Raw genomic sequence first — 57,671 nt, 5'->3', positions numbered from 1 at the left:
GTGACGCACATACCCCGGCTGATTGAGCTTGCCGCGATACGGCACTGGCGCGAGGTAAGGTGAATCCGTCTCGATCAACATACGTTCAAGCGGTACGCGCCGCGCCACGTCCTGCAAGTCGCGTGCGCTCTTGAACGTCACGATGCCCGAAAACGAGATGTAGAAGTTCTGGTCGAGCGCGCCTTTGGCCACGTCCCAGCTTTCCGTGAAGCAGTGCATCACACCGGCCGGTTCGCCAGCTTCCTCTTCACGCATGAGACGCAGCGTGTCGTCTGCCGCCGAACGCGTGTGAATGATCAGCGGCTTTCCGGTGACGCGCGCGGCGCGAATGTGCGTGCGAAAGCGCTCGCGCTGCCATTCCATGTCCTCGATGCTGCGACCTTCGAGCCGGTAGTAATCGAGTCCGGTCTCACCGATGGCAACGACCTTGGGCGTCGCAGCAAGACGAACGAGATCGTCGACGCTGGGCTCAGGGGTGTCCTCATAGTCGGGATGCACGCCCACGGACGCGTAAACATTCTCGTGCTGTGCCGCAATCTCCAGCACTTGCGGCAGCGTGGGCAGATCGACGGAGACACACAGCGCATGGCTGACCTTGTTCTCGCGCATGCGCGCGAGCAGGTCCGGCATCTGCTCGGCCAGTTCCGGGAAATTGATATGACAGTGCGAATCGATGAACATGATGGGTGATCGGTTGCCGGTGTCCTGCATCAAAGCGATGCCTGACCACCGAACAACTGTTTGTATTGCAGGAATAGCGCTTCGAGCAGGACCCGCGTATTGAGCGGATGGTTTTGCACCTGACGCTGTTGCGCGAGCTCGCGCAGGAAACCGAGCAGCCGCACGTCGTCGGTCGTATCGCCACAACGGCGCAGCGCCTGCGACTGGCCCGGGAAAAACCGGACCTTGCCGGCCATGCGCTCGGCCAGCACGTCGAAGCACCAGCGTTGCAGCGTCTCGAGAATGCCCGGCAGGCTGCCCTTGTGCAGTTGTTCGGCACAGGCGAACGCGTCGACCGCGCCGCCTTGCGCCAATTGCCCCAGCAACCAGTCGCGCCAGCCCCGCTCCTCCGGCTCGGCGAGCGAACGCGCCGCAAGCGGTGCGCCCCCCGCTTCGGCGAGCACTGCGGCGGCGGTCGCGGCATCGAGACCGGCTTCGCCCATGAGCCACTGCGTCGCCTGCGCCTCGTCGGGACGCGTAAGCACCAGACGGCGGCAGCGCGACAGAATCGTCGGCAGCAACCGGTCCGGCTGTGTCGTCACCAGCAGGAAAACGACGCCTGCCGGCGGTTCTTCAAGCGTCTTGAGCAACGCGTTCGCCGCGTGCACGTTGAGCGATTCGGCCGGATACAGCAGCACGACGCGACGCCCCTGACGGTGCGAACCGAGGCTCGCGAAGTCGATCACTTCGCGCACCTGCTCGATCTTGATTTCCTTGCTCGGGGTCTTGGTCTTCTTTTCCCCATCGGCCTCTGCGCGCGCTTCGGCCCCGGGTAACGTCTCGGCCAGCGCTTCCGGGCAGATCACACGGAAGTCCGGGTGGTTGCCACTGGCGAACCACTGACATGCACCGCAGGTGCCGCAGGGAAAATGATCGGCGCGTGGCGCTTCGCACAGCAGACCCTGTGCGAACGTCCGGGCGAGCGCGACTTCGCCGATGCCCGGCACGGCTTGCAGCAGCAGCGCGTGCGGCATCTGAGCGCGCAGGTCGTTGAGGCGTGTCCAGTCCTGTGACTGCCACGGATACAGCATGTGGGCTCCTTGGCCGGATATTGCAGTAATGACAGACAATTCGTTACGTCAGGTCGGGGGCGTGAATTCTCGATGCTCACCGCAGACACCGTCCGACAGACGCCGTAACCGGATTATGCGCGTGTTATTGCGCCTCAGGCGATTCGTGCCCCGGCTACCTTGCGGCTTTGAACGCTCGGCCTATTCACGCCGACGCCGACGCCGGCCCCTTAATGCCCCGGCACGCCCAACCGGGCGAACACGTCGGCGAGTTGCCCCGCAATCGCGTCGATGCTTTGCGCGGCATCGATCAGCACCATGCGGCCGCCCGACGCCTCGGCGCGGCGCAGATATTCTTCGCGAACCCGCGTGAAAAACGCGGCCGATTCGCGCTCGAACTTGTCGGGCGCCCGAGCGCCGGCGAGTCGTGCGGCGGCAATCGCCGGGTCGAGATCGAACAGGATCGTCAGGTCGGGCTGACGCGAGCCCTGCACCCAGCGCTCGAGAATCGACAGTTTCTCGCGGGACAGACCACGCCCGCCGCCCTGATAGGCAAACGTCGCATCGGTGAAGCGGTCGGAGACGACCCAGTCACCTCGCGCCAGCGCCGGCTCGATGACCTTGGCCAGATGTTCCCGGCGACCGGCGAACATCAGTAGCGCTTCGGTTTCGAGATCCATCGGCTCGTCGAGCACAAGCTTGCGCAAGGCTTCGCCCAGCGGCGTACCGCCCGGCTCGCGCGTGGCGACGACGTCACGCCCGACCGCAGCCAGTCCCTGACGCAGTGCATCGACGAAGGCGTTGACGTGCGTGCTCTTGCCCGCCCCGTCGATACCCTCGAACGTCACGAACTTGCCCGGCACCACTGCTGGCGCCTCGGGGGAATGCGTCATTGCTCACCTCGCTGATATTTGTCCACGGCGCGATTGTGCTCCTGAAGATTAGTCGAAAAATGGCTGGTGCCATCGCCACGCGCCACGAAATAGAGGGCATCGGTCGGCGCGGGATTGAGCGCCGCAGCGAGCGACGCCACACCGGGCAGCGCAATCGGCGTTGGCGGCAACCCCGCCCGCGTGTACGTGTTGTAGGGTGTGTCCGTTTGCAAGTCACGCTTGCGCAGACGCCCCGTATACAGATCGCCCATCCCGTAGATCACCGTCGGGTCCGTCTGCAACAGCATGCGCTTGCGCAGTCGATTGACGAACACTGCCGCAACCTGCCCTCGCTCCACGGCCTGCCCCGTCTCCTTCTCGACGAGAGACGCCATGATAAGCGCCTCATACGGCGTGGTGTACGGCAATCCCGGTGCGCGCGACGCCCAGGCTTCGTCCAGACGCTTCTGCATCAGGCGATAGGCACGCTTATAGATATCGATATCGCTCGTACCTTTCGGAAAAAGGTAGGTGTCGGGGAAGAACATGCCCTCGGCCTCGGCGCGATCTGCGCCCACGAGTTGCATCAGATCGGCGTCGGGCAGCCCGGCCGTGTCATGACGCAGCGCCGGGTTCGTATCGATCTCGGCGCGCATCTTCTTGAAGGTCCAGCCCTCGATGATCGTCACCACGTACTGATTGACGTCGCCACGCGCGAGCTTGTCCATCACTTCCATGGGGGTGATGCCAGTGGCGAACTCGTAGTTGCCCGACTTGAGCTTGGTCCCAACATCCATCACACGGGCAAGCAGATTGAACAGCAGCGGATGCACCGGCACACCCCCGGTGCGCAACTGCGTGGCCACGCTACGCACAGAACTGTAGGGTTTGATCGTGACGTCGAGCGTCGGCTTACCCAATTGCAGCGGTGCCTGAGCCCAATAGTAAAAAGCGCCGCCCGCCGCCAATGCGACGACAATCAACAGAACAAACAGGCGTTTGATGAAAGACATGAATTGCAGGATAAGTCGCCGGAGGGCGGCAGCGGGTTCGGGGGACTCGTCGGCCGGACGAATGTGACGACGACAGGTTCGAGAGGCGCATTTTGCACATCGAACCGGGCTCGCACGTCCTGGCGGAAGACCCAATATAATACTTTGACTTGCCGAACCCTCACAGATTGACAGGCACTTTCGTTTATGACCTCCCAATGGCGTGACCTCCTGCCGCAAGCGGCAGCCGCTTCTCCTTCCGATATCTCGCCCGCCGAGCGCGCCGGACAGTTCGACGCCTTGCGCTCGGGCAGCTTCGTAGCGCTGGCGAGCGATACCGGCCTGATCGCCGTGAACGGCGCCGATGCGGCCTCGTTCCTGCATGGCCAGTTGACCAACGACGTCGAGCGACTCTCACCGGCACAAGCCCGTCTGGCGGGCTATTGCTCCGCCAAGGGCCGCCTGCTTGCGACCTTCCTGATGTGGCGCGACACGTCGCCCGACGCGACGATCTATCTCGCGGGCGATGCCGCTGTGCAGGCTGCCGTGCAAAAGCGCCTGTCGATGTTCGTACTTCGCGCGAAGGCCAAACTGACCGACGGCACCGCCACGCACGTGTTGCTGCAAGTCGGCGGTCCGGCCGCCGAAGCCGTGCTCGCCCGGACCTTCGCCGCCTTGCCCGCCGCTGCGCTGGCCGCCGTGCACGCCACGATGGGCGATGCACCGGCCAACGCTACGAGCCTGATTCGTCTGCCTGAAGCCGGTACCGCGCGTTCGCTCTCGCGCTTCCTCTGGAGCGTGCCGGTCGCACAGGCGCTGGACGCCTGGCATTCGCTGGTGCAAGCCGATGGTGTGGTTGCCGTCGATCCGACGCTCGCCGCGTGGCTCGACGTGCATAGCGGCGTGGCGCGCGTCACGACCGCGACGCAAGAGCAGTTCGTGCCGCAGATGATCAACTGGGAAGTCGTGGGCGGCGTGAACTTCCGCAAGGGCTGCTATCCGGGCCAGGAAGTCGTCGCCCGCAGCCAGTATCGCGGCACGATCAAACGCCGGTTGCATCTGGCGCATGTCGATGGCACGCAATCCGGTCAACCAGTCCCCGGTCAGGAACTGGTCGAGACGAGCGATCCGGACCAGCCATGCGGCATGGTCGTGCAGGCAGCGCCCGCGCCGAACGGTGGCTACGACGTACTCGTCGAGTTGAAGCTCGCCGCGCGCGAAGCCGACGACGTACGCCTCGGCGCGGCCGACGGTCCGGCGCTCGCGTTCGCCGAGTTGCCTTACGAGATCATCGATCCGACGGAGATGCCCGCGTCGTCGGCGGCAGCGTCCTGATTCAGCCGCGCCCGCGACTGCCGATGGACTCGATGGACTGCTACGTCTACTACCGCGTATCGACCACGCACGCTGACGCCGCCCGGCAGGCCGTCGCGCGACTCTTCGCGCTGACGGCCACCCAGTTCGGCGTGAGCGGACGCCTACAATCGCGTGCCGATGCCTCACCGAACGACGCCACCCAAAACGTGTCGACCTGGATGGAGCGCTACGACAACGTCGACGCCGCCTTTATCGCGGCGCTGCCGCAAATGGTGGTGGCGTGCGGACTCGCGGCGTATCTCGAAGGCGGGCGGCACGTCGAGTGTTTCGTCGACATGCCGACGCTCCCACCCCCATGTGCCTGATCGTCTTCTCCTGGCAGCCTGACGCCGCCACGCCGCTGGTCCTTCTCGCCAATCGCGACGAATTTTTCGAGCGCCCCGCCGAACCCATGCACTGGTGGTCGGATCGCCCCGACGTGCTGGCGGGACGCGATTTGCGAGGCGGGGGAACGTGGATGGGCGTCAATCGCGCCGGACGCTTCGCCGCGCTCACCAACTTCCGCGACGGCCGTGCGCCAATGACGCCGAAAGATACGCCCTCGCGCGGTCTGCTGGTGTCCGCCATGCTGGACGCCACCTCATTCGACGACGATTTGCTGCGCATCGAGAAGCATGCGCACGAATACGCCGGCTTCAATCTCCTTGCCGGCGATTTGCCCGCGGGCAAGCTGTACTGGCTAGGGAATCGGGATGTGAACGGTAACGATGGCGCGGCATCGGCCCCTGTTGCGCATCCGGTCACACCAGGCTTGCACGGGCTGTCGAACGCACTGCTGGATACGCCCTGGCCCAAGCTCGTGAGCCGTCGGGATGCGCTCCGTCAGGCCATTGAGAACACGGCTGATGATCTGACGCTACTTGAGGTCATGCGCGATGCGTCCGAAGCCGCCGAAGAGGCCCTGCCGGAAACCGGCGTCGCACGCGAGTGGGAGAAGCGGCTCTCGGCAGCCTTCATTGCATCGCCGGCTTATGGGACGCGTTGCACCACGCTGCTGCGCTATCACCGCGACGGCACGATCGACATCATCGAGGCCACCGTTTTACCTGGCCAAGCGCCTGAAAACGTATCCAATCGGCGAGAATTCACTTTCCCCGTTTTTTCTGCAGGCATCCAAGCTGCGGACCTCTGATTTTCCTCCCGGCGACAAAAACCGGGATCGATTCTCAATTTTCTGCCTCATTCGAGAAACGCGATTCACGTATTGTTTTCGCCTCTCATCCCCGTTCGCCCGCATCAGACAAGCAATATTTGGTGCGCGTGTCACTAAGCATTTCCTGCTTTCTATCAAAAACGCCACATTCTTCTACCAACAAACATTTCGCTGTCTTACATTTGGATATAATTGCACGCCAAACTTTTTGGGGTGCTATGTGAAGCACGACGCGATACAGCGTCGGCTTTCAAACCATTCCCGGTCGTGTAGAGCGGCACGCGGGATAACACATTAAGCGGAGCTCAGCATCCGTGGCATAGCAAAGCGGCAATAGCTTTTTTCCAATTATTAGCCATGCCAGAAAACTACGACGTGCGATTAAGAGATCGCGCGCCACAATGGGCTTCGGGGGATGTCTCCATTGTGGAATCTTCGCCAAAGGCGGCGGTAGCCAGACAAACGGCGGCCGCTGCATTGGACCACGCAGTTGCGTGCTGGACGTTACCGGTACGGCGATGGGCTTACCGCCAGGCAAGTACCGCCCCAGCCAGTCAACCAGACACGGGCGTTTCCGACCCAATGCTACGTCGCCGGCTGAGTCCGCTGGCGCGGCTTGCCTTGTCCGTTGCGTCGAACTGCGGCCCACTGCCTCCGGCATGCCGAATCGTTTATGCGTCGCAACACGGCGAGATCGCACGCACCACGCAAATGCTGGAAGCGCTCACGCAAGGCGAACTGCCCTCCCCGACCGCCTTCAGCCTATCCGTGCTCAATGCCACGCCAGGCGTTCTCAGCATCGCACGCGAAGACCGCTCAGCCATCAATGCCGTCGCCGCGAATGACGACACGCTTGGTTACGCGCTGCTGGACGCATGGACGCAACTACGTGAAGTCCCCGAATTGCCGGTGCTGGTGATTCACGCTTTCGAAGCCCCGCCCGAATGCTACGGTCCGACAGCACGACAAAGCGACGAAGCGACCAGCGCGCTAGCTCTGCTCATCGATGCAGATGCGCCAAATCGGCTGACTTGCACGATGCACCTGCCGACCGGGCAGGCAAGTGGCTCAGCGCAACCGTCGCAGAGCGATAGCCTGGTGGCATCTCTGACGACAGGCGGCAGCAACTCCTGGTTTGGTGAACATCATGACTGGCAATGGAATTGGCAGGAGGGCACGCAGCATGCACATATCTGACATGCAACTCCGCCTTGCCATAGCCGGCCGATGTGCCGCATCCGTGCTCTTGTGGACGTGCTTCGCAGCAGGCGGTCTTGTGTTTTCGCTGATCGTTTTCCCGGGACTGTTGCTGCTTCCGGTATCTGCACGTATACGCCGGCGCTGCGCGATGGCGATGGTGCACCGATGCTTCGCTGCACTCGTCGCGAGCTGCCGCGCGATGGGCGTCATCCGATTCGATTTACAAAACGAGGATAAATTGCGGCGACTGGGACGAGCCATTGTGATCGCCAATCACCCCTCTTATCTCGATGTCGCAATCCTGCTCGCCCTAATGCCTCGTGCCTGCTGCATCGTCACAAGCCGACATTGGCGCAATCCACTTTTCGCCGGCATCGTACGCTCGGCAGGCTACCTACGCAATGACGGCGGCCCTTCGCTCGTCAGTGCGAGTCAGGCAGCTTTTGCCGACGATGTACCGCTCATCGTCTTTCCAGAAGGCACGCGTAGCCCGTCTCGAGGAAGGCTCGGGAAGTTTTCCCGTGGGTTTGCCCACATCTCGCTCGCGCACGATTGTCCGATCGTGCCGGTTCTGATTGATTGCGACCCGCCGGCGTACACAAAACAGCACCGCTGGTACTCCCTCCTCCCCGTACAACCGACTCTGCGAATTCGCGTGCTGGAATCCGACATCAGTACCTACACGTCGATGTCACCATCCTGCGCGCGCGAGGGGGCGATTCAAGGTGAACCGGCGGCGGCTCGGAGTGTATCGGACAGCGCGCCGCCGGACACGGCAACGCCGCTGGCAGCGAGACGCCTGACGCAACTCGCGGAACATTTTTTTACTAGTCAAATTTCCCAACATGGCTTCACTAGAACTTGAGATCAAGCAATTGATCGTCCAGGCGCTGGAACTGGAAGATATCGGCGTGAATGACATCACTGACGACATCCCGCTTTTCGGCGATGGTCTCGGCCTGGATTCCATCGACGCACTTGAGTTGGGCATTGCCCTGCGCAAGCGCTTCGGTTTGCAAATCGAATCAAACGACGAGTCCGCACGCGCTCAATTTCGAAGCGTCGCCACGCTCGCCCAATTACTGCGCGAGCGCGGTTGCATTGCTAAGGAACAAGCGTAATGAGCACATTGACATTACCCCTGACGGATGAGGAAATCCTGTCCCGTTTGCGCACGATCCTGCACGACACGTTCGAGATCGAACCACAACGGGTAACGCCTGAGGCACATCTTTTCGAAGAACTCGATTTGGATAGCATCGATGCGGTGGATCTGGCCATTCAGCTACAACGTATGACCGGCAAGCGCATCAAGTCGGAAGACTTCAAGAGCGTGCGTACTGTCGGCGACGTGGTCGTTGCCGTGCACACGCTGTTAAACGACTGACACACAAGCATGCCGCGAATTCACATCGACGCACCGGCATCGCTCCCACACGTGCCCGCCGAACGGATGCGTTGGCAGTCCGTCGTTACCGCGCTCGCCTATCCCGCACTGATCCTGACCGGGATCACACTGCTTGCACCGCGTTACCTCGCGCTGATGTTGCTCGCTGGACTTTTCCTGCGTTACCGGCGCAATTTGCGCACGCATCGGCTTTTGATGCCCATTGAATGGGCCGTCGCGGGCGGTTTGGCTGCGCTAGCGTGCGCCACGGCGATGAGTAATAGCGAGCTGTTACTACGTTGCTACCCAGTCGCGGTCAACATTGGGATGGGGATCACGTTCGCGATGTCGTTGCGCGCTCCGATGTCGATGATCGAACGAATTGCCCGGCTGCATCAACCCAACTTACCGGCAGACGCCACGCCGTACCTGCGCAAAGTCACGCGCGTGTGGATCGCCTTTTTCATGTTGAACGGAGGTATCGCGCTATTCACTGCGATCTGGACATCACGTGAGATCTGGTCGCTCTACAACGGCGCCATTGCCTACGTACTGATTGGTTTGATGTTCGCCGGCGAATGGCTTTATCGCCGGCGCATGCTTGCACGCAAGGCGTCTGTCGCAACGATTCCGGAGGCACAGGCATGACTACGCCGGAATCGCTCGTCCCGGCCCGTGCATGTACCGCGCTGGCCGAGCTGCTTCGCGCCCCCTTTCCTGCGTCTCAAACCGTTTGCGTGGATGGACGGGACCGCGCGGAAGCCTCGGCCTCGCTAAATATCGGCGAATGGCGTGCTCATGTGCACTTGCTGAGCGTCGCGTTCGCGGCGCATTCGCTACAGCGCATCGCGCTGTGTCTGGACGACCCGTTCGACATGAGTTGTGCGCTTTTTGCCGCATGGGCGGCCGGAAAAACGCCCGTCGTGCTGCCCAACACCCTGGCGAAAACCCGTGTGGACCTGGCTTTTGCTTACGATCTGGCCATCGACGCAGAAATGTTTGGATCAATAGCCAAGACCGGAGCCTATACAGATACACCCGCTTCGCTGCCCGCACTTTCGTCAACCTGCAAACTGGTCATTTACACCTCAGGAAGTACTGGCGAACCGAAGGCGATCACCAAGACGTTGATGCAACTCGACGACGAAGTGCAGACGCTGCATCGGCATTGGGGTGCGCGACTCCAGGGTGCCCTCGTCGTCGCCAGCGTGCCGTGCCATCACATTTATGGTCTCTGGTTTCGGGTGCTTTGGCCGCTGGCCGCAGGCGTGCCATTCGCACGACACACCTTTGCTGAACCGGCGCAAGCCCAACCTTGGCGAAGCTGGCCGGCGGTCGTGTGGGTCGCCGGACCCGCACAGCTGACACGCTGGCCCAAGCTGTTCGGCGAAGGTTTATGGGCAGATGCTCCGCGAGTGACCTTCTCCTCGGGAGGCCCATTGCCTGCGGAGGCCGCACAACAATACTCGAACACGCTACCGGCGATCACCTCCGATGACCATGCCGCGCCCGTTGCCCGCACACCGATCGAAGTCTTCGGCAGCACGGAAACGGGGGGCATCGCCTGGCGCCAACAAGACATCACGCCTCGCTGGACACCGCTTGACGACACTGACATTCGCATCGATGCGGAAGGCGGACTAGAAATACGCTCACCACGCGTCAATGACGGGCAATGGTGGCGCACCGACGACGGCGCAGCCATCCACGCAGACGGATCGTTTGCCTTGACGGGGCGTCTGGACCGGATTGTCAAGATTGAAGGCAAACGACTCGCGCTGCCGAGCGTAGAAGCTGCATTGACGCGTCACGCGTGGGTCAACGATGCCACCGCGCTCGTCATCGCCGGGCGTCCTGCGGTTGCCGTGGTGCTAAGCAAGTCGGGACGCCTTGCGTGGAAGACACAATCGCTCAAGGTCGTTCGCGAAACGTTACGTAGTACGCTGGCTGAGACATTTGATTCCACCGTGCTTCCCCGGCGCTGGCGCTTCCTCGCGGAATTGCCTGTCAACGAACGTGGCAAGCGCACCACTGCCGACGTGGCCGCATGCTTTGCCCCGGCCTCGCCTTGGCTGCCGTCAATATTGGGTGTCCGTCCGAGCGATGGGGAGGCGGTAACTGCCCCCCATTCGCCCCCCTATTCCGTCGTGATCGCCCTTCGCGTGCCGGTCGATCTTGCTCACTTCAAGGGCCACTTCCCAGGTCTGCCGCTACTACCCGGTGTCGTATTGATCGATTGGGCAAGTCGATTCGCTTTCGAACACGCGCGCCGAGATTCCGTCCAGCTAGCCTGGGTGAACCACACCCCGCTATCGTTGCAGCAGGTCAAGTTTTCAGCCCCCGTGCTGCCGGGCACCCTATTGGAACTCACACTGACGTACGACGCATCGCGCCATCGCGTTCAGTATCGTTACGATGGCACGCAGGCCACTGCGGCAACAGGCTATCTCGCCTACGCTACGCCGCTCGCACTTGCCGCAGAGGTATCTCAATGACACCGGACTTCACCCCCGTCTCGCCGGGGCATGGCTTCGTCCCGTGTGTACTGATCCCTGTGTATAACCACCCGATGCACATACGCCGCATCGTGGATACGCTCGTTGCGAAAGGCATACCGGTCCTGTTGATCGACGATGGAAGCGACGCACCGACTCGGGCAGTCCTTGAGGCCATTCTTGTCACACATGCCGGTGCGGTCACGCTGGAGCGACTGCCGCAAAATCTCGGCAAAGGCGGCGCCGTCACCCACGGCCTGCTACGCGCGCATGCGCTCGGCTACACACATGCGTTGCAAGTCGACGCCGATGGACAACACGATCTGGCCGACGTACCCGTATTTCTCGACGCGGCGCTCGCATATCCGGATGCCGTCATCTGCGGCACACCTCTTTACGACGCCTCGGTTCCCAAGGGAAGGCTCTACGGTCGCTACATCACGCATTTCTGGGTGTGGGTAGAGACGTTATCGTTTGACATTGTCGATTCAATGTGTGGCTTTCGCGTCTATCCGCTCAAAGCGACGAGCGCGGTATTGTCACGCCACCGCCCCCCCGCACGCATGGCCTTCGACACCGATATTCTGGTGCGACTCCACTGGCGTGGCGTGGCCATTCACAACATGCGAACACGTGTCGTATATCCGGAAAATGGGATATCGCATTTCAAAATGGTCGGCGACAACATAGGTATTTCGCTCATGCACACGAGGTTGGTACTCGGCATGATTCCGCGCGCCCCGGCGCTGATATGGCGGAAGCTTCGTCGCCCGGCGACACAGGATGCAACGGCGAAGCGAGCGAGTCTCGATGTCGACGTCGCCTGGTGGCGCCGTCCCGAACGCGGCAGCTTGCTGGGCATGCGCTTGTTGGCAATCGCCTGCCGATGTTTCGGATTGGGCGCTGCGCGCGCCTGCCTTGTGCCTGTGGTCGCCTATTTTGCATTGAAAGATGTGACAGCGCGCGCTGCCTCCCGCGACTATCAGCAGCGACTCCGAAATGCGGCGCCCGAAATCTCGCTCCCCCGCCCTACGTTCTGGCACACGTTCCGACATCTGCAAGCGTTTGCCAACGCGGCACTGGACAAGTTTGCCGCATGGAGCGGACTGCTCGGCGAGCGTCATGTGCAAATCGAGGACCCGGCCATCCTGGACAATGCGGCGAGCGATTCTCGCGGTGCACTGGTTATCGGCTCTCATCTCGGCAACCTGGAAATGACTCGCGCGCTTGCGCGCTCTCGCGGCATCGACAGGATCCACGCAGTGGTCTACACCCGCCATGCACAGCGATTCCGCTCAGTCCTCCACGGTGCAAATCGTGATTTCGCCGACAACCTGATCGAAGTCGACGACATCGGCCCCGCGACCGCCATCATGTTGCGCGAACGTGTCGATCGCGGAGACTGGCTCGTCATCGTTGGCGACCGTGTTCCGTCCAATGATGAGGGGCGCACCGTGCAGGCGTCATTCCTCGGTGCGCCGGCACCATTCGCTCAGGGACCATTCATTCTCGCGGCACTTCTCGAATGCCCCGTGTATCTGCTTTTCTGCCTTCGCGACAAGACGTCTTACCGGCTGTATTTCGAGCGATTCGCCGACATCGTGGAATTACCTCGCGGCAATAGGGAAAACGCTCTGCGCATTTACGCCGAGCGCTATGCGCATCGCCTTGAGTACTACTGCCGCCGGTATCCGATGCAGTGGTTCAACTTTTTTGATTTCTGGCGCGGCAAATCGCCGCAGTAATCATGCAACTCCCGACTTCACGCACCGACGCCTCTATCGGCCTCAACACGCCAAACTACCTCGTGCTGGGCGACGTATCCGTAAGCGATCCTGCACCTCAAGCCGCTGCACCCTCAGTGGTTTTCGGCGACTCACGCCTTGTCATCGAAGATATCGTTTCGATCGCCCACCGGGCACGAACGGCGCGATTGTCAACGAACTCCGCGTGGCAAGACCGTATCCGCCGCGGCGTGAGTGCGTTGCATGCGCATCTTTCGGCGGGTAATCCCGTCTACGGGGTGACGACCGGGTACGGTGACGCCTGCGTGGTCGACGTTCCCATGTCGCTCGTGGAAGCGCTGCCTGCGCAGTTGACGCGCTACCACGGCTGCGGCATGGGCGAATGGCTCGACGACGAGGCTGTCCGGGCGGTGATCGCTTGTCGACTGGCATCTCTGGCACAGGGATACTCCGCGGTACGCCCCGAGCTGTTGGCAGCACTGATTCACTTGCTCGATCACGACATTCTGCCCCGCATCCCGTCGGAAGGCTCGGTCGGCGCCAGCGGGGACCTCACCCCGCTGTCCTACGTTGCCGCGGCCCTGATCGGCGAACGGGACGTCAAGCACAATGGCCGCCTGTGCGCGGCTTCCGATGTCCTTGCCGCCACGGGGGGCGCACCGATTACGCTAGCGCCGAAGGAAGGACTGGCATTGATGAACGGCACAGCCGTCATGACTGCACTCGCGAGCCTGGCATTTGCGCGCAGCCGATCACTGGCCCGTCTGGCATCCCGACTGACAGCACTGACAACCGTGGCGCTCGATGGGCACGCCGCGCACTTTCATCCCACGCTGTTCGACGCCAAACCGCATGAAGGTCAACGTGACGCCGCGCGCTGGATTCGTGACGACCTCTGCGGACATGCGCCCTCCCCCGAGGCTCGGTTACAGGATCGCTACTCGCTTCGTTGCGCGCCGCATGTCATCGGTGTGCTGGTGGACGCACTCGGATGGGTGCGTCGCGATGTCGAAAACGAAATCAATAGTGCGAACGATAACCCTCTCATCGATCCGGACACCGGTGAGGTGCACCACGGGGGGAATTTCTATGGCGGCCACATCGCGTTCGCAATGGACAGCCTGAAGGTTGCGGTCGCCAACATTGCCGACCTTATGGACCGCCAGCTGGCCCTGCTGGTCGATGACAAATTCAACAACGGCCTGCCCCGAAACCTTAGCGGTTCGACCGGACCGCGTGCCCCCATCAATCACGGATTCAAAGCCGTGCAGATCGGCGCATCGGCATGGGCAGCAGAGGCGCTTAAGCACACGATGCCGGCGAGCGTCTTCTCACGCTCAACCGAGTCGCATAATCAGGACAAGGTCAGCATGGGCACCATCGCCGCGCGCGATTGCCTACGAGTGCTAATGCTGACCGAGCAGGTTGCAGCCGCCCACACCCTCGCCGTCGCGCAGGCCGTTGCACTACGTACCCGAATGTCATCCGACACGTCGTCGTTGTCTGACGCGTTGCGCCATTGGCTTGATACGGTCGCAACGCACTCCCCGTTCGTTGAGGAAGACCGGGCACTTGAACAAGAATTGCGTTCGGTTCGTACCTGGCTCGCCAACGGAGGCGATCTCTCCCATGACGAATGAGATGAACGGTCGCCGTCCGGAAAAGGCACCTTGGCTGGTAGCAAGCGCCGACGTCGAAATCCCCTTTCATGACGTCGATGCCATGGAAGTGGCGTGGCATGGGCACTATGTAAAGTATTTCGAGATTGCACGCTGCGCTCTATTGCGGCGCTTGAACTATGACTATCCGCAGATGCAGGCGTCAGGATACTTGTGGCCGATCGTCGAATGCCATCTCAAGTACGTCCGCCCGGCCCGCTACGGGCAACACGTACGCGTGAGTGCGTCATTGATCGAGTACGAAAATCGCCTGCGTATTGCCTACGAGATACACGATATCGCCACGCATCAGCGCCTTACAAAAGGCTACACGATGCAGGTAGCGGTCGACGCACGCACTGGCGAAATGCAATTCGTGAGCCCTTCGGTGGTGAGTGAGAAGCTGGAGGCTGCATGGATCGCCGGCTAACGCCGCGCGTTGCCGGCATACTGATATCGGCAACGCTGGCGCTCATTACGCTATCCCCGACGAACACGGTGAGTGCCCAGACGTCGACCGCAAATGCGCCGTCCGGCGCCGATCTGGTTTTGCTGCAGAGGGTTCTGTCTCAACTCGGTATTCATCCGGTGATCAATGCCGATTTTTTGCAGACACGTACGTCCCCTCTACTGACAACACCCGCAATCACGCGAGGCAAGCTGGTGTTTGCACGGGAGCATGGTGTGATCTGGCAAGTACAAGCGCCGCACCCTCAATGCTTTATTTACGGCCGTACGCGCAGCGCTCGCCTCGACGCAGAGGGTAATGTGCTGTCGCTCGACACACAGCCGTCTGCGATCACGCAACAGGTCACTGAATGGTCGAATGCACTGATGCGCGGCGACACCAGCGGCCTTGCCTCCCAGTTCACCGCTACCGTCAATGGCACCCTGAATCAATGGCAGGTGGTGCTTACGCCAACGCAACCGCAAATTGCGCAAGCGGTGAAACGCCTCACTCTCGCTGGCGACACCGTAGTCCGCAGTGCATTGCTCGAAACCCGTCGCGGCGAATCCATTAAATGGCAATTCGATAAAGTACGAACGGCAGACCAGCCCGACGCTCGCGAACAACGCTTGTTCAAGGTTGTGGAATGACGCGAAGCGCTCAAACATTACGCCGACTGGCAGTCATCGGCCTCGTCGTCAGCCTGACGTTGCTTGGCGTCTGGCTGCTCGGTGTGCGTCATCTGCCCTTGCAGACGAACATTCTGTCATTGCTACCCGCCACTGAGCGCAACCCGGTTGCCGAGCAAGCGGTAGAACATCTGGCAGGCAGCGTGAGTGACCGTGTGGTGATCCTGATCGGTGCGGCCGACGCCACTACGGCACGGGCGGCCGCACAGCAATTCGATACGCTGGCGCGTGCCAGCAATGCATTTTCCAGCGTACAGGGAAAGGTCCCGCCGTTCGACCCGACATTCCTCTCGAACTTCTATCTGCCGTATCGCTTTACCCTGCTGACGCCTGACGACCGTGCAGAACTGCAAGCGCAGCTTCGTGACAGAACGTCGGGCGAAACGCACCCCCTGCAACTCTCTTTCTCCCACTCCCCCGTCGGGCTCACCGAGGCGGCAGACGACCCCTTTGGCTGGCTGGATCGCTGGCTAGCGCATCTGCCGTTCGCACAATTCCGGATATCGCCGGATCAAGGTTGGTTAAGTGCTCGCCAGGATGGCAAGACATGGATTCTCATCCTGCTGCAAACACGTGGCTCCGCGTTCGACACCGCAGTGCAACAACGAGTACTCCGGGTTATCTCCCAAGCTCAAGCGCAGGTTGCCGACACCTTGCCCGGCGTACAAGTGCTTCGCAGCGGCGCCGTCTTCCACGCAGCCTCCGCGAGATCACAGGCCGAAATGGAGCTGCACCGCATTGGCGTCGTCGCCACGCTCGGCATTGCTCTCTTGATGTTGTGGGCGTTTCGCTCCGGACGTGTGCTCGCCATGGGATTGGCAACAATCGCCTTTGGAACACTTTGTGCAGCCGTCACAACATTGGTCGTCTTCGGCGAACTTCACTTGCTGACGCTCATTTTTGGTGCGGCACTGATAGGGGAAACCGTCGACTATGCAATTCAATATTTCGTCGGTATTGGCGGCCTGGCGCGCGAAGATTCGCAGCGCGTCCTGCCAGCTATCCAACCAGCCCTGCGCATCGCACTTGCGACAAGTGTGCTTGGGTATGCTGTGCTCGGGATAGTGCCATTTCCGGCGCTGCGCCAAATTGCCGTATTTGCGCTTGCCGGACTGCTTTCGTCGTATGTGTTTGTCGTTTGGGCACTTCCCGCGTTTTTGCCCCGACAAGTCCCGCCGCTACGCAACCCTGTCATCTCGTTGGCGCTACGCTGGTTGCACATCTGGCGCGGCGCGCTGGCCGGTCGGCGTGGCACCGTTATCGGTTGCGCAATTGTGCTGGTATGCCTGCCCGGCTGGTGGCGACTGAGCGCCGACGACGACATTCGTCATCTGATTTCTCGCGAGCCGTCACTCGTTTCGCAAGAGGACTCCATCTCACAAATCACGGGTATCGACGCGACAACGCAATTCTGGTTAGTTCAAGCCGACAGCGAAGAAGCACTGCTCAGACGCGAGGAGCAACTCGGCGCTCGTCTCGATGCCGCCATCACAGACAAGCGCGCCCCCATCGCAGGCTGGACAGGCGTCTCGCAGTTCGTTCCGTCCGTGCAACGGCAACTGGACAATCGGGCGTTACTTGGGGCTGCTCGGTTCGACTCGCAGGAAACGCTTGTGTCGGCGATGAAACACGCAGGCTTTCGTACCGACTTCGCACAGCAATACGCTCAAGCCTACATCCACGAGAAGGAAGAACCGCCACTGCGCGTTGACCAATGGTTGGCGTGGCCTGGATCAACGCCGCTGCGCGCGCTGTGGATAGGTCGCCTGCCTCTTCGTGAAGATGCTGCCCCGAACACCACCGGCTCGTATCAATTCGCGAGCCTGGTGCGTCCATACGGCCTGCGCGACAGTGCCGCAGCCGCACGCCTCGCCGCCGACCTTCCCGGCGTCACCTACGTCGACAAAGCAGCCTCCATCTCGGCACTTTTCGCACGCTATCGCGTGGCCAGCAGCATGTGGCTTGCCGCGGCGCTAGCCATTGTGGCAACACTGCTGACCCTTCGCTATGGATGGCGTGGAGCCGTCGCCACCCTGTCGCCCACGCTGCTCGCCATCGCCGCCGTATTTGCGACTTTCGGATATCTCGGCATACCGCTCACGCTGTTTGCGCAAATGGGATTGATGCTAGTGCTAGGCGTCGGCGTTAATTACGCCATTTTTCTACGCGAAGGCGAACGTCGCGCAGGGGAGGACGAGCGTATGACAGCCATTGCGGTAGCCGGTACGCTGATGTCCGCGGCAACGACCCTGCTGTCGTTCGGGCTACTGGCCTTTAGTAGCATGCCAAGCCTGCATGCTTTCGGCCTGACCCTAACGACCGGGATCGCTCTTTCATTGCTGCTGGCACCCTACAGCCTGCGCTTCTCGGAGCATCGTTCATGAAGGCCCCCGTCTATCTTCACGCGCTGGGCATGATCAATGCGCTGGGCCACGATCTGCCTGAGATCGAATCTCGTCTGTTGGCGGGCGACACGTCGGGCATGCGAGCTTACGACCGCGGGCCTTCGGTAACGACGTTGCCATCATGCATCGTCGGTGCTGTGCGCCTGGCAGATCACGAATTGCCAGCCCTCCCCCAAAGACTTCAAAAGTACGACTGTCGCAACAACCGGCTTCTTGTCGCGGCCGCAGAGCGCTTGCGCACAACCCTCACGCATCACGTCGCCCGGTATGGCGCTGCGCGAATCGGCGTGGTGATCGGCACCAGCACCTCAGGTATCGACGAAGGGGGAGCGGCGCTGCACATGCTCGCAAACTCCGGCACGCTGCCAGCGAACTATCACTATCTACAGCAAACCCTCGGAGCGCCGTCCCGATTCATCGCCGACTTGTTGGGCATACTCGGCCCTGCATACACGATTTCGACGGCTTGCACCTCCAGTGCCAAGGCGTTCGGTGCAGCACGACGGCTCATCGACAACGATATATGCGATGCCGTTGTCACTGGCGGAGCGGACGCGTTGTGTCGATTGACGCTGGGGGGCTTTGGCGCACTGGAATCGCTTGCAAGCGGCCTCACACGCCCAATGAGCCAGGATCGCGATGGGATCAACATTGGCGAAGGCGCGATGCTCTGCCTGATGTCCCGCGAGCCGAGCGACGTTGCGCTAACGGGCATTGGAGAGACCAGCGATGCCCATCACATATCGTCGCCCTCACCCGACGGCGGCGGTGCGCTCGACGCCATGCGCATCGCCCTCACCAACGCACGTCTCGCTGCATCCGATATCGAGTACGTACATTTACATGCGACCGGCACCCCGAAGAACGATGCCATGGAAAGCCTTGCGACTTACACGTGCGTTGGTCCCTCTACGTGGGCAAGTGGCACAAAGGCAATGACCGGGCACCTACTCGGTGCCGCGGGCGCTACCGGCATCGGATTTTGCTGGCTCGCACTAACCGGCGACGGCCGTCTTCCGCCACATGTCGGTGACCATGAAATCGACCCGTCGCTGAGTCCCCTACGATTCGCACGAGTGGGCACAACCCTGGGTCGCCCTCCCAACCACGTCATGACCAATGCTTTTGCCTTTGGTGGCAACAACGTCAGTGTGATTCTCTCGAGGACCGGGACCCGATGACTTTGACCACCTCCGCAGCCTACCCGCCCATCGATGAGTTGCTACCTCATCGTGCGCCTATGCTGCTGATCGACACAGTTGTGACACACGACGCGGCGTCTATCTGCGTTCAGGCGACGCCAGACATGCGGGCATGGTATGCGGACCCGCAAGGCGACATGCCGATACATATCGTCATCGAACTCATGGCGCAGGCCATCGCTGCGCATGAGGCGCTTACGCGCCGCGCGAATGGCCAGCCCCCGGCCCCGGGGGTGCTGCTCGGTACGCACCGCCTCGAAGCCACTGTGGCTTCGTTGCAAGGCGGCAAGCCGGTCCTCGTCTACGCCAGTTGTGTGCTGCGCGACGGTACCGGCAACGGCGCCTACGACTGTACCGTGCAAAGTGACGGCGAATCGGTCGCGACTGCGACGATCAAGGTTCACCAGCCAACCGATTTTTCTGCATTCTTGTTGGAGCATCTCATATGACTCGCCGAGTTCTCGTCACAGGCAGCAGCCGAGGCATCGGACGCGCAATTGCCCTGCGCATCGCTAAAGAGGGATTTGCCGTCACAGTCCATTGCCGTGAACAAATCGCTCCCGGCGAAGCCACTGTGGCGGATATTCGTCTCAATGGAGGTACCGCGCATCTGCTGCAATTCGACGTACGCGATCGCGATACCTGCCGTCGCGTGCTTGAAGCCGACGTTGCCGAGCATGGCGCGTACTACGGCATTATCTGCGGCGCTGGCATCACACGCGATAATGCGTTCCCTGCTCTCTCGGACGAAGACTGGGACAGCGTAATCGACACAAGTCTCGATGGCTTCTTCAACGTGGTTCACCCGCTGACCATGCCCATGGTTCGTCTTCGCGCCGGCGGACGCATCGTCACAATAGCATCGGTCTCGGGGGTCATCGGGAATCGCGGTCAAGTGAATTACAGCGCCGCAAAAGCCGGTCTGATTGGCGCCACCAAGGCGCTTGCAGTCGAACTGGCGTCACGCCGGATCACGGTGAATTGCGTTGCACCCGGGCTGGTTGACACGGGCATGCTGGAAGGTATCCCGATGGAGGAGGCGCTGCGCATGGTACCCATGAATCGTATCGGTACACCGGACGAAGTGGCCCATGCGGTGACATTCCTGATGTCCGACGGCGCAAGCTACATCACCCGGCAGGTTATCGGTGTCAACGGAGGAATTGTCTGATGAATCGCGTTGTTGTCACCGGATTCGGTGGAGTCACTGCCCTAGGCAATCGATGGGAAGACATTGAGGCCGCGTTGCTTGCCGGAAAAAATGCAGTCCGCAAGATGCCGGAGTGGGACTATTTCGAACTGCTCAACGGGCGTCTCGCCTGCCCAGTGGAAGATTTCGCGCCACCCCCTCACTGGCCGCGCAAGCAACTACGATCGATGGGGCGCGTTGCGCAGCTCTCGTTGCGGGCAACCGAGTTTGCGCTTGCACACGCAGCATTCGACGTCAGCGCTTATGACCGTGGACAGATCGGTGTGGCCTACGGGTCCTCGTCCGGAAGTATCGCCCCAATCCACGCTTTCGGTGTCATGGTCGACACCGGCTCCATGGCGGGTGTCACGTCGACAAGCTACATCCAGATGATGCCGCACACGACAGCCGTCAATATCGGCGTTCATTTTGGGTTGCAAGGCCGCATCATCCCGACCTCAAGCGCGTGTACGTCGGGCAGTCAGGCGATCGGATACGCGTATGAGGCAATCCGCTTCGGCCGCACGCAGATCATGCTCGCCGGTGGCGCCGAAGAGCTTTCAGGGCCGGGTAGCGCGGTGTTCGACACACTATACGCGACCAGCACACGAAATGAGGAACCCGAACTTACGCCCCGTCCATTCGATGCGGCGCGCGACGGTCTGGTGATCGGTGAAGGCGCGGCGACTCTGGTTCTCGAATCGCTGGAACATGCGCAAGCGCGCGGTGCGACGATTTTTGCAGAGATCGTGGGCTTTGGTTGTACATCGGACGGCAATCACGTGACGCAACCGACAGCCGAGACCATGGCCCGAGCCATGGAGCTAGCGCTTGCAGATGCCGGCCTTCGCCCCGACGCCATCGATTACATCAGCGCCCATGGTACGGCAACCGATCGTGGCGACATTGCCGAGAGTGAGGCCACCAACAGAATATTCGGCAGCGAAGTACCGATCAGCGCAATGAAAAGCTATCTCGGCCACACACTCGGTGCGTGTGGCGCCATCGAAGCATGGTGGGCGATTGAAATGATGCAGCGCAATTGGTTCGCAGGCACACTCAATCTGGATGTTCCCGACGCAGCTTGCGCCTCGCTGGACCATATCGCCGGCGCCCAGGGGCGGATGCTCGAAGCCCAGTGCATCATGAGCAACAACTTCGCGTTTGGTGGCATCAACACGTCATTGATTTTCCAGCGATTCGCCGCCTGAGGGCAAATTCATCACCTTACGTCGTCCGGAAGCCGTCGCCGCTAGCGCTCGCTCACCGCACCATCCCGATGACTGTCACCCATCACAAACCTGAAAACGGAGAAAATATGCAGACTCGTCGACGCATGCTCGTCGCCTCACTTGCGCTCGCGGCCACGGCCATTTTCACAACGACTGCCCAGGCAGCACGCCCGGCCGTACCGATCGTGCCGCATGACAGCATTTCGATCATCTCGGGCAGCGGAAAATCGCTTTCGCTGGACGATGTTCGCGGTGCAATCACCCGAGGCGCGGCCGCTCATGACTGGACCGTCAGCGAAGTTCAACCCGGTGAGTTAGTAGCATCCATCAACGTACGCAACAAACATTATGCGTCAGTGATGATCAAGTACAGCGAAACCATGTACTCGGTGACATATCGCGACAGCACGAACCTTGAGTATCAACTCTCTGGTACGAATTCCGCACCAACGCGCCGCGATGACTTTAATTCGGCCCTGCCCGCCAACACGCCGATGATCCATCCGAACTACAACCGCTGGGTCGATACGCTCATTCGCGATATCAACCTCGAATTGCGCCGCCTCTGATACCCATGCTTCATCGCACCGACAGTTTGCACCGAGTGGTGATCACAGGCATTGGGATGGTGTCCTCCATAGGACATTTTCGCAAGTCTGTCATTGACGCACTTCGCAGTCGGACAAGCGGAGTCCATGAGGCGCCGGATTACGTCGCTCATGGCTTGCGCACAACCGTTACAGGGCGTCCCCACCCGGAGTCGCTGAATGAAGCCGCTCTCCCCCGCAAGCTGCGACGTTTCATGGGGGATACGGCGCGTTACGCGTGCCACGCTGCCCTGAGCGCCGTCGAAAATGCCGGACTCGATAGCAAAACACTGGCGAACGGCCGATGTGGCGTTGTCGTCGGCTCGGGGACCGGCGCGATGAAGGATTTTGAAGAGGCCCTGCACACAGCTCGTGAAGGTGGCGCGTCGCGTGTCTTACCGTATGTCGTTCCCAGAGCCATGTCGAGCACTGCGCAAGCGTCGATTTCCGCGTTGCTCGACCTCCGGGGCGTCGGCTACGCAATTTCATCAGCCTGTTCGACGTCGATTCACTGCATCGCGCATGCCGTCGACCTACTCCGTCTTGGCCGTCAGGATGTCGTGCTGGCGGGAGGTAGCGAAGAAGCCCCATGGGGTGCCGCAATGTGCTTCGACGCCATGGGCGTGTTGTCGCGGGCTCACAACGCGACCCCGACGCAGGCTTCGCGTCCTTTCGACGCAGATCGCGATGGATTTGTACTCGGCGGCGGCGCAGGTATTCTTGTACTTGAAACCCTCGACCACGCCGTAGCTCGGGGCGCCCCCCTGCTCGCCGAGATCACCGGCGTCGGCGCCGCAACGTGTGCTTCCAGCCCCCTCGCCATCGATGAAACGACTATGTCAAATGTGGTTCGCGCCGCATGCGCAGACCTCACCACGCCGCCGTCGTTCATCAGCGCTCACGCAAATGGCTCCATCGAAGGCGATATGGCCGAATTGAGGGCATTGGCGGCCGCATTCGGCACACCGTCCGAGATTCCTCCTATTACGTCAATCAAGGCGCTCACGGGGCACACGATTGCAGCCGCGGGCGCCATGCAGATTGCCTGTGCCCTCTGGGCCATTCATGACAACTTTCTTCCCGGCACCGCAAATATCGATCGACTGCCCCCCGAAACCACCCACTTTCCCATCTGCATCGAAACGAAAGACACCAACGTGGACAGTGCCTTGATCAACACATTCGGATTTGGAGGCACCTACGGCGCGCTAACGTTGGCTCGCGTCTGACTCGCCACGGCCCCGCGCTCAGACAAGGGGCTTCCTCGCGACGACATTCACCAGTGTTTCTTCGCGCTCGCCAAAAACGGGCCGGTGTTGCAACTTCAAACGCTCAAGGAGTCCGAAGTCCTTCGCGCGACTCCACCACAAGTATGGATAAGACACATTCTCGGAAGCGAATGTGAAACCCGCAGCGCGAATCATGTCCAGATATCCCGCAGCACTTCGCTGAACATGCATTGGATGACGGAACAACAATCGGATAACCCACGACCGAATATAAGCTTCCGTGGATTCCGCAAAAAGCAGTAGGCCACCCGGTTTTAGCACACGATAAAACTCGGCCAAAGCCGCTTCCTGATACACCAGATGGTGAAACGTCTGGTGGCAGAAGACAATGTCGCAACTCGCGTCGGACATCGGAATCTCAGAACAATCCCCTACCCTTAACTCGACGCAAGTCCCGGTTGCGCGCGCATGTTTTTCCGCGTCGGCTAACCCTGGAATAAAGCAATCGAAACCGATCAACCGCGACGGGGATAAGTAGCGCGCGAGTAGTGGGAGCGATTGACCATGACCGCAACCGGCATCAAGAATGACGGGGGACGACGGCACCATCCCGCACGAGAGTCGCAACAGGTCTTCAATGGCAACACGTAGCACATGGTGACGCCAGGTGTACGTTTTCAAAAACCAATTCCCGAAGCGGGTCTCCGGAACATAGGCCTTCGCCGGGGATTCGGGAGATGGATCAGCAACAATGGTCACAATAGCAAATGCCGTTCAGGCGGCTTGTCTGATGAACATCAGGGTATTGTGCCAACGGCTTCCCCCCATGCAAAGTACCTAAGACACAATACCCCTTAAATTCAGGGGTACAAACCAATCTTGGGGAAAAATCCGTGATCAAACCAGCCGCACGACCTGCTTGCCGAAGTTCTCGCCCTTGAGCAAACCGAGGAATGCGGATGGCGCGCTTTCGATGCCCTGCGTCATCGTCTCGCGATAGCGCAACTCGCCGGCCGCTATGGCATCGGTCAGTTCCTTCAACGCTTGCGGCCAGACGTCCATATGCTCGGTCACGATGAACCCTTCGAGCTTCACCCGCTGGGTCAGGAAGATCGACGGGTATTTCAACGGAATGGGTTCGCCGTTATAGCCCGCGATCATGCCGCATAGCGCCACGCGGGAATGTGCGTTCAGATTGCGCATCACCGCATCGAACACTTCGCCGCCAACATTCTCGAAGTAACCGTCGATGCCATCCGGCGCCGCACTACGCAGGGCGTCGTACACGTTGCCTGCCTTGTAGTCGACACACGCATCGAAGCCCAGCGTCTCGACGACGTACGCGCATTTCTGTTCGCCGCCAGCGATGCCCACGACACGGCAGCCGGCACGCTTTGCGAGTTGGCCGACCACACTGCCCACGGCCCCCGACGCAGCACTGACCGCAATCGTCTCGCCCGCTTTGGGGCCAATGATTCGGTTCAGGCCGTACCACGCCGTGACGCCCGGCATGCCCGCCGCGCCAAGATACGCGCTCATGGGCACGCGCGCATCGTGAAGACGGCGCAGGTTGCTGCCATCCGAAATTCCGTACTCCTGCCAGCCGAACATCGCCGTTACGGCGTCGCCCGGCTGCCAGTCGGGGTGACGCGACTCGATCACTTCACCGACGGTGGCGCCGATCATCACCGTGTCCAGCGGCTGGGGCGGTGCATACGACTTCGTATCGTTCATGCGCCCGCGCATGTAGGGGTCGAGCGACAGGTAGAAATTCCGAACCAGCACCTGCCCCTCGCCAAGCTCCGGCAGCTCAGGGGCAGCCAGATGGAAGTTGTCGAGCGTCGCCTCGCCTTTCGGGCGAGAGACCAGCAAAATCTGGCGATTGATCGTCATAAAGCTTCCTCCGTAGGAATCGCGTTTGCGGGACGCGGGGCCTCAGTCCCCGCTCGGCTCACCGGGACGTCGTTGCTCGCGCACTTCGCGTCCGACGGCAAGACGACGCAGATACTTGAACGTCCCCATCGCTTTGGCGACGAGCTTGCCGTTGGCGTCGCGCACCTCGCCCTCGCAATAAGCCATCGTCGTCGAACGGTGCAGCAGGCGTCCGAACGCCTGCATCTCGCCCGACCCAGGTTGCATGAAACTCGTCTTCATCTCGATCGTGACCACGCCGGTGCCCTCAGGGGCAACGCTACGGCTGGCCGTACTCATTGCCATGTCGAGCAGCGCCATCGTGACACCGCCGTGCATGACTTCCCAGCTATTGAGATGCCTGGCCGAGAGTGCCAGCCGCAATGCCGACTCGCCGTCTTCTGCGCGCAGCAACTCGATACCCAGATGATCGGTAAATCCCGAGCGAATGGAGAGCGTACTCATCGGGGACTCCTGCCACCTGGGCCAAAACGGTAAAACGTGTCCATCGTCATGTCTTCATCTGTCGGCGCACCGCCCAATGCACTGCGCCCTTTTCCATCGGTAATTGAATCGGTTACTTGAATCCGGGATGCCGTCGACTGATTCTCGCAATGCTTCACGCAATGACTCACGCGACCTGTCACGCCCCCATCACGCACTAATCACGCGAGACACCTGCCGCCGTTAGCGACGCCCATGCCTTCGCCAGCGAGCCGTCAAGGTCGATGGCCCGGCACGCGTGTTCGATGACACTCACGTCGAAACCCGCCGCCTTCGCATCGAGCGCACTCCACGCGACGCAGAAATCCGTCGCAAGACCCACGCAGTGCACACGCCGCACGCCCTTGTCGCGAAGATAGCCGGCGAGTCCCGTCGGCGTCTTGCGGTCTGACTCGAGAAACGCCGAATAGCTGTCGACGTCGACCTGATAGCCCTTGCGTATCAACGCCTGTGCGTGCGGGATGTGCAAATCCGCGTGCAGTGCCGCACCGTGGGTATTCTGGACACAATGGGCGGGCCACAACACCTGCTCGCCATATGGCAGCGCAACGGTCTCAAATGGCTGACGCCCCGGATGATTGTCGGCGAACGACACGTGGGCCGCCGGGTGCCAGTCCTGCGTCACCACCACATGAGCGAACTGGCTCGCCAACGCATTGATCGCCGGCACCACCTCATCGCCATGTGGCACGGCCAGCGCACCACCGGGCATAAAGTCGTTCTGCACGTCGATCACGAGCAACACGTCGTCCATCGGTTTCATGTCGTTCCCTCTTCCTTCATCATGCCGGTCGTGTGGCTTGTCGCATCAGCCGTTAAAACACTTGCCGGCCTGCGCCAATTCGACGAGGCGAGCCGCCGGCGTCCAATCCTCGCCATGCGCCGCTTTCTCGAACGCCTGAACGCGCGCCAGCACCGTGTCGAGACCGACCATATCCGCATAGAGCATCGGGCCACCGCGCCACAGCGGGAAGCCATAGCCGTTCAGATACACCATGTCGATGTCCGACGCGCGAGCGGCAGTCCCATCGGCGAGCACTCTTGCGCCTTCGTTGACCAGTGCATAAACCAGTCGGTCGACGATTTCTTCGTCGGAAAACACCTGAGGCACGATGCCGTTCGCTTTCCGGTACTCGTCGATTATCTGGGCGACCTTGGCCGACTCCCTCGGCGTGCGGTCACCCTCGGCGTAGTCGTACCAGCCAGCATGCGTCTTCTGTCCGAAACGCCCCGCCTCGCACAGCACGTCAGCAATCTTGGGATACACAATGCCGGGGTGTTCCGCATGACGGCGCTTGCGAATCGCCCAACTGACATCGTTGCCCGCCAGGTCGCTGGTGCGGAACGGACCCATCGCGAAACCGAAACGCTCGATAGCGGCATCCACTTGCGCAGGCGTCGCCCCTTGCTCCACCATCCATTGCGACTGCTTGAAGTACGGTTCGAGCATGCGATTGCCGATGAAGCCGTCGCACACCCGCGCCACCACGGCGAGCTTGCCGATGCGTTTCGCGAGCTTCATCACCGTAGCCAGCACGTCCTTGCCGGTATGCGCGCCGCGCACGACTTCCAGCAGACGCATCACGTTTGCCGGGCTGAAGAAGTGCATGCCGATGACATCCTGCGCGCGCGACGTCGTTTCGGCCAGGGCATCGAGATTCAGTGTCGACGTATTCGACGCCAGAATGGCGCCGTCCTTGGCCACCTTGTTCAACTCACGGAACACGACCTGCTTGACGCTCATGTCTTCGAAGACCGCTTCGACGATGAGGTCGGCTTCCGCTGCCGCTTCGAAATCGGTGCTGCCATGAATGCGCGCGAGACGTTTTTCGGCATCCTCTGCCGACAACTTGCCCCGGGTGACTGCGCGACCGTAATTGCTACGCATGGCCTCGACACCGCGTGTGAGGGCCGCTTCGGTCGTGTCGATCAGCGTGACGGGGATCCCGGCATTGGCAAACGTCATGGCAATTCCGCTGCCCATCGTTCCCGCACCGATCACCGCCACACGCTCAATATTGCGCACCGGCGTATCGTCCGGTACATCGGCGATCTTGGCAGCGGCACGCTCACCCAGAAACGCGTGACGCAGGGCCTTCGATTCCGGCGAGCTGACCAACGCCACGAAGCACTCGCGTTCGAATTTCACGCCCTCGTCGAACGGACGTTGCAGTGCGGCTTCGACGGCCGCCACGCACTTGTGCGGCGCGGGAAAATGCGGCTGTTCGCGCTGAACTTTCTCGCGTGCCGCGTCGATAGCCAATTGCGCGGAGCCGTCGGCATCACCAATGGCAACGTCGCGCAATCGCGGCAATGCCTCGCCCTTCGACGCGACATCGCTGGCAAAGGCGATGGCGCCCTTCAACAGATCGTCGTGGCTGCCTTCGAACATCTTTGCGAACAGCGTGCCGACCAGCGTTTCGGACTTCACGACGCGCCCGGACACCACCATGTCCAGCGCCCGCGCGACACCGATCGCGCGCGGCAGGCGTTGTGTGCCACCGGCGCCGGGCAACAGGCCCAGCTTGACTTCGGGCAACGCGATCTGGGCGCCGGGCAATCCCACCCGGTAGTGACAGGCCAGTGCCAGTTCCAGTCCACCGCCCATGGCGACGGCATGCACCGCCGCCACGACAGGCTTGGTGCAGGCGTCGAGCGCATTGATCACGTCGACGAGCAACGGGCTTTGGGTTGCCTTCGGCGTATTGAATTCACGGATGTCGGCCCCGCCGGAGAATGCCTTGCCCCCACCGATCAGCACCACGGCACGGACTTGCGAATCCGCCTGCGCCTGCGTCAACCCTTGAGCAATACCTGCGCGCGTGGCGTGCCCCAATCCATTGACCGGGGGATTCTCCAGTGTGATGACGGCCACGCCGTCACGAACTTCATAAGCCGTGCTCATCCTTGTCTCTTTCCTTATATTGTTGACGTCATTGGGGGCGCCGCGCGAAATGAAGCGGCGGCAAGACGATCGTTCGATTCTAGCGCAGCGCTACACCTCGAGCCATTCACGGCGGATCTCGGGCGCGGCTGCCAGCGCGTCCGGCGTGCCTTCGAACACCAGCGCCCCACGCCCCATGACAGCGACTCGCTGCGCACAGCTAAGCGCCAGTGAGAGCTTTTGCTCGACAAGTAGAATGGCGACCCCGGTCGCGCGCAGATCCGTAAGAATGCGGCCGATTCTCGCCACCACGCGTGGCGCCAGTCCCTCGGTCGGTTCGTCCACGATCAGCAGGTCCGGGCCCGCCATCATCGCCCGACACAGGGAAAGCAATTGCTGCTCGCCCCCCGATAGCGATGCGGCCGGTGCATCGCGACGCGGCGCCAGTTCTTCGAAGCGCTCGAAGGCCTGCGCAAGCGTCATACCCCGCACAGGGTCAGTCGAGGGGCGCTTCGCTCTCGCCCCCCCCAACCCCAGTTGAAGGTTTTGAAGCACGGTCAGTGGGCCGAAGACATCGCGCGTCTCGGGCACATAGCCCACGCCCAGCCTGGCGATCTGATGAGATGCCAACGAGACCAGCGATTGCCCGCGCCACCGAATCTCACCCTCGCGAGGTAATTGCCCCATGATGGCGCGCGCGAGCGTTGATCGGCCCGCGCCGTTGCGGCCGAGCACGGCGACGATCTCACCCGGCGCAACCCGCATCGTCACGCCGTGCAAGACACGGCTGCCACCGTAGCCCGCTCTGACGTCGATCAGTTCAAGCATCGCGTTCGCCTCCTGCACCCGCACCGTCCAACCGATCCGCAAATTCACCGAGATACGCCATGCGAACGTCGGGATGGGTGCGAATGCGCGCCGGCGTGTCGCACGCGATCACGGCACCACGCGCCAACACTGCGATTCTGTCGGCAAGCGAAAAGACGACCTGCATGTCGTGCTCGATCATGAGCAGCGAACGTCCCCGGCTGAGTTCGGCGATCAGTTCGACCATGCGCGCCGACTCCGACTGGCTCATGCCCGCCGTGGGTTCGTCGAGCAGCATCACACTGCCCGCCGACGCCGCGCACAAGCCGATCTCCAGCACTCGTTGTTCGGCGTAGCTCAACGCCCCCGCAGGCACGTCGCGGCGTGCTTCCAACCCCAAACGCACCAGCCACGCCTCGCTGCGACGAGTCACGTCGCTCAGTCCGCGCATACGGCGCCAGAACGTATAGCGATGCCCACTCGGCCACAGTCCCGCGCAACGCAGATGATCGATGACGCTCATTTGCCCGAACAGTTGCGACGTCTGAAAACTGCGAGACAACCCCAGCCGACTGATCACGTGCGGCGCACGCCCGGTGACATCGCGCTCACGCATCAGCACGCGCCCACTGTCCGGCCGCGTTCTTCCGGTGATCACATCGAACAAGGTACTTTTTCCCGCACCGTTTGGTCCGATGATCGCCAGCCGCTCACCTGGCGCAAGCGTAAGATCGACGCCGGTCAGCACCTGCGTGCGCCCGAACGACTTGCGCACGCCACGCACGCTCAGGGCTTGTGCAGACAGACCGTTTTCCAACGATGCCGCGCTCATTGGCGTTCCTCCGCGAGGAAACCGGCAATGGCCGCCTTGCCGCGCAAATCGCGGCCAGCAAACACCGTGACGGCGATGCCGACGATCAACGTCACCATCGCCACTCCCCACGCCCCGGAACCCAGACGCTGGCCCAGATTGCCCGGCACAGGTGCGCCGTCCACGGCAAGACGAATGCCGTAGGTCATTTCAACGATGGCGACCAGCCCCGCGACGGTGAGCACCAGACCGGCGCACAACAGCACGTAAGGCTTCCAGAGTGCACGCACGAAGCCATCTCGCCACGCCCGCCAGTGCAATGCCAGCAGCCCGGCGACACCGCCCGGCGCAAATATCACCACGGCGAGAAAACCGAGTCCGAGATAAAGCTGCCATGCGCGCGTGATGGTCGCGAGTACAACGGTCGCGAACACGCCGACGACCGCCCCCAGCATCGGTCCGGCAAAGTAGGCCGTGCCACCCAGCACCGTGAAGACGAGGACGACGCCCGAGCGCTCCAGACTGAACGTATCCGCACTCACCAGTTCGAAATTCAGTGCGCCCAACGAACCCGCGACGCCGGCAAACGCCGCCGCAATGATCTGCATGCGGTATCGCACCGCCGCAGGCGACTGCCCCAGAAAGGCGACGCGTCCGGCGTTATCGCGCACCGCGCGGGCAAGAAATCCCAACGGCGTTCGCGTCACGCCATACATCGCCGCGGCGCAGACGAGCAGCCACACTGCGACGAGGCCGTAGACCTCTCGCTGCGTCGCGAACGTCATGCCCAACCAAGGCGCGCCAAGCGTGCGATCGGTCGGAATGCCGCGCTCGCCACCGAACCATTCGGGCAACATGGCCGCCATCACCCAGACCAGTTCGGCCACCCCAAGCGTAATCATGGCAAACGTCATGCCCGCCCGACGTGTCGTGACATAGCCCAACGTCGCGCCCGCCACGCCACCGGCCAGACCACCCGCGAACGGCACGAGCGCCAACGACACCGGCAGCCCCTGCGCGCCGATGCGATTCATGCACCACACGCCCGCATAGGCCCCGATCCCGGCGTAGGTCGCATGGCAGAAGCTCAGCAAGCCCGTGGAGCCAAGCAACAGATTGAACGACAGCGCGAGGATGGCCGCCGTCCCCATCTGGGTCAGCAGCGTGAGCGCGGCATCAGACGGAAAGCACCAGGGAGCCACACCGAGGATGACGGCAAAGGCGCCCCACACCACCGTACGGCGCCGCCATGACACCGCGAGGACGTGCGGCGTGCCGACGATCATGTCGTCCATCACCCCTCCCTCACGCCAAAGAGACCGCGCGGTCGCCATAACAACACCGCGACCATCAACAGATAGGGGACGGCGGGCGCCAGTTGGGCAACGCTCAGATGGAGTACAGGCGCGAGCGCATCGCCGAGCGCGCCTTGCAGCCACGAGGGATCGAGTGTGGCATCGCTCGTGACGGCCCACGTTTGCAGCAGTCCGATCAGCAAGGAGGCCGCGAACGCGCCCCCCAACGAACCCAGACCGCCGACCACCACCACCACGAACACTACGCTGCCGACCGTAGCCGCCATGCCGGGTTCCGTCACCAGCACGTTGCCGCCCGCCGCCCCGGCGAGCGCCGCCAGCGCGGCCCCACAGGCGAACACGGCGGTGTACAGGGAGGGCACGTCATACCCGAGCGCCTGCGTCATCGCCGGCTGTGAAAGCGCGGCTTGCAGCACCAATCCGGCGCGCGTCGCCCGAAACGCCACCCAGACCAGCAACGCGATCGCACATGCCAGCCCCATCAGGAATAACCGGTAGGCCGGCACGGCAATTCCCGCGACGTGAACCAACACCCCCTCGAAGACCGTAGGCACCGCGTAATCGACCGGCCCACGGCCCCAAGCGAGCTGCACGAGCTCCACCACGATGTATGCCAGTCCGAACGTGGCCAGCAGTTCCGCCAGCGCGCCACGCGCACGCAAGCGCCGCAATACGCCACGCTCGAACAGCGCGCCGGCAACGCCGACGATCAGGGGCGCCACGATCAGCGCAGGCCAGAAGCCGATCGCCGTCGACAGTGCGTAAGCGAAGTAGGCCCCAAGCATGTAGAAGCTGGCGTGCGCAAAATTCAGCACGCCCAGCATGCTGAAGATGAGCGTGAGTCCGCTCGACAGCATGAACAGCAGCAAGCCATAGCTCACACCGTTCACAAGCACGAGGCCAGCGGTGGCACTCAGAAGATGCACTGCGTCTCCTTCGGAAAGCCAATGAAAGACAAGGCGCGGAGCGCCGCATCGGGGGAAATTCAGGCTGACATTATAGAGGGGACGTACGGCCGAAATCGCTCGGAATCGCTCGAAAACCGGCGTCAACAGGGCATTTGCGGCGGGGTCCGACCCTCGGCTCGGAGATTTCCGAACCGATTCCGGAGCACGCCGCCCAACATCACAGAAACATCACGGTGTCGGCGCGTAGTCGCGGAACTTCTCCCGCAGCTTGAGTTTGAGCATCTTGCCGGTGGCGGTATGGGGAATCTCGTCGACGAACACGACATCGTCCGGAATCCACCACTTCACGACCCGCCCCTGATAGAACGCCAGCACATCCTCCCGTGTCAGCGTCGCGCCAGGCTTGCGCACGACGACCAGCAGCGGCCGCTCCTCCCACTTCGGATGGTGAATGGCGATGCAGGCCGCCTCGTGAATGTCCGGGTGCGCCATGGCGACGTTCTCGACGTCGATGGAACTGATCCACTCGCCCCCCGATTTGATGACGTCCTTGCTGCGATCGGTGATCTGCACATAACCCTCGGGATCGATCGTCGCCACGTCGCCGGTCGGAAACCAACCGTCCACCAATGGCGAAGTTTCTGTGCCGAAGTAGCGATCCAACACCCATGGGCCGCGTGCGTAGAGGTCGCCGAATGCCTTGCCGTCCCAAGGCAACGCTTCGCCGTCCGGGCCGACGATCTTCAGATCGACGCCATAGATCGCGGTCCCCTGTTTCTCGAGGATGTGCTGCTGCGCCGACTCGGGCAGGTCACGATGGTGCTTGCGCAGGTGGCACAGCGTGCCGAGCGGCGACATCTCGCTCATGCCCCACGCGTGGATGACACGCACCCCGTAATCCTTTTCGAACGATTGCAGCATGGCCGGCGGGCACGCCGATCCCCCGATCACCGTGCGTTCCAGCGTGGAGAAACGCCCGCCGATCGACTTCACATAGGTCAGCAATCCGAGCCAGACGGTCGGCACCCCGGCCGAAAACGTCACCCCTTCCGCCTCGAAGAGTTCATAGAGCGATTTGCCGTCTAGGTCTTTGCCCGGGAAGACGAGCTTCGCGCCGGTCAGCGCGCTGGAATACGGCAGCCCCCAGGCGTTCACGTGGAACATCGGCACGACGGGCAGCACGGCGTCGCGCGCGGACATGCTCATGGCGTCGGGCAACGACGCACCGAACGCATGCAACACCGTAGAGCGATGGCTGTAGAGCACGCCCTTCGGATTGCCCGTGGTGCCGGAGGTGTAGCAAAGGCCTGACGCGGTGTTCTCGTCCATCGACGGCCACTCGAAATTCCCGTCTTCTGCGGCCACGAGATCCTCATAGCAAAGCAACGACAGGTTCGACGCCGGCAAATGTTCACGATCGGTCATCGCGATCCAGCCCTGCACCCCGGGGCATTGCGCGGCGATGGTCTCCACGAGTGGCAGGAAGTTGATGTCGAAGGCGACGTAACGATCTTCCGCGTGGTTGACGATGTAGGCGATCTGCTCGGGAAACAGCCGGGGATTGACGGTATGCACCACGCTGCCCATGCCCGATACGGCGTAATACAGTTCGAGGTGACGATATCCGTTCCATGCCAGCGTACCCACGCGCTCGCCGTCGCCCACGCCCAGACGCCGCAACGCCTGGGCAAGCTTGCGCGCGCGCTGCTCGGCGTCGCGCCAGGTATAGCGATGAATGTCGCCTTCGACACGTCGCGACACGATCTCGGTGTCGCCGTGGTGACGTGCGGCATGGGTGAGCAGCGAGGAAATCAGGAGCGGCGCGGCCATCATCTGGCCGAGGAGCGGTGTTGCCATACGTCGAATCTCCAGAAAAGTCGGAATAACCGGAATTACGGGGATACGTCTGGAACGGCGGTCGGTAACACTGTGAACGTCGAAAGCGTCGGGAACGCGTGAGCATCGCCCGATGAACAGGCGGCGCATTGCCATGCGGGCCGATGAGCGGGAGCGCACGACGCGTGCACTTGCGCACATCGACGTGAATCATTCTTGACGGCCCGGCCCGGCGGGTCAACGCTCATCGCTTGTGCGGCGCAACACACGTCACGCTCCGCAAGTGTATGCAACCCGGCAGCACGCGACGGACACCTCAAGTAGAATGTTTGTTCACCATCAGGAACGTCCCCAATGCCGGCCACCGACCGCCCCGCCCCTGTTCCCACCGCCGTATCCGCATCGCTCAAGCCGTTCGGACCGCTATCTTTGACGAACCGTTTCGCGACGCTCGGGCCCACCTTCTACACGCGTCTGCCACCGCAACCCTTGCCCGAGCCGTATCTCGTGGGATTTTCCGCGGATGCGGCCCGTCTGCTCGGCTGGTCGCCCGAGGCGGCGCGGGATCCGGAGTTTCTCGCCACTTTCGCGGGCAACGCGCCGCTGGTCGGGGGTGACCCGCTTGCCAGCGTGTATTCCGGTCATCAGTTCGGCGTTTGGGCAGGTCAACTGGGCGACGGTCGTGCGCTGCTGCTCGGCGAGTCGGATGGCCCCGGCGGGCGCTGGGAAATCCAGCTCAAGGGCGGTGGCCTTACCCCGTATTCGCGGATGGGCGACGGACGCGCTGTGCTGCGTTCGTCCATTCGTGAATTCCTCGGCTCCGAAGCGATGTTCCACCTTGGCGTGCCGACCACGCGTGCGCTGTGCGTCATCGGCTCCGACGCCCCGGTGCGACGCGAAACCATCGAGACGGCCGCCGTCGTCACGCGCCTGTCGCCGAGTTTCATCCGCTTCGGCCACTTCGAGCATTTCTGGGCCGGCGATCAATACGAAGCGCTGCGTCAGCTCGCCGACTTCACCATCGATCATCACTACCCGCACTGCCGCGAGGAGGCCAACCCTTATCTCGCGCTGCTGAGCGCCGTGTGCGATGCGACGGCCGAGCTCGTCGCACATTGGCAAGCCGTCGGTTTCTGTCACGGCGTGATGAATACCGACAACATGTCGATGCTCGGTCTGACGATCGATTACGGCCCGTTCGGTTTTCTCGACGGATTTAACGCCCACCACATCTGCAATCACTCCGATACGCAGGGTCGTTATGCGTATCAGGCGCAGCCCAATGTGGCTTACTGGAATCTGTTCTGCCTCGCGCAATCGCTGCTGCCGTTGTTCGGCGAGGGGGAAGCCGCCATCGAGCAAGCGCAGTCGGTGTTGCCTGTCTTCAAGACGCGCTTCGCCGAGGAAATCGATCTGCGCATGCGGGCCAAGCTGGGCTTGCGCGAATCGCATGCCGACGACGAAACGCTCATCAACCGTTTGTTCAAGCTGATGCACGAGGGCCGGGTGGACTTCACACACCTGTTCCGCACGCTCGCCACGCTCCAGATCGACAACCCCGACGCCGACGCACCGCTGCGCGACATGTTCATCGACCGTCCGGGCTTCGATGCATGGGCCGTGGATTACCGCGCCCGCCTGCGTCATGAAGCCAGCACGGACGCAAAGCGCGCCGTGGCGATGCGACTCGTCAATCCGAAATACATCCTGCGCAACCATCTGGCGGAAGTCGCCATCCGGCGGGCCAACGAAAAGGACTTCTCCGAGGTCGAGACGTTGCTCAAGGTGCTCTCGCATCCGTATGACGAGCAACCGGAATTCGAGCACTACGCCGAGTTGCCGCCCGACTGGGCCGGCCAGCTCGAAGTCAGTTGCTCGTCCTGACCTACGCATAGGGCAAGCGCGGTGGCAGCGGCCGCAGTCCATTGCAAATCGCCGCCTCGCCCCCATCTTTGCCCTGTTCGACGCACGCTGAACCGATATGTCGCGCGGCAGCCCCACCGGGTTCGCCGCCCCTCAGGAGACTCTCATGAGCAATGTGGAAAAGACCGACGCCGAATGGCGTGCCCAACTCGATGACGTCGAGTATCAGATCACCCGTCACGCCGCGACCGAGCGCGCCTTCACCGGCCGTTACTGGGATCACTGGAAAGATGGCACGTACCGCTGCATTTGCTGTGGCGAACCGCTGTTCGAGTCGACCGAAAAGTTCGATGCCGGCTGCGGCTGGCCGAGCTATTCGAAGCCGGTCGAAGGCGCCAAGATCGACGAAGTCACCGATTACAGCCATGGCATGGTGCGTGTGGAAGTGCGCTGCCACAACTGCGACGCGCACCTCGGGCACGTCTTTGAAGACGGCCCTCAACCGACCGGCCTGCGTTACTGCATCAACTCCGCGTCGCTGAATTTCGAGGACAAGGAAGGCAAGTCCGACAAATCGACGCAGGACTGAGGGTAAGCTATCAACCAGCGGACGCTTCGGCGTCCGCTTCCAAAATGCGGCCATGCGCCGCTGACTAGCGGTGAAATGTCGTGAAATTGGCGGCGTTCGCCCGAAATTTGCGTTTTTTGGCTTTAGGCTTGCGTCCACCTGACTTTTTATTGGGAGCCCTTGTCATGTCCAAGAAATCGGATCGCCGTCTCACTCTTGCCCTCGCCGCCTCGCTGATCGCGGGGGGCGCCGCCTTCAGCTTGCCCGCTCAGGCGCAAATCAATGTGCCGCAGGCAGGCGGCACAGCCGGTGGCACTATCGCTGTGCCTGCGGTCATGCCCCGCGCCGTGACCGTCGAACAGGCGCTCAAGGCCCCGAAAGACATGGAAGCCGTGATCGAAGGCCACATCGTCAACCAGCTCAAGCACGAGCACTACACGTTCAAGGACGCCTCCGGCACGATCGAAGTCGAGATCGACGACAAGTATCTGCCGACCGGACGTCAAATTACCGACAAGACGCTGATACGCATCATCGGCGAGGTCGACACCCACCGTATGAAGCCGAACGACATCGATGTGAAGCGCATCGAATTCGTGGAGTAAGTCTCTCGCGGCGTCTTGTGCGTGCGCGACGCCGCCGTCCCGGCTTTCGGACACTGGCCCGTTCTTGTCCCATTCCTGGGCCGGGCCTTTGAAATATAATGCGGGTTCGCTCCCTGGCGCGTCGTGCCGGGAAGCGAGAACACGGAAACCCCGAAGCCCCCAAGCCGAGACTTCATGAAATTTCTCTTCGACCTGTTACCGGTCATCCTGTTTTTCGTCGCCTTCAAATTCGCCGGCATCTATGTCGCCACCGGCATCGCGATCGTCACGACGATTGCCCAGGTCATCTGGATGTGGCTGCGTCACCGCAAGGTCGAGCCCATGCAGTGGGTGAGTCTGGCAATCATCGTCGTGTTCGGCGGTGCGACCATGCTGCTGCACGACGAAACGTTCATCAAATGGAAGCCGACGGCGCTGTACTGGCTCTTCGGTATCACGCTGTTCGTCGCGGAACTGATGTTCAACAAGAACCTGATTCGCGCGATGATGGAAAAGCAGATGGCGTTGCCCGAACACCTCTGGCGCGCCGTGAACTTCAGTTGGGCCCTGTTCTTCCTCGTGATGGGCGTGCTGAATCTGGTCATCGCTTACCACTTCTCCACCGACACCTGGGTCGACTTCAAGCTCTTCGGCGGCATGGGCCTCATGGTCGTGTTCATCGTCGTGCAGAGCCTGTGGCTCGCCAAGTACATCAAGCAGGACGAGTAACGTCGTTCGTCAGGAAGCTATCGCCATGACCATGGAACAGCAAATCGAAGCGCGGCTCACCGCTGCGCTTTCCCCGCTCGAATTCGCGCTCGAGAACGACAGTGCGCGGCACGCCGGTCACGCCGGCGCCGCTTCGGGCGGCCATTACAACGTGCGCATCGTATCTGCGGCGTTTACCGGACGTAACCGCGTTGCGCGTCACCGCCTGGTGTATGATGCGTTGGCCGATTTGACGCAGAACGGCATTCACGCCCTCGCCATCGTTGCGCTCGCCCCGGGCGAAGCGTAACTCGCATGCGACGCGTCCCCCGTCGATTAACCTTGCCTTCGTCATTCGTTAGGAAAAACAGCATGGCATTGAAACTCGCCCGCACGGCACTGGCGCTCGGCGCCGCCGTGTCGCTGACCGCCGTCTCCCTCCCTGCCCTCGCCCAGAACGTTGCCGTCGTGAACGGCACGCCGGTGCCTGTGGCCCGCGCCGACGCCATGGTGCGTGAAATGGTGCGTCAGGGTCAGCCGAACTCGCCGCAACTGCAACAACAGGTGCGCGAAGAGCTGGTCAAGCGCGAAGTGCTCGCGCAGGCCGCCATCAGCAAGGGTCTCGCCACTGACCCGGCCGTCAAGCAGCAGATCAAGCTCGCCGAGCAAGGCGTGCTCATCCGCGCACTGATCGCCGACTTCCAGAAGACGTCGCCGGTCACCGATACCGAGTTGCAAGCGCGTTACGACCAGTTGAAGAAGCAGTTCGGCGACAAGGAATATCACGCCCGTCACATTCTGGTGCCGAGCGAAGATACCGCCAAGGACATCATCGCGAAGCTCAAGGGCGGCGCGAAGTTCGCCGATCTGGCCAAGCAATATTCGAAGGATCCGGGTTCGGCGCAAAACGGCGGAGACCTCGACTGGTCGCCGGCCAACGCCTATGTGCCCGAGTTCGCCGACGCGCTGCAAAAGCTGCAAAAGGGCCAGTACTCGCAAACGCCGGTCAAGACGCAGTTCGGCTATCACGTGCTCGAACTCGACGACGTTCGCGACGCGCAGATCCCGCCGCTCTCCGACGTCAAGCCGCAGTTGATGCAGCAGATGCAGGAAGAGAAGCTGCAAGGCTTTATCGACGGTCTGGAAAAGAAGGCCAAGATTCAGTAAGTCCTGCACTTATCGGTACGACAAGAAAATCCCGCCCTCCGGCGGGATTTTCGTTTTCCGACAGCACGATCATAGCGGCCGTCGAAGCACCTTCGAGAACTGGAATCGTGCGCCCATTGTCGTCCCGACAGCGTAATTGATGGCAACCGTTCTGCCTGCGTTCTCCTGGATCCACGCGGTCGGTATCGTGAAGACGTTAGCGCGTCCCGGCACGACGGTCTGACGCTCCGTGTCGCGCACGACGACTCCCGACCATCTGACCTGTACGGTATGTCCGCTCGTTGCGCCGGCAAACGACACCGTCACCTGCGTATTACTCGCACTGATCGTCGGGGCAGGCAACGCCAGCGATTGCGCTTCGACCTGCAAGTTCAACGCGGCCGAATTCTCGATAGGATTGTTTCCGCGCTTCACACTGAACGTGACGGGCACGGTTGCCCCGATCGCATCGATCACTTCGATACGCGGAATGCTGAACGTCATCTTGCCGACCGACGACACGGTTTTGATCGGGGTGTCGTACGTGAACGACGGCCCCTTCCATCGCGCCCCGACCGTCTGTCCGACTGCCATGCCGGTGTACGCGGGCACTTCTACCGTGACGGTGTCGCGTTCGTAGAAATCAGAGATCAATAACCGCGCGCCATTGTTGGCCGACGCTTCGAGCACTTTCGGCGCCGTATTTCCAATCCCGTTGTCAGGCTGCACGACCTGCTCTCCAGGGAGATAAGCGAATGACGCCTTTGCTCCGGTGTTAGCGGGCAAGGTGACGCGCACGATCGGCACGAATTTCCGGTAGGCCTGATAGTAGCGTTGCTGATCACTCTGCGCGTCGGCCAGTCCGCCCGGGCGATTTTGCAGATAGAAGAACGAGTGGATAGGCAACGTTGCGCCACTGCCCGTCGGCCACGTTGCAATAACGAGTTCATTCCAGTCCAGGGCATCGGTAGGCGCCAACATCGCGCGGGTCAACACGATCTGGTAGAAACGGGCTGCCGTGCCTTGTTGACCGATACGCACATTCCAACCGCACATGTTGTAGGGGCGGCGGTTGACCTTTCGGAAGTGAGTGACCCATTGTTGCGCAGTCGTGATACCGAGCACTTCACACGCGTCGCTCTGCCCCGGATCGTATACAAGCCTGCCACAGCCTTGCAACGTGGGGCGATTCCACGTATCGGCGTCAAGCGGAAAAGCACACAACACCTGCATCTCACGTGTGCCTGCGGGCGCACTCATGCCCGGATACATGATGTACCCGTTCGGGTGCTGCCACATGGTCGAGAATCCGAAGTCGGTACGCAGCCACGTGAACGCGATGCCGCCCCGCCTAAGGCTGTCCGGACTCGGGTCCCACGGCAGAAAGGCCGGATTGGTGTCGGTGGTCCGCATTATCAGACCGCCGCAAAGGAACGCGGGCCGATTTTCCGACCCACAATTCTGGTCTGTACGGTTGTACCAAGCCGTCAACTCTGCCGCGGGGTCCGCAGCGACTTGCGGCGCAGAAGCGACTTCGGACGGCACGCTCGTCCCGACCTGCTCGGGGAGCAGCGGTGGTTGTCCGGGCGTAGTGCATGCACCGAGCATGAACGCCAGCATTAGTACACCGCTGAGGCCAAAGGATCTGAGTTTTCTTTGCATTTGTCACCTCCCCGCGCCCGCTAGCGCTCAAATCAAAACGACAACCGCAGAATCTTCGAAAACTGGTAGCGGTCGCCCGCTTGCGTCCCGATCGAATAATTCACGTTGACGGTTTTCCCCGCGTTTTCGGTAACCCAGTTCTCCGGTATCGCGAACCGATTGGTCTGACCGGGAACAACGTTTTGCGGCGTGGTGTCGCGCACAACAACACCGCTCCAGCGCACGCGTACGAGTTGGCCGTTTTGCCCCCCTGCAAACGACACCGAAAGTTCTCTGCTTGCGCCATTGAACGTCGGCGCTGGGAGGGTCAGCGACTGCCGCTCGACCTCCAGATTCAACGGCGCGGATTGTTCAATGGGCGCGTTGCCGCGCTTGACGCTGAAGGTGACGGGTACCGTACTTCCTATGGCATCGATCACCTCGACGCGCGGTACTTCGAACGTCATCGTCCCCGGCGTCGTCACGGTCTTGATGGGTGTATCGAAGGTGACCGACGGCCCCTTCCATCGGGCACCGACCGTCTGTCCGGCCGCCATTCCCGGATAGGCGGGCGTGACGATCGTTACGAAATCCCGCTCGTAAAAGTCCGAGATCAGCAAGCGGCTGCCATTGTTCTCCGAAGCTTCCCGCACACTCGGGGTGAGCCCCGATATCAGGCCGTCTGGCGAGATCGCCTGATCCGAATCGCTGTAGCCGAACGTCGCCTTGCCGGCGCTATTGGTGGGCAACGTCAGACGAACGATCGGCACGATCCGTTGGTAAGCCTGGTAATACCGGGTCTGGTCCGAGCGCGCATTTGCCAGGGCATTGGCGTTGCCGTTCTGGTAATAAAACGAATGAATCGGCAGTACACGCCCCTGACCGGTCGCCCAGGTTTTCAGGACTAGCTCGTTCCATACCGCCCAACGAGCAGGCGTGAGCAAATTGCGCGCAAGAATGTTCTGGTAGAAGCGATCCGCCGTGTTTGATGCTCCCAGGCGCAACGTCCAGCCACACTGATTGTCGTGACGGCCGGCGCCCTGATTCAGATGCGCGATCCATTGCTGCGCGGTGGTGATTCCCAGTTCATCGCAGGGACGACTGGTTTGCGGTCCATTGATATGTGGGCCACAGCCTTGCATCGTGGGGCGATCCCATGTGTCGCCATCTTCCGGAAAAGCGCATAGCACCTCGATATCGAGCGTGCCCGGCGGGATGTAGAAGTTCGGGTAAAAGACGAAGCCGTTGGGATGCTCCGGCAGCATCGAATAGTTGTTGTCCGTGCGAAGCCAGAAGAACGCGATTCCACCTTTTTGGACCGCATTGGGACTGGGGTCCCACGGGAGAAACGCCGGATTCGTTTCGGTGCCGCGAAGCAAGACGCCGCTGCACAGAAACGCCGCCCGATTTGCCGAACCACAATCTCGATCGACGCGGTTGTACCAGCCGGTAAGTTCCGATGCCGCATTGGTCACAACAGGTGTCTGCGACATCGGCAACGAGGACAACGGCGAGGGTGACGGAATCGAACAGGCGGTCAGCACGACACCGAGTACGATCACAAGCCAATGACCAATAGCGCGCAGTCTCATGGAAAACCTCCGCATATTTCTCGTTGCCCCAATGCCCGGCACCAGTTACAAACAGCATCTACGCGCCTATCCAGGCGCTCGTGAACGCGTCAACCACAAAGCAGATCGCAACCCTGTGCGCGCATATCACTGGCAAGCGTCGGGGCAAAGGGATAAGCACATCGGGGCACGATGGGCTTGTTCCCGCCCACGGCAGTGAGGCCGTCCGCGAGAATAGCGCTAGCGACGAGGTTCCGATGTCCCGTCGCAGGTACGCGACGCGTGCCGAGTTCAACGCCAGCGCCTGCGCCGACAGCGACGTGACCGTTTGCCCCGACGGCACGGGCAGCGTCAATTCGCGCCGATCTGATCGCCTGGTTCATAGATGAATACCTGCGTGGGCGCCGCGGTGACATTGACGCGGATGATCGGCAGGAACCGACCCGTGGCGTCGAAGTACCCCTGCTGAATGATTCGGGCGTCGGCAAAGACGTTGCCAACGGCGACGAAGGCTTCGAGTGGCAACTTGGCCGGAATGTCGGGCGGCCAGGGCTTCATGGTGATTTCGTTGTGCCGGTAGCCCATGATCACGTCACTCGGAAAATCACGGCGAATGGTGATACTTAGCTGAAACGGCACAGGATCGGGGCGAAACGGGCAGTGACTCCCAATACTTGAATTCGCGTAACGGGAATGCCAGATGGCATATGACGTCACGCCCAGCTCATCGCAAAACCGTTTATCTGCGGCAGACGTAAAGCAACTCTCCGACCGCAACCCAGTGCCGGCATCGGTAGGAAATGAGCATTTCAAGATCAACGGCTGCCCCGCCGGCGCGTTGAACTCTTTCATGATGAACCCCGTTCCACCGGTCCACCCGGCGACAGCGGTCACCTTCGCGTCCGCGCGCAGATAGCTGAACGACACACCATCGCGAACGAGGTAATCCGCACGTGGATTCCACACCGGCATGTCCTTCACCGCGACCATTCGAATCAGCACGCCATCGCAGTAAAACGCCGCCTTTGTCCCGCCATTGCAACTCGGCGACGTGTCGAGATATCGATTCGTCAAGCGCTCAGCGACCCGGAATCCCTCCTCCATTTGATCGGTCTCGTCGAAGCCGAAGGTCGCGCCCCGCCCCGGTACGAACATCACGCGAAGAATCGGCATCCACTGGCCGGTCGCGGTGACGTACTGCATTTGATAGCGCTGCGCCTGTAGCAACTGGCCCGGTGTGCTCGCGTCGTAGTAAAACGCCTGAATAGGAATGGTCTTCGGGGCCGAGGGGTCCCACGCTGTGCTCAGGAGCGACAAGGGGGTCTGCGCCAGCGCATCCGTCACTTGCTCGTGTGCCTGCATGGCCGCGTAAAACTGCGGCGCATCGTGGGCGCTTAGCGAGCATTGTCGAAGTATGTCCTGCCCGTTCCCGCGAAAATGGGCGACCCACGCGGTCGCGTCAGTCACGTTATTGGCTGCGCAAGAGCTCCAGTCCGGGGACACGGGCGGCGCACTGCCGAGTAAATCGCAACCGTGCGAGCCCGACGTGCCCGGCGGACTGACCGCAAACGGATACGTGCATCGCACGTCGTAAGGCTTGCCCCAACCCGCCGCCGTGAAGCCGTCGGCCAGAATGAAGCCCGCCGTTGCCCCCAGCGACGACGTCCTCAGGTCGCCACGCACGAACGCGAGATTCACCGATTGGTTTTGCACCTCGTCCACCGTCAACTCGGTGAAATTCTGCGAAGCACCACCGGATAACGGGCGCACGATCAATCCGCTGCACATCCAGATGGCCCGGTCCACAGCGCATTTTTCGACGCGCGACGCATAGCGCTGATTGATCAGATGCGCAATGTCTGCCCCCGAATTCGCCTGAGCTGACCCGCTGAGCAACGCCAACGCAGCGACGATCCCTGCTGAATGTCCTCCACCACGCAACAACGCATGGGTACGCGCCACACTGAGAAGTCCAGATCGTCATCTCGATGCCTCGCACGAGAGCAGCCGGAACTCATTGGGCCACGCCGTACTTGCGACGGACAACTGTCAACCCTGACAGGTCAAGACATCCTCAAAATGAAAAAACCGCTTACCCCCTGACGGGGCAAGCGGTTTTCTGGCAATGCTTGCGAGACGACTTCGCGATCCGCTGCGAAGTCATCGTCGACTCACGCGATCAGGCCACCCAACGACGGGCGTTGCGGAACATGCGCATCCACGGGCTATCTTCGCCCCACTGCTCCGGCGCCCAGCTCATCTGCACGGTGCGGAACACGCGCTCCGGGTGCGGCATCATCACGGTGAAACGGCCGTCGCCGGTCGTGACCGCCGTCAGGCCGCGCGGCGAACCGTTCGGGTTGAACGGATACTGCTCGGTCGGCTGACCGCGATGGTCGACGAAACGCATTGCAGCGATCGCCTGATCGATGTTGCCCTGCTGACCAAAGTTAGCGAAGCCTTCACCGTGCGCAATGACGATCGGCAACTGCGAGCCAGCCATGTCCTTGAAGAACAGCGACGGCGAATCGAGCACTTCGACTTGCGTGAGACGCGCTTCGTACTTCGACTGGTTGTACGTGAACTTCGGCCATGCCGCTGCGCCCGGGATCAGGTTCGACAGGTTGCTCATCATCTGGCAACCGTTACAGACACCCAGCGCAAACGTGTCGGCGCGGTTGAAGAAGCCCGCGAACTGCTCGGCCAGCGACGGGTTGAACAGAATCGTCTTCGCCCAGCCCTCACCGGCGCCCAGCGTGTCGCCGTACGAGAAGCCACCGCACGCGATGAAGCCCTTGAACGCCTCCAGCGAGTGACGGCCCGCAAGCAAATCGCTCATGTGGACGTCGTAGGCTTCGAAACCTGCCTTGTCCAGCACGTAAGCCATTTCCAGATGCGAGTTCACGCCCTGCTCGCGCAGGATCGCGACCTTCGGACGCGCGCCCGTCGAAATGAACGGCGCCGCCACATCTTCGCTCGGGTCGAACGTCAGCTTCGGCGAGAGGCCCGGATCGCTGGTGTCGTTCAGTGCTTCGTACTCGGCATCGGCCGCTGCCGGATTGTCGCGCAGACGCGCGATACGCCAGCTCACTTCCGTCCAAACGCGTTGCAGTTCGGCGCGCGACGCACCGAAGATCTTCTTGGCGTCGCGATAAATTTCGATGACGTCGTTCGTATTCGGCTTGCCAATCACGTTCGTGACCGACGACAGACCCGCTTCGCGCAACGTCTGCAGCACGGCGTCGCGCTCTGCGGCGCGCACCTGAATCACGCCACCCAACTCTTCCGAGAAAAGCGCACGCAACGTCTTGTCTTCACGACGACCCACCGTCTGCTTCGCCCAATCCTTGGCGTCGCCGTAATCGGACTCGAAGCCTTCGTCGAGCGTCAGCATGTCGACGTTGAGCGAAACACCGACGTGACCGGCAAACGCCATTTCCGCCACCGTCGCGAACAGACCACCGTCCGAACGATCGTGATAGGCAAGCAGCTTGCCGTCGCGGTTGAGCTTCTGAATCACGTCGAAGAAGCGCTGGAGGTCGGCCGGATCGTCCAGATCCGGCGTGACGTCGCCGATCTGCTGCGTGACCTGCGCAAGGATACTGCCGCCCAGACGATTCTTGCTGTGCCCCAGATCGATGGCGATCAGCACCGTCTCGCCAACGTCTGCGACCGAACGCAGTTGCGGCGTGAGATGACCGCGAACGTCTTCCACCGGGGCGAACGCCGAGACGATCAGCGAGACCGGGGCGACCACATCCTTCGCACGCCCCGCGTCATCCCACTTGGTGCGCATCGACAGCGAATCCTTGCCCACCGGAATCGACAGGCCCAGCGCCGGGCAAAGCTCCATGCCGACGGCCTTCACGGTGTCGAACAGTGCGGCGTCTTCGCCCTCCGTGCCGCAGGCCGCCATCCAGTTGGCCGACAGCTTGATCTGATCGAGCGACGCAATCGGCGCCGCCGCAATGTTGGTGATGGCTTCGCCAACCGCCATGCGTCCCGATGCCGGGGCATCGATGACGGCCAGCGGCGTGCGCTCACCCATCGTCATGGCTTCGCCGCGATAGCCGGCGTAGTCCATCAGCGAGATGGCGCAATCGGCCACCGGCACCTGCCACGGACCGACCATCTGATCGCGTGCGGTCAGTCCGCCCACCGTACGGTCTCCGATGGTAATCAGGAACGACTTGCTGGCTACCGTCGGGTGACGCAACACGGCACGCGCCACATCGTCGAGCGACAGACCGGTCACGTCGACCGGCGGCAGTTCCTGCTTCGTGCGCTTGACGTCGCGGTGCATGCGCGGCGGTTTGCCGAGCAGCACGTCCATCGGCATGTCGACCGGGTCCGGTGACTCCGGATGCATCGGATCGACGAGTTTCAGCTGACGCTCGTCCGTGGCGATACCCACGACCGCCACCGGGCAACGCTCGCGCTGGCAAATTTCCTGGAACGCCGGGAAGCTGTCCGGCGCAATGGCGAGTACGTAGCGCTCCTGCGCTTCGTTACTCCAGATTTCGGCCGGCGACATGCCCGACTCTTCGAGCTGCACCTGACGCAGATCGAAACGCGCGCCCTTGCCTGCACCGTCGACCAGTTCGGGGAACGCGTTCGAAATCCCGCCCGCGCCCACGTCGTGAATCGACAGGATCGGGTTGGCTTCGCCCTGACGCCAGCACCAGTTGATGACTTCCTGCGCGCGACGCTCGATTTCCGGGTTGCCACGCTGCACCGAATCAAAGTCGAGTTCAGCCGTGTTGGTACCCGTCGCCATCGAGCTGGCAGCGCCGCCACCCATCCCGATGCGCATGCCCGGGCCGCCGATCTGGATGAGCAGCGTACCGGCCGGCAGGTCGTGCTTGTGCGTGTGCTGCGCGGCGATGTTGCCCATGCCGCCCGCGATCATGATCGGCTTGTGATAGCCGCGCACACGACCGCCCACGTTCTGTTCGTAGGCGCGGAAGTAACCGCCGAGGTTCGGACGGCCGAATTCGTTGTTGAACGCAGCGCCGCCGAGCGGGCCGTCGATCATGATCTGAAGCGGCGACGCGATACGGTCCGGGCGACCGTAGTCGCGACCGGTGTCGTCCGGCTTGCGCAGCGACGGCGGCACCGCCACGTCACGATCGGTTTCCCACGATTCGCGCGCGTCCGGCAGCGCCAGATTCGAGACGGTGAAGCCCGTCAGGCCCGACTTCGGCGTGGATCCACGGCCCGTCGCGCCTTCGTCGCGAATCTCGCCGCCCGCGCCCGTCGAGGCGCCGGGGAACGGCGAAATGGCGGTCGGGTGGTTGTGCGTCTCCACCTTCATCAGTGTGTGCGTGAGTTCGACGCTGCGGCCGTACTTGCCGTCGGCGCCACGCGGATACCAGCGCTCGACTTCGGCGCCTTCCATCACCGAAGCGTTGTCCGAATACGCCACCACCGTGCCCTGCGGGTGCAGTTGGTGCGTGTTCTTGATCATCTGGAACAGCGACTTGTCCTGCACCTGGCCATCGATGGTCCAGTTCGCATTGAAAATCTTGTGACGGCAATGTTCGCTGTTGGCCTGCGCGAACATCATCAGTTCGACGTCGGTCGGGTTGCGCTTGAGCGACGTGAAGGCATCGACCAGATAATCGATCTCGTCTTCGGCCAGCGCCAGCCCCAGATCCCGGTTCGCGGCTTCGAGCGCGCTACGGCCTGCGCCGATCACGTCGATCGTCTGCAGCGGCTTGGCCGGCAGTTCGACGAAGAGCGCTTCGGCGTCCTTGCGCGTGGCGACAACCGCTTCGGTCATGCGATCGTGCAGCACGGCGGCGACCTGCACCAGCACCTCGGGCGCGAGCGACTTCTTGCCGCCCAGCAGGCCCGACTTCACGCCGATCGTGTATTCGACGGCGCGCTCGATGCGACGTACGTGGTCGATACCGCAGTTGCGGGCGATATCGGTGGCCTTGCTCGCCCACGGCGAAATCGTGCCCAGACGCGGGATCACCAACAGTTGATCGCCGACCGGCTCCTCGCGTACCGGCTCACCGTAAGTGAGCAGACCGGCCACGCGCGCCACGTCGTCATTCGAGAGCGGTTCGGCACTGGCTACGAGGTGCACGTAGCGGGCGTCGATGCGCACGATCGAACTGTCGATGGCTTGCAGGGTCTGCAGAAGACGTTGCTGGCGGAATTCGGAGAGCGCCAAGGCGCCGGCGAAGCAGGCAATGTGAGTCATGGAAGGACGGAAGGCGAGGCGTTCAGAACGCGGGGGAACGACAAACCGGGATTATACCCTGCTTACCCCGGGTTATACCCGAGTGTGAGACGGTCATTCTTGGTGGCGTCCCGCCCTGTGAGGGCGTCTCTCTGGTAACCTATGCGCCCCGTATCCAAACGGGCCGCGATGCACCCGATTTTGGCCGCCATGGGTCGATTACGGTCGATTTCCGGCGGTTTCCGGGCTCGCAGCACGTCATAGAACGACACTAACAAGCGAACGAACGGGCGTTCGCCACACACCAGACGGTTGGGAATGAAGGTCATCGTTATCGGCGGCGGGGTCATTGGCACGTGTACCGCCTACTATCTGGCCGCCGCGGGGCACACGGTCACGCTCATCGAGCGCAATAGCACGGTTGCGCAAGAGAGCAGTTTCGGCAATGCAGGCGTCATCGCGCCGGGCTACGTCACGCCCTGGGCAGCGCCCGGCATGCCGCGCAAACTGCTGGGCTACATGTTCAGCTCGGCCAGCCCGCTCATCTTCCGGCCCGGCCTGTCCGCCGGCACGTGGCGCTGGGCGGCACGCTGGCTGCGGGAATGCAAGCTCGATCGCTATCGCGCCAATCGCGAGCGCATGCAGCGTCTGGCGTTCTATAGCCAGCGTTGCCTGCACGAACTGCGCGAAAGTCACGTTTTCGAATACGAACACACGCAGGGTTACCTGCAACTGTTCCGTACCGAACGCGAAATCAAGATGAACGAGCCGGCGCGCGCCATGCTCACCGAGAACGAGGTGCCGCATCGCCTGCTGAGCGCAGACGAGTGCCGCAAGCTCGAACCCGCGCTCTCGACCGATGCCCCGCTCGCAGGCGGTCTGCATCTGCCGCGCGACGAGACCGGCAACTGCCCGCTTTTCACCAAGCGCCTCGCACAGATCGCCCGCGACATGGGCGTGACGCTTGCCACGGAAACGACGGTACTGTCCGTTCGTCCGAACGTCGGCCGCGCCGGCGTGACCGTCGAGACGGCGAGCACTGCGCAGACCGGTCAGAAGGCATCGCTCGAAGCCGACGCCGTGGTGATCGCTGCGGGCGTCGCCAGCACGTCGCTACTGCGACCGCTGGGCATCGATCTGCCGCTGTGGCCGATCAAGGGCTACTCGATCACGGTGCCGGTGAAGACCGAACTGTTCAGCCCGCGCATCGCCGTCATGGACGAGTCGTACAAGACCGCGATCACCCCGCAAGGCAATCGCCTGCGCATTGCCGGCACGGCCGAATTGGGTGATACGCAGCTTGTGCTGCGCGAGCGCGCGATCGCCACGCTCTACAAGGTGGCGACGGACTGGTTCCCCGGCGCCGGCAAGTACCGCGAAGCACGGGCATGGGTCGGGGCGCGTCCGATGCTGCCCGATGGTCCGCCGCTGCTCGGCGCCACGCACCTGCCCGGCATCTTCCTCAATGTCGGCCACGGCTCGACCGGCTGGGCGATGGCCTGCGGCTCGGGACGCGTACTCGCCGACGTCATCTCCGGACAGGCGCCGGAGATCGATCTCAGCGGGCTGACCCTCGCGCGCTACGACCGCTAAAGGATCGCAAGACCGCCCCTGGCGCCAGGGGCGGAACGGCACGCGACAACGCCGTGTCGGACATCACCGACACCGTATCGGGATTCACACCGGCAGGCGGAACGTAGGATTGGCGGCATAATCTCCAGATCGGTTCGCATCGTGTGGCGCCCGCCGCGTGCTCTCCCCCGGGGCGTGACACCATACCTTGCGCTCGCCGCCTTCGTTTCCGGGAGCCTTGACTGTCATGTCCGATTCTTTGCGTGTCGATGACGCAACCGCCGTCACGACCGATGCCTCCCCTGCTAACGCCAGTCCGCTTGCCCGCCCGCATGCATCCCCCTCGCGCCCCGATAGCGTATCCGAGGCCATTCACCCGACAGCCTCGCTGAGCCTGTTCCTGCCCGGCGCACTGCGCGATGTCGAACGCGTCGCCGCCGCAACGCTCCCACCCCACACCCTGATGGCCCGCGCCGGTGCCGCAGTCGCGCGTTGGCTTTACAGCCGCCTGCCCGCCCTCGCAAGTGCCGGCCGGCAACCCGTGCTCTTGCTCGCCGGCCCCGGTAACAACGGCGGCGATGCCTACGTCGCCGCGCATGAACTCCATCGATGGGGGGTACTGGTGGACGTCTGGCAACTGGCGCCGCCCACCGCCGACGATGCGCGCTGGGCGCTCGCCGAAGCGCTTGCCGCCGGCGTACCGGTGCGCCCCGCGCCGTCGACGTGGCCCGAACCCAGCGCCTACGCATGGATCGTCGACGGTCTTTTCGGCATCGGACTCTCTCGCGCGCTGGAAGGCCCCGCCGCAGCGCTCGTCCGAAATATCGCGTACGCCCATGAACAAGGCACGCCAGTGCTCGCGATCGACATCCCCAGCGGGCTGATGGCGGCTACCGGCGTCGCCGACGGCCCTGTCATTCACGCGGATGTGACGATCGCCATGCTGGGTGCCTGCCCGGGACTGTTGACGGGCATCGGCCGCGACGCGGCTGGCGACGTCCTCGTGGCGAAGCTGGGCGCCGAAGCGGCGCTGGCGAGTCATGATGAAGGCGCCCTCTCGACCAGCGCCCCCAGCGCGTTCGTCGCCGATCTGCCGCAGCGCCATCACGCCTCTCACAAAGGCAGCTACGGATCGCTCGCCATACTCGGCGGACAGCACGGCATGGTCGGCGCGCCGATGCTCTCGGCACGCACCGGTTTGATGACGGGCGCGGGGCGCGTCTATGTCGGCTTCGTCGCGCACGACGCACCGACGTGGGACCCCGTACATCCCGAACTGATGCTGCGTCTCGCCGAAGACCTCGATCTCACGACGATGCAGGCGGTCTGCATCGGGCCCGGGCTCGGCACATCGGCCGCGTCCGCAGCGTGCCTGTCACGTGCCCTCGCGCTCGACCATACGCCACTGGTCATCGATGCGGATGCGCTCAATCTGCTCGCGGCAGAGCCGTCACTTGCCGAACGTGTGCGCCGCCGCGCCGGGCCGACGGTCCTCACGCCGCACCCGCTGGAAGCCGCACGGCTGGCAGGTTGCGATGTCGCTCGTATTCAGTCGGATCGTCTGGCATCGGCACGCGCGCTGGCGCAGCATTTCGGCGCGACGGTCGTGCTCAAGGGCTCCGGCAGCATCGTCGACGACGGTGCACATGCCTGGATCAATACGACGGGAAATGCCGGTCTCGCCACCGCCGGCACCGGTGACGTGCTGACCGGCGCGATCGGCGCGTTGCTCGCACAAGGGATGCCGGCGCCACAGGCGGCCCTGGCGGCGGTATGGCTGCATGGCAAAGCCGCGCAGCGCTGCGTGGAGGACGGCATCGGACCCGCGGGATTGACCGCGTCCGAACTCCTGCCCGCCATTCGCGCCGAATTGCGAGAATTGCGAGCACCGACACCATAGGCCACAGCGGCCCGCCATCGCATTTCAGCGTAATTTCGCAGCGACACCCGTTATACTTCGCCTTATCGAAATGGCCCTACCGCACATGCCGTACAAGACATCCGTTCGTCTGGACCAACTTCCTGCCTGGCTCACCCTCCTCGAGCACCGCGACGAGATCGCTGCACAACAGATGCGCGACTGGTTTTCCGGCTCAGGGGCCGAGACACGCGTCGAAACTTTCTCGCTGCACGCTGCGGGTCTCTACCTCGACTATTCGAAGAACCGCATTACCGAGAAAACGCGCACGTTGCTCACGCATCTCGCACGCGAATGCCATCTCCCGGCCAAGCGCGATGCCATGTGGGACGGCCAGCACGTCAACGTGACCGAAGATCGCGCAGCGTTGCACATTGCGCTACGCGCACCGAAAGACGTCTCGTTTCATGACACGTCAGGCGACGTCAGCCAGGGCGTGCGCGAAACGCTCTCGCGCATGCGCGACTTCAGCGAACGGGTTCGCGACGGGCGCTGGGTCGGCGCAACGGGCAAACGCATCAAGCATCTGATCAACGTGGGAATCGGCGGCTCGGATCTGGGGCCGCGCATGGTGTGCGACGCCCTCGCAGTCTATGGCCGCGCAGATCTCTCGGCACACTTCATCGCCAATATCGATCCGACGGAACTGGCTCGCACGTTGCCGACGCTCGACCCGGAATCGACACTGGTAGTCGTCTGCTCGAAGACATTCACCACGCTCGAGACCATGACCAACGCGCGCACCATTCGCGCATGGCTCATCGAGAACGGCATTCCTGAAGGCGAACTCAACAAGCACTTTGTCGCTGTGTCGACCAACGTCGACGAAGCCATGAAGTTCGGCATTCTTCGCGAGAACGTGTTCCAGTTCGGCGAATGGGTCGGGGGTCGTTATTCCCTGTGGTCGTCGGTCGGCCTGATCGTGATGCTTTATCTGGGTGCGGCGCATTTCGATGCCCTGCTCAGCGGCGCGCATGCGATGGACGAACACTTCCGTCACGCGCCGCTCGAAGCCAATATGCCGGTGCTGCTCGGCTTGCTCGGCATCTGGTACCGCAACTTCTTCGACGCGCAAACGCTGTCCATCGCCCCTTACACCGACGCGCTGCAAAAGCTCCCGCCGTACCTGCAACAGCTGGACATGGAGAGCAACGGCAAGTCGGTGCAGGTCGACGGTTCGCCCGTCTCGTGGCAAACCGCGCCGATCATCTGGGGCGAGCCGGGTACCAACGGCCAGCACGCGTACTTCCAGATGCTGCATCAGGGCACGACGCTCGTACCGGTTGATTTCATTGCCGTGCTCGAACCGCAATACGACCAGCCCGCCTACCTCGATCATCATCGCAAGCTGCTGGCCAATTGCTTCGCGCAAAGCGAGGCGTTCCTGCAAGGCGGCTCGATGGCGACGCCCGAGCAAGCTGGCGGGCCACTTGCCGCACAGCGTCGTTTCGACGGCAACCGCCCGAGCAACACGCTGGTCATCGACAAGTTGACGCCGGAGCGGCTCGGTGCGCTGATTGCGCTCTACGAACACAAGGTATTCGTTCAGGCCGCTATCTGGAACATCAATCCGTTCGACCAATGGGGCGTGGAACTGGGCAAGACGTTGTGCCGCGCGATCGAACCCGAACTGGACGATCCCGACTCACTGAAGCCCGGTGCGCACGACGCATCGACGGCCTCGCTGATCCGCATTGCCGGCGAAGCACTCAAGAAGAAGATCTGACGGCAGGCGCCGACATCCATCGCCCAGACGTCAAAAAGGAGAAGCCAGTGCGGCTTCTCCTTTCTTTTTTGGGGTGTCCTGCGCTCAGACGGCAGCGCCGTTGACCACCCGACCACCCGCGAGTTGCACGGTGGCGTCGCAGCGCTGCGCAATGGCCAGATCGTGCGTGACCAGCACAAGCGTCGCCCCGCTCGCCTCGTTGAGCGAGAACATCAGATCGATGACCCGCTCGCCTGTGGCCGTGTCGAGGCTGCCCGTCGGCTCGTCGGCGAACAGCACGGTAGGTTCGGTAACGAATGCCCGCGCAAGCGCCACGCGCTGCTGCTCACCGCCGGAGAGTTGCTTCGGATAGTGCGTCAGACGCGACCCCAACCCCACCTGTTCGAGCAATTTGACGGCACGATTACGCACTTCACGTGTCTCACCCAGCAATTCGAGGGGAAGCATCACGTTTTCGAGCGCGGTAAGGTGCGGCATCAACTGGAAAGATTGGAAGACGAAACCGACGGCACCGCGCCGCAATGCGGCACGTCCTTCCTCGTCGAGCTCACCCAGCGACTGGCCCAGCAGCGTGATGCTGCCATCCGTGGCGGTGTCGAGCCCGGCCATCAGACCGAGCAATGTGGACTTCCCGGATCCCGACGCCCCCACGATCGCCACACTCTGGCCTTTCGCGACGGCAAAGTCGATATCCTGCAAAATGACAAGCTCACCGGTGGCGTCGCGCAACCGTTTGCCCAGACCCCGTACTTCAATAACGTTTTCGGAAAACGACATGGCAAGAAGAGAGTTCTTGAAATTGGCCGCCTCAGCCGTCATTGGCTGGTGCATGCTGACAGGGACCGCAGCGAACGCGGCAAGTTCTGGCGCGCCGACGATTCTCGTCGTGGGCGACAGCCTTTCGGCGGAATATGGCATTGCGCGAGGCGCCGGCTGGGTCAATCTGATGCAGCAGACGATCACACAAGGCGGCTTCGATTATAACGTCGTCAATGCCAGTATCAGTGGTGACACAACCAGCGGCGGGCGCGCGCGGCTCGCCCCGTTGCTCGATCGTTACCATCCCGCCGTCACGATCATCGAACTCGGCGGCAACGACGCACTGCGCGGCATTCCGCTCGATCTCACCCGCAGCAATCTGCGTGAAATGATCACCGCATCGCGCAAGGCCGGCAGCCGGGTGATCGTCGTCGGCATGCGCATCCCGCCGAACTACGGCCCCGACTATAGCGAACAGTTCTTCACGATGTTCTCCACCGTCGCCAAGCAGGAAAAGACCGGCTATGTCCCGTTCCTGCTCGCCGGCGTTGCCGAACATCCGGACTGGTTCCAACAGGATCAGATTCATCCGCTGGCCAAAGCGCATCCCATGATTCTGCAAAACGTCTGGCCGACGGTGAAACCGTTGCTCAAACCCGCTGGCAAACCGCCGGCCAAGGCCGCAGATTCCAGATCGCCGAAGTCCGGCGCATAAAAAAACGGCCAACTCAGTTGGCCGTTTTTTCATTCCGACAGACAGGCGTGTGCCGCGATCAGTTGCCCGACGACTTCGTCACGTCGTTCACGATCTTGACCTTCGAACGCGCGCGCAAGTCACCCAGCCATGCGTTCCACTCGGCTTGCGCCGCCAACTGGCTCAGTTGCTGCGCTTCGGCGGCCAGACGCTGCGCGTCCTGCCCTGCCGGCTGCGATACCTTGCTGATGCGATACACCGCATAGCCCTGACCTTCGCCCAACGCGACGCCCACATAGGCCGGCAGCTTGCTCGTGTCGGCACTGAAGATAGCCGTCAATGCACCAGGCGTCAGCTTGCCCGGGTTGTCGCGCGAGACGGTCTGCACAGCACCGAACGTCGCGTCACCGCCCTTCTTGAGCGCTTCGAGCTTGGCTTCGCCGGCCTTCTTCGCTTCCTGCTCCGCCAGATCGGCAGTCGCCATCTGCTTCACCTGTGCTTCGATCTGTGCGAGCGGCGGCGTCGCGGCCGGGTGATAGTTCACCACGTGAGCCGATACCAGCACACCCTGACCGACATCCACGGCTTCGGTGTTGCGCTTATTCTTGAGCGACTCGTCGCCGAATACGGCCTTGAGCAGTTTCTCGTTACCGAGCGGGCTCTGGGCCAGCGCGGCGTCCGGCGTGCGCGTCACCTTCGCGGTCTGCACCTTGAGGTTCAGCTTGTCGGCCACCGGTTGCAGGCTGTCAGGCTGCTCGTACACCGAGTTCGTGAACTGGTCGGCAAGCTTGGCGTAGCTCTTGGCAGCTTCCTGCTGACGATACTGATCGGCCAGTTGCGACTTCACTTCATCGAACGACTTGGTCTGCGACGGCTTGATGCCCGTCAGCTTGATGATGTGATAACCGAAATCGCTTTTCACGACATCGCTGATGTCGCCTTCGCCCTTGAGCGAGAAAGCGGCATCGGCAAACGGCTTGACCATCGCGTCGCGTGCGAAAAAGCCCAGATCGCCGCCATTGGCCTTCGAGCCCGGGTCTTCCGAGTTCTCGCTGGCCAGCTTGGCGAAGTCGTTCGGGTTCTTCTTGATCTGCGCGAGGATGGCTTCGGCCTTGGCCTTTGCCTTCGCATGGTCGGCGGGCGAGGCATCCGCCGGCGATGCGATCAGGATGTGCGAAGCACGGCGCTCTTCCTGCGTCGTGTACTGCTTCAGATTGTCGTTGTACATCTTACGCAGTGCATCGTCGCTCGGTGCCGCCTGCGCCGACGTCGGCATAGCCTTCGGGTCGAGCACGACGTACTGAATCTCGGCGGATTCAGGCGTGCGGAAAGCGGCCTGATGTGCGTCGTAGTACGCCTGAATCTGTTGCTGCGTCGGCGCGATCTTGCTTGCGTAGTCCGACAGCGGGAAGTCGAGCGCCGAAACGTCACGCTGTTGCGAACGCAGTTGCGCGAAACGATCCACCACCGTCTTCGGCAACATGGCGCTCGCCTGCACGCTCGACGGCAACTGGTTCGATGCCAGCTCGAAACGGATCTGCGCTTCGAGACGCTGCGGCGTCAGATTCTGCGCGGACAGCAGCTGCTCGTAGGCGGCTTGATCGATCGAACCATCCGGGCGACGCATTTGCGCAATCGCGGGAATGGCCAGCAGCGCATCGCGCACCTGAGCGTCGGGCACCGACAGATTCTTCTTCAGCGTTTCCTGCGTGAGCAGCTTCTGCTGAATCAGGTTATCGAGCACTGCGCTGCGCATTTCCGGCGTGTTGATCTGGCTCGCATCGACGGCGCCACCGAACATCTGCTGCATGCGTTCGGTCTGTGCGCGCAGCACGCTGTCGTACTCCTGACGCGTCACGGTCTGATCGCCGACCTTGGCAATCGTACCGGCATCCGAGGCATATTCCTGCCAGCCATGCACGCCAAACACCACGAACGACGGGACAATCAGCACCGTCAGGAAGATGAGGACCAAGCGTTGATGTCGGCGAATGAAGTCGAACATACGGAATCGGAAGAGTCGTCTGGATGCGTTTTATGACGCTATATGGCAAAAAAGGCGAACCGAAGTTCGCCTTTTCACAATTTGGCGGAGCGGACGGGGCTCGAACCCGCGACCCCCGGCGTGACAGGCCGGTATTCTAACCAACTGAACTACCGCTCC

The 57,671-nt window shown here is 62.1% G+C and carries 50 protein-coding genes and 1 tRNA gene (1 of these 51 running past the window's edge); 30 read left to right on the top strand and 21 right to left on the bottom strand.

From position 1 onward, the window contains the following. The 4 genes from A9762_RS17550 to mltG form a co-directional block, all read right to left on the bottom strand. Positions 1–681, bottom strand: partial view of a TatD family hydrolase gene (locus A9762_RS17550; RefSeq protein WP_069343317.1) — the 5' portion only. It extends 102 nt beyond the left edge of the window; 681 of the gene's 783 nt are visible here — the first part of the coding sequence; it begins with the start codon at positions 679–681; its stop codon lies off the left edge, out of view. A 29-nt stretch (positions 682–710) separates the two neighbouring features. Next, entirely contained in the window at positions 711–1,751 is a 1,041-nt protein-coding gene (holB, locus tag A9762_RS17545; protein WP_069343296.1) for a DNA polymerase III subunit delta', read from the bottom strand. A gap of 209 nt (positions 1,752–1,960) precedes the next feature. After that, on the bottom strand, positions 1,961–2,596 hold the full coding sequence (tmk, locus tag A9762_RS17540; RefSeq protein WP_139133279.1) for a dTMP kinase: 636 nt from the start codon (positions 2,594–2,596) through the stop codon (positions 1,961–1,963). A 23-nt stretch (positions 2,597–2,619) separates the two neighbouring features. Then, entirely contained in the window at positions 2,620–3,615 is a 996-nt protein-coding gene (mltG, locus tag A9762_RS17535) for an endolytic transglycosylase MltG (RefSeq protein ID WP_069343294.1), read from the bottom strand. 186 nt (positions 3,616–3,801) lie between these two features. Here mltG and A9762_RS17530 point away from each other — a divergent pair, with 186 nt between their 5' ends. From A9762_RS17530 to A9762_RS17440, 20 genes are all read left to right on the top strand, one after another. Further along, a complete protein-coding gene (locus A9762_RS17530) occupies positions 3,802–4,929 on the top strand; it encodes a folate-binding protein YgfZ (RefSeq protein WP_069343293.1) in 1,128 nt (375 codons plus the stop codon). Between the two features lie 23 nt (positions 4,930–4,952). Then, positions 4,953–5,276, top strand: coding sequence for a DUF4936 family protein (locus A9762_RS17525; RefSeq protein WP_069343292.1), 324 nt, complete (start codon positions 4,953–4,955; stop codon positions 5,274–5,276). Continuing rightward, positions 5,267–6,103: an NRDE family protein gene (locus A9762_RS17520; RefSeq protein ID WP_069343291.1), complete on the top strand. Its 837-nt coding sequence runs from the start codon at positions 5,267–5,269 to the stop codon at positions 6,101–6,103. The genes A9762_RS17525 and A9762_RS17520 overlap by 10 nt, the downstream gene beginning before the upstream one ends. 378 nt (positions 6,104–6,481) lie before the next feature. After that, on the top strand, positions 6,482–7,321 hold the full coding sequence (locus A9762_RS17515) for a beta-ketoacyl synthase chain length factor (protein ID WP_083254031.1): 840 nt from the start codon (positions 6,482–6,484) through the stop codon (positions 7,319–7,321). Positions 7,322–7,400: 79 nt separating this feature from the next. Continuing rightward, positions 7,401–8,189, top strand: a complete 789-nt coding sequence (locus tag A9762_RS28190; protein ID WP_170836264.1) for a 1-acyl-sn-glycerol-3-phosphate acyltransferase — start codon at positions 7,401–7,403, stop codon at positions 8,187–8,189. Next, positions 8,170–8,445, top strand: coding sequence for a phosphopantetheine-binding protein (locus tag A9762_RS17510; RefSeq protein ID WP_069343289.1), 276 nt, complete (start codon positions 8,170–8,172; stop codon positions 8,443–8,445). Before A9762_RS28190 ends, A9762_RS17510 begins: the two co-directional genes overlap by 20 nt. A 20-nt stretch (positions 8,446–8,465) precedes the next feature. Next, the gene (locus tag A9762_RS17505) at positions 8,466–8,711 is read left to right on the top strand and encodes an acyl carrier protein (RefSeq protein WP_069343316.1); all 246 of its coding nucleotides are present in this window, start codon (positions 8,466–8,468) and stop codon (positions 8,709–8,711) included. A 9-nt stretch (positions 8,712–8,720) separates the two neighbouring features. Next, positions 8,721–9,359, top strand: a complete 639-nt coding sequence (locus A9762_RS17500) for a hypothetical protein (protein ID WP_240493606.1) — start codon at positions 8,721–8,723, stop codon at positions 9,357–9,359. After that, positions 9,356–11,206: an AMP-binding protein gene (locus A9762_RS17495; RefSeq protein ID WP_069343288.1), complete on the top strand. Its 1,851-nt coding sequence runs from the start codon at positions 9,356–9,358 to the stop codon at positions 11,204–11,206. The genes A9762_RS17500 and A9762_RS17495 overlap by 4 nt, the downstream gene beginning before the upstream one ends. Beyond that, positions 11,203–12,951 (top strand): glycosyltransferase, encoded by a 1,749-nt coding sequence (locus tag A9762_RS17490; RefSeq protein ID WP_069343287.1) that lies wholly within the window; start codon positions 11,203–11,205, stop codon positions 12,949–12,951. Before A9762_RS17495 ends, A9762_RS17490 begins: the two co-directional genes overlap by 4 nt. 2 nt (positions 12,952–12,953) lie before the next feature. Next, positions 12,954–14,591 (top strand): histidine ammonia-lyase, encoded by a 1,638-nt coding sequence (gene hutH, locus A9762_RS17485; protein WP_083254028.1) that lies wholly within the window; start codon positions 12,954–12,956, stop codon positions 14,589–14,591. After that, a complete protein-coding gene (locus A9762_RS17480) occupies positions 14,581–15,039 on the top strand; it encodes a thioesterase family protein (protein ID WP_240493605.1) in 459 nt (152 codons plus the stop codon). The genes hutH and A9762_RS17480 overlap by 11 nt, the downstream gene beginning before the upstream one ends. Then, a complete protein-coding gene (locus tag A9762_RS17475; RefSeq protein WP_069343285.1) occupies positions 15,024–15,707 on the top strand; it encodes an outer membrane lipoprotein carrier protein LolA in 684 nt (227 codons plus the stop codon). The genes A9762_RS17480 and A9762_RS17475 overlap by 16 nt, the downstream gene beginning before the upstream one ends. Further along, positions 15,704–18,130, top strand: coding sequence for an MMPL family transporter (locus tag A9762_RS17470; RefSeq protein ID WP_069343284.1), 2,427 nt, complete (start codon positions 15,704–15,706; stop codon positions 18,128–18,130). Before A9762_RS17475 ends, A9762_RS17470 begins: the two co-directional genes overlap by 4 nt. Then, positions 18,127–19,332 (top strand): beta-ketoacyl-ACP synthase, encoded by a 1,206-nt coding sequence (locus A9762_RS17465; protein ID WP_069343283.1) that lies wholly within the window; start codon positions 18,127–18,129, stop codon positions 19,330–19,332. Before A9762_RS17470 ends, A9762_RS17465 begins: the two co-directional genes overlap by 4 nt. Then, on the top strand, positions 19,329–19,802 hold the full coding sequence (locus A9762_RS17460) for a hypothetical protein (protein WP_069343282.1): 474 nt from the start codon (positions 19,329–19,331) through the stop codon (positions 19,800–19,802). Before A9762_RS17465 ends, A9762_RS17460 begins: the two co-directional genes overlap by 4 nt. Further along, the gene (locus A9762_RS17455) at positions 19,799–20,524 is read left to right on the top strand and encodes a 3-ketoacyl-ACP reductase FabG2 (protein WP_069343281.1); all 726 of its coding nucleotides are present in this window, start codon (positions 19,799–19,801) and stop codon (positions 20,522–20,524) included. Before A9762_RS17460 ends, A9762_RS17455 begins: the two co-directional genes overlap by 4 nt. Beyond that, positions 20,524–21,753, top strand: coding sequence for a beta-ketoacyl-ACP synthase (locus A9762_RS17450; RefSeq protein WP_069343280.1), 1,230 nt, complete (start codon positions 20,524–20,526; stop codon positions 21,751–21,753). The genes A9762_RS17455 and A9762_RS17450 overlap by 1 nt, the downstream gene beginning before the upstream one ends. A gap of 68 nt (positions 21,754–21,821) precedes the next feature. After that, a complete protein-coding gene (locus tag A9762_RS17445; protein ID WP_139133277.1) occupies positions 21,822–22,343 on the top strand; it encodes a hypothetical protein in 522 nt (173 codons plus the stop codon). Between the two features lie 5 nt (positions 22,344–22,348). Then, positions 22,349–23,590 carry a beta-ketoacyl synthase gene (locus tag A9762_RS17440; RefSeq protein ID WP_069343278.1) on the top strand — a complete coding sequence of 414 codons (1,242 nt, stop codon included), beginning with the start codon at positions 22,349–22,351 and terminating at the stop codon, positions 23,588–23,590. A gap of 18 nt (positions 23,591–23,608) precedes the next feature. On the opposite strand, the gene A9762_RS17435 is transcribed toward A9762_RS17440, so the two are convergent. The 10 genes from A9762_RS17435 to A9762_RS17390 all read right to left on the bottom strand — a co-directional run bounded on the left by A9762_RS17435 (position 23,609) and on the right by A9762_RS17390 (position 34,588). Beyond that, on the bottom strand, positions 23,609–24,352 hold the full coding sequence (locus A9762_RS17435; protein ID WP_371443110.1) for a class I SAM-dependent methyltransferase: 744 nt from the start codon (positions 24,350–24,352) through the stop codon (positions 23,609–23,611). Between the two features lie 135 nt (positions 24,353–24,487). Continuing rightward, positions 24,488–25,483 carry an NADP-dependent oxidoreductase gene (locus A9762_RS17430; RefSeq protein WP_069343277.1) on the bottom strand — a complete coding sequence of 332 codons (996 nt, stop codon included), beginning with the start codon at positions 25,481–25,483 and terminating at the stop codon, positions 24,488–24,490. 42 nt (positions 25,484–25,525) lie between these two features. Continuing rightward, the gene (locus A9762_RS17425; protein WP_069343276.1) at positions 25,526–25,966 is read right to left on the bottom strand and encodes a PaaI family thioesterase; all 441 of its coding nucleotides are present in this window, start codon (positions 25,964–25,966) and stop codon (positions 25,526–25,528) included. Between the two features lie 196 nt (positions 25,967–26,162). Then, positions 26,163–26,768 (bottom strand): bifunctional nicotinamidase/pyrazinamidase, encoded by a 606-nt coding sequence (pncA, locus tag A9762_RS17420; RefSeq protein WP_069343275.1) that lies wholly within the window; start codon positions 26,766–26,768, stop codon positions 26,163–26,165. Positions 26,769–26,813: 45 nt separating this feature from the next. Continuing rightward, complete coding sequence (locus A9762_RS17415) at positions 26,814–28,910, bottom strand: 3-hydroxyacyl-CoA dehydrogenase NAD-binding domain-containing protein (RefSeq protein ID WP_069343274.1); 2,097 nt, start codon at positions 28,908–28,910, stop codon at positions 26,814–26,816. Between the two features lie 90 nt (positions 28,911–29,000). After that, on the bottom strand, positions 29,001–29,717 hold the full coding sequence (locus tag A9762_RS17410; RefSeq protein ID WP_069343273.1) for an ABC transporter ATP-binding protein: 717 nt from the start codon (positions 29,715–29,717) through the stop codon (positions 29,001–29,003). Further along, entirely contained in the window at positions 29,710–30,528 is an 819-nt protein-coding gene (locus A9762_RS17405) for an ABC transporter ATP-binding protein (RefSeq protein WP_069343272.1), read from the bottom strand. Before A9762_RS17405 ends, A9762_RS17410 begins: the two co-directional genes overlap by 8 nt. After that, positions 30,525–31,802, bottom strand: coding sequence for a branched-chain amino acid ABC transporter permease (locus A9762_RS17400; protein WP_069343271.1), 1,278 nt, complete (start codon positions 31,800–31,802; stop codon positions 30,525–30,527). Before A9762_RS17400 ends, A9762_RS17405 begins: the two co-directional genes overlap by 4 nt. Beyond that, the gene (locus A9762_RS17395; RefSeq protein ID WP_083254027.1) at positions 31,802–32,749 is read right to left on the bottom strand and encodes a branched-chain amino acid ABC transporter permease; all 948 of its coding nucleotides are present in this window, start codon (positions 32,747–32,749) and stop codon (positions 31,802–31,804) included. Before A9762_RS17395 ends, A9762_RS17400 begins: the two co-directional genes overlap by 1 nt. 210 nt (positions 32,750–32,959) lie before the next feature. Further along, on the bottom strand, positions 32,960–34,588 hold the full coding sequence (locus tag A9762_RS17390; protein ID WP_069343270.1) for a 3-(methylthio)propionyl-CoA ligase: 1,629 nt from the start codon (positions 34,586–34,588) through the stop codon (positions 32,960–32,962). 333 nt (positions 34,589–34,921) lie between these two features. Here A9762_RS17390 and A9762_RS17385 point away from each other — a divergent pair, with 333 nt between their 5' ends. The 6 genes from A9762_RS17385 to A9762_RS17360 all read left to right on the top strand — a co-directional run bounded on the left by A9762_RS17385 (position 34,922) and on the right by A9762_RS17360 (position 39,457). Continuing rightward, positions 34,922–36,451, top strand: coding sequence for a YdiU family protein (locus tag A9762_RS17385; protein WP_069343269.1), 1,530 nt, complete (start codon positions 34,922–34,924; stop codon positions 36,449–36,451). Positions 36,452–36,596: 145 nt separating this feature from the next. Then, positions 36,597–37,019, top strand: a complete 423-nt coding sequence (gene msrB, locus A9762_RS17380; RefSeq protein WP_069343268.1) for a peptide-methionine (R)-S-oxide reductase MsrB — start codon at positions 36,597–36,599, stop codon at positions 37,017–37,019. A 164-nt stretch (positions 37,020–37,183) separates the two neighbouring features. Next, positions 37,184–37,603, top strand: a complete 420-nt coding sequence (locus tag A9762_RS17375; protein WP_069343267.1) for a NirD/YgiW/YdeI family stress tolerance protein — start codon at positions 37,184–37,186, stop codon at positions 37,601–37,603. Positions 37,604–37,777: 174 nt separating this feature from the next. Further along, positions 37,778–38,311, top strand: coding sequence for a septation protein A (locus A9762_RS17370; protein WP_069343266.1), 534 nt, complete (start codon positions 37,778–37,780; stop codon positions 38,309–38,311). A gap of 25 nt (positions 38,312–38,336) precedes the next feature. Next, positions 38,337–38,600 carry a BolA family transcriptional regulator gene (locus A9762_RS17365; protein ID WP_069343265.1) on the top strand — a complete coding sequence of 88 codons (264 nt, stop codon included), beginning with the start codon at positions 38,337–38,339 and terminating at the stop codon, positions 38,598–38,600. Between the two features lie 62 nt (positions 38,601–38,662). Continuing rightward, positions 38,663–39,457, top strand: coding sequence for a peptidylprolyl isomerase (locus tag A9762_RS17360; RefSeq protein ID WP_069343264.1), 795 nt, complete (start codon positions 38,663–38,665; stop codon positions 39,455–39,457). Positions 39,458–39,526: 69 nt separating this feature from the next. Here the strand turns inward: A9762_RS17360 and A9762_RS17355 are convergent, their stop codons facing one another. From A9762_RS17355 to purL, 4 genes are all read right to left on the bottom strand, one after another. Next, complete coding sequence (locus A9762_RS17355) at positions 39,527–40,849, bottom strand: hypothetical protein (protein ID WP_069343263.1); 1,323 nt, start codon at positions 40,847–40,849, stop codon at positions 39,527–39,529. 281 nt (positions 40,850–41,130) lie between these two features. Then, positions 41,131–42,669 (bottom strand): hypothetical protein, encoded by a 1,539-nt coding sequence (locus A9762_RS17350; RefSeq protein ID WP_069343262.1) that lies wholly within the window; start codon positions 42,667–42,669, stop codon positions 41,131–41,133. Positions 42,670–42,999: 330 nt separating this feature from the next. Continuing rightward, the gene (locus tag A9762_RS17345) at positions 43,000–44,454 is read right to left on the bottom strand and encodes a hypothetical protein (RefSeq protein WP_206093593.1); all 1,455 of its coding nucleotides are present in this window, start codon (positions 44,452–44,454) and stop codon (positions 43,000–43,002) included. Positions 44,455–44,827: 373 nt separating this feature from the next. Next, a complete protein-coding gene (gene purL, locus A9762_RS17340; protein WP_069343261.1) occupies positions 44,828–48,859 on the bottom strand; it encodes a phosphoribosylformylglycinamidine synthase in 4,032 nt (1,343 codons plus the stop codon). Positions 48,860–49,156: 297 nt separating this feature from the next. Here purL and A9762_RS17335 point away from each other — a divergent pair, with 297 nt between their 5' ends. The 3 genes from A9762_RS17335 (at position 49,157) to pgi (ending at position 54,054) form a co-directional block, all read left to right on the top strand. Beyond that, positions 49,157–50,431: a D-amino acid dehydrogenase gene (locus A9762_RS17335; RefSeq protein WP_069343260.1), complete on the top strand. Its 1,275-nt coding sequence runs from the start codon at positions 49,157–49,159 to the stop codon at positions 50,429–50,431. A 226-nt stretch (positions 50,432–50,657) separates the two neighbouring features. Continuing rightward, positions 50,658–52,310 (top strand): NAD(P)H-hydrate dehydratase, encoded by a 1,653-nt coding sequence (locus tag A9762_RS17330; RefSeq protein WP_083254025.1) that lies wholly within the window; start codon positions 50,658–50,660, stop codon positions 52,308–52,310. A gap of 85 nt (positions 52,311–52,395) precedes the next feature. Then, on the top strand, positions 52,396–54,054 hold the full coding sequence (pgi, locus tag A9762_RS17325) for a glucose-6-phosphate isomerase (protein ID WP_069343259.1): 1,659 nt from the start codon (positions 52,396–52,398) through the stop codon (positions 54,052–54,054). Positions 54,055–54,138: 84 nt separating this feature from the next. Here pgi and A9762_RS17320 read toward each other — a convergent pair whose 3' ends face one another. Further along, positions 54,139–54,831 carry an ABC transporter ATP-binding protein gene (locus tag A9762_RS17320; RefSeq protein WP_069343309.1) on the bottom strand — a complete coding sequence of 231 codons (693 nt, stop codon included), beginning with the start codon at positions 54,829–54,831 and terminating at the stop codon, positions 54,139–54,141. Between the two features lie 52 nt (positions 54,832–54,883). Here A9762_RS17320 and A9762_RS17315 point away from each other — a divergent pair, with 52 nt between their 5' ends. Further along, a complete protein-coding gene (locus A9762_RS17315) occupies positions 54,884–55,528 on the top strand; it encodes an arylesterase (protein WP_069343258.1) in 645 nt (214 codons plus the stop codon). 58 nt (positions 55,529–55,586) lie between these two features. Here the strand turns inward: A9762_RS17315 and A9762_RS17310 are convergent, their stop codons facing one another. After that, complete coding sequence (locus A9762_RS17310) at positions 55,587–57,512, bottom strand: SurA N-terminal domain-containing protein (RefSeq protein ID WP_069343257.1); 1,926 nt, start codon at positions 57,510–57,512, stop codon at positions 55,587–55,589. 82 nt (positions 57,513–57,594) lie between these two features. Beyond that, a tRNA-Asp gene (locus A9762_RS17305) sits at positions 57,595–57,671 on the bottom strand.

This window comes from Pandoraea sp. ISTKB (assembly GCF_001721285.1).
Taxonomy (GTDB): Bacteria; Pseudomonadota; Gammaproteobacteria; order Burkholderiales; family Burkholderiaceae; genus Pandoraea; species Pandoraea capi.
Note: the sequence above shows the minus strand (reverse complement) of the source record. Positions and strands in the feature narration are given on the sequence as shown.

Coding starts and splice junctions, on each gene's coding strand:
- mltG (WP_069343294.1), bottom strand. CDS start 3,615: ATGTCTTTCATCAAACGCCTGTTTGTTCTGTTGATTGTCGTCGCATTG.
- A9762_RS17410 (WP_069343273.1), bottom strand. CDS start 29,717: ATGCTTGAACTGATCGACGTCAGAGCGGGCTACGGTGGCAGCCGTGTC.
- A9762_RS17375 (WP_069343267.1), top strand. CDS start 37,184: ATGTCCAAGAAATCGGATCGCCGTCTCACTCTTGCCCTCGCCGCCTCG.
- A9762_RS17445 (WP_139133277.1), top strand. CDS start 21,822: ATGACTGTCACCCATCACAAACCTGAAAACGGAGAAAATATGCAGACT.
- A9762_RS17315 (WP_069343258.1), top strand. CDS start 54,884: ATGCTGACAGGGACCGCAGCGAACGCGGCAAGTTCTGGCGCGCCGACG.
- A9762_RS17360 (WP_069343264.1), top strand. CDS start 38,663: ATGGCATTGAAACTCGCCCGCACGGCACTGGCGCTCGGCGCCGCCGTG.
- hutH (WP_083254028.1), top strand. CDS start 12,954: ATGCAACTCCCGACTTCACGCACCGACGCCTCTATCGGCCTCAACACG.
- A9762_RS17510 (WP_069343289.1), top strand. CDS start 8,170: ATGGCTTCACTAGAACTTGAGATCAAGCAATTGATCGTCCAGGCGCTG.
- A9762_RS17320 (WP_069343309.1), bottom strand. CDS start 54,831: ATGTCGTTTTCCGAAAACGTTATTGAAGTACGGGGTCTGGGCAAACGG.
- A9762_RS17330 (WP_083254025.1), top strand. CDS start 50,658: ATGTCCGATTCTTTGCGTGTCGATGACGCAACCGCCGTCACGACCGAT.
- A9762_RS17490 (WP_069343287.1), top strand. CDS start 11,203: ATGACACCGGACTTCACCCCCGTCTCGCCGGGGCATGGCTTCGTCCCG.
- A9762_RS17450 (WP_069343280.1), top strand. CDS start 20,524: ATGAATCGCGTTGTTGTCACCGGATTCGGTGGAGTCACTGCCCTAGGC.
- A9762_RS17355 (WP_069343263.1), bottom strand. CDS start 40,849: ATGCGGACCACCGACACCAATCCGGCCTTTCTGCCGTGGGACCCGAGT.
- A9762_RS17520 (WP_069343291.1), top strand. CDS start 5,267: ATGTGCCTGATCGTCTTCTCCTGGCAGCCTGACGCCGCCACGCCGCTG.
- A9762_RS17470 (WP_069343284.1), top strand. CDS start 15,704: ATGACGCGAAGCGCTCAAACATTACGCCGACTGGCAGTCATCGGCCTC.
- pgi (WP_069343259.1), top strand. CDS start 52,396: ATGCCGTACAAGACATCCGTTCGTCTGGACCAACTTCCTGCCTGGCTC.
- A9762_RS17425 (WP_069343276.1), bottom strand. CDS start 25,966: ATGAGTACGCTCTCCATTCGCTCGGGATTTACCGATCATCTGGGTATC.
- A9762_RS17335 (WP_069343260.1), top strand. CDS start 49,157: ATGAAGGTCATCGTTATCGGCGGCGGGGTCATTGGCACGTGTACCGCC.
- A9762_RS17515 (WP_083254031.1), top strand. CDS start 6,482: ATGCCAGAAAACTACGACGTGCGATTAAGAGATCGCGCGCCACAATGG.
- A9762_RS17455 (WP_069343281.1), top strand. CDS start 19,799: ATGACTCGCCGAGTTCTCGTCACAGGCAGCAGCCGAGGCATCGGACGC.
- A9762_RS17390 (WP_069343270.1), bottom strand. CDS start 34,588: ATGGCAACACCGCTCCTCGGCCAGATGATGGCCGCGCCGCTCCTGATT.
- A9762_RS17370 (WP_069343266.1), top strand. CDS start 37,778: ATGAAATTTCTCTTCGACCTGTTACCGGTCATCCTGTTTTTCGTCGCC.
- A9762_RS17480 (WP_240493605.1), top strand. CDS start 14,581: ATGACGAATGAGATGAACGGTCGCCGTCCGGAAAAGGCACCTTGGCTG.
- A9762_RS17310 (WP_069343257.1), bottom strand. CDS start 57,512: ATGTTCGACTTCATTCGCCGACATCAACGCTTGGTCCTCATCTTCCTG.
- A9762_RS17495 (WP_069343288.1), top strand. CDS start 9,356: ATGACTACGCCGGAATCGCTCGTCCCGGCCCGTGCATGTACCGCGCTG.
- A9762_RS17530 (WP_069343293.1), top strand. CDS start 3,802: ATGACCTCCCAATGGCGTGACCTCCTGCCGCAAGCGGCAGCCGCTTCT.
- A9762_RS17500 (WP_240493606.1), top strand. CDS start 8,721: ATGCCGCGAATTCACATCGACGCACCGGCATCGCTCCCACACGTGCCC.
- A9762_RS17460 (WP_069343282.1), top strand. CDS start 19,329: ATGACTTTGACCACCTCCGCAGCCTACCCGCCCATCGATGAGTTGCTA.
- A9762_RS17525 (WP_069343292.1), top strand. CDS start 4,953: ATGGACTCGATGGACTGCTACGTCTACTACCGCGTATCGACCACGCAC.
- A9762_RS17475 (WP_069343285.1), top strand. CDS start 15,024: ATGGATCGCCGGCTAACGCCGCGCGTTGCCGGCATACTGATATCGGCA.
- A9762_RS17440 (WP_069343278.1), top strand. CDS start 22,349: ATGCTTCATCGCACCGACAGTTTGCACCGAGTGGTGATCACAGGCATT.
- A9762_RS17405 (WP_069343272.1), bottom strand. CDS start 30,528: ATGAGCGCGGCATCGTTGGAAAACGGTCTGTCTGCACAAGCCCTGAGC.
- holB (WP_069343296.1), bottom strand. CDS start 1,751: ATGCTGTATCCGTGGCAGTCACAGGACTGGACACGCCTCAACGACCTG.
- pncA (WP_069343275.1), bottom strand. CDS start 26,768: ATGAAACCGATGGACGACGTGTTGCTCGTGATCGACGTGCAGAACGAC.
- A9762_RS17385 (WP_069343269.1), top strand. CDS start 34,922: ATGCCGGCCACCGACCGCCCCGCCCCTGTTCCCACCGCCGTATCCGCA.
- A9762_RS17415 (WP_069343274.1), bottom strand. CDS start 28,910: ATGAGCACGGCTTATGAAGTTCGTGACGGCGTGGCCGTCATCACACTG.
- A9762_RS17400 (WP_069343271.1), bottom strand. CDS start 31,802: ATGGACGACATGATCGTCGGCACGCCGCACGTCCTCGCGGTGTCATGG.
- msrB (WP_069343268.1), top strand. CDS start 36,597: ATGAGCAATGTGGAAAAGACCGACGCCGAATGGCGTGCCCAACTCGAT.
- A9762_RS17365 (WP_069343265.1), top strand. CDS start 38,337: ATGACCATGGAACAGCAAATCGAAGCGCGGCTCACCGCTGCGCTTTCC.
- purL (WP_069343261.1), bottom strand. CDS start 48,859: ATGACTCACATTGCCTGCTTCGCCGGCGCCTTGGCGCTCTCCGAATTC.
- A9762_RS17430 (WP_069343277.1), bottom strand. CDS start 25,483: ATGACGATCAATCGCCAGATTTTGCTGGTCTCTCGCCCGAAAGGCGAG.
- A9762_RS17350 (WP_069343262.1), bottom strand. CDS start 42,669: ATGAGACTGCGCGCTATTGGTCATTGGCTTGTGATCGTACTCGGTGTC.
- A9762_RS17465 (WP_069343283.1), top strand. CDS start 18,127: ATGAAGGCCCCCGTCTATCTTCACGCGCTGGGCATGATCAATGCGCTG.